This window comes from Micromonospora sp. NPDC051924 (assembly GCF_055586005.1).
In genome coordinates, this window is sequence record NZ_JBVJJA010000013.1 from 113,502 (window position 1) to 167,999 (window position 54,498).

Consider the following 54,498-nt stretch of genomic DNA (forward strand, 5'->3'; position numbering starts at 1 on the left):
GCGAGCTCGGCATCACCCGGGTGGTGATCCCGCCGGTCCCGGCGGTGTTCTCCGCGCTCGGCATGCTCATGGCCGACGCCCGGCTGGACCTGGTGCAGACGGGGGTGCGCACCCTCGGCAGCACCGAGCCGGGGGAGATCGAGCACGCGTACCGGACGTTGGAGGCCGAGTGCGCGCAGCAGCTGCGCGACAGCGCGATCGGCTTCGACCAGCTGGAGTTCCTGCGCGCCGCCGACATGCGCTACGTCGGCCAGGAACACACCGTGACGCTGCCCGCCCCAACGCTGGCCGCCACCGACGGGGACGACCCGCTCAAGCGGGCCTTCGACGCGGCCCACGAACAGCGCTACAGCCACAGCGCCCCCGGCGAGCCCGCCCAGGTGGTGAGCCTGCGGGTGTCGGCGGTCGGCAAGCTCACCAAGCCGGACGTGCCGAAGGTCGCCGCCGGGGACCGCACGCCACCCGCGACGGCCCGCACCGGCACCCGCGCCATGGTCTTCGACCCGGTCGACGGCGCGGTGCCGACCGCCGTGTACGACCGCGCGCGCCTGCTCGCCGGCAACCGGATCGCCGGCCCGGCCGCGATCGAGGAACCGACCACCACCACACTGCTGCGGCCGGGCGACACGGCCCGGGTCGACGAGTTCGGGAACCTCCTGGTCGAGATCGGAGGCTGAGATGGTCGACCCGATCACCGCGGAGATCATCCGCGCCGGCTTCGTCTCCATCACCGAGGAGATGAAGACGAACCTCATGCGCACCGCCTACAACCTCATCATCTACGAGGCCCAGGACTTCACCGTCGGGCTGTTCGACGCTGCGGGCGACCCCGTCTCGATCGGACTCGGCCTGCCGATGTTCATGGGCGGCCTGTCCGACGCCATCAAGGCGAAGCTGGCGTTCTACGGCCCGGACGGCATGAAGCCCGGCGACGTCCTGCTCACCAACGACGCCTACATCGTGGGCAGCCACCTCAACCACATGATCTTCACGCTGCCGATCTTCCACGACGGAGAGCTGGTCGCCTTCGCCTCGTCGATGGCGCACTGGATCGACGTGGGCGGCGTACTCGGCGGCACCACCACCGACATCTACGCCGAGGGCCTCCAGGTCCCCATCGTCAAGATCTTCAAGGAGGGCGTCCAGGACGACGAGCTGACCCGGCTGATCGCCACCAACGTCCGCTTCCCCGACCTCGCCATGGGCGACCTGCGGGCGCAGATCGCCGCCATCCGCACCGGGGAGGCCCGGATGCGCGCCATGCTCGCCCGGTACGGCGTCGCGGCGGTGAAGGCGAGCATCGCCGACCTGTTTCGGCGCAGCGAGGAGCTGGCCCGCCGGGCGGTCGCCCGCATCCCCGACGGCGAGTACGCGGCCGAGGCGTACATGGACGACGACGGCGTCGAGGCCGGTCGCCGGATCCCGGTCCGCGTCCGGGTACGCGTCGACGGCGACACCTTCACCGTGGACCTCAGCGGGATGAGTCCCCAGGTGGCCGGCTACTTCAACTCCGGCGCCACCGCCGGCCGCTCCGCCGCCCAGGTGGCGTTCAAGTGCCTCACCTCGCCGCTCGAATTCCCCATCAACGAGGGTTCGCTGCGCCCGCTGGAGGTGATCCTGCCGCCGGGCACCGTGGTCAGCGCCACCAAGCCGGCGGCCATGCGGTGGTGGATGACCTACCCGATGACCGTGGTCGACTGCGTCTTCCGGGCGATGGCCGAGGTGCTGCCCGACGCCTGCGTCGCCGGCCACCACGCCGAACTCGGCATGACCCACACCTACGGCGTCGACCGGCGCACCGGCCGGTTCTTCCAGTTCGTCGGCGGACCGCAGGGCGGCGGCTGGGGCGCCACCTCGCGGGCGGACGGGCAGAACGCCACGATCTGCGTCAACGACGGCGACACCCACAATGCCCCGGTCGAGGTGCTCGAGGTCAAGTACCCGATGGTCACGGTCGACGAGTACGCCCTGCGCCAGGACTCCGGCGGCCCCGGCCGGCACCGGGGCGGTCTCGGCACCCGGCTGCGGGTGCGCCTGCGGACGCCCGCGCACGTCGACACCTGGATCGAGCGCACCGCGTGCGCGCCCTGGGGGCTGGCCGGCGGCGGGGACGCCGCGCCCAACCGGGTGTGGGTCGAGCGGGCCGACGGCGAGCCGGTCCGGTTCGACAACGGCAAGGTCACCGGGTTCGCGCTGGCCGCCGGGGACAGCCACGTGGTGGAACTCGGCGGCGGCGGAGGCTTCGGGTCACCGTACGAGCGCCCGGTCGAGGAGATCCTCGCCGACGTCCGGGCCGGCTACGTCTCGGTGGCTGCCGCCCGGACCGCGTACGGCGTCGCGGTCGTGGACGACGGGAGCGGCGGGTTCACTGTGGACGGGGCGGCGACGGAGGCGCTGCGCGGCGCGTCCGACCCCGGCTTATGACCCGAAATCGCACCACCCTCAATGTATTCACGAAATATGGAGGTGCGTACAATCGATCACGCTGCGTTGCGTCGTCCGGGGAGGTGCCCGACTCGATGGGTTCGGTGAATGGCCCGGGCGGTGCCGTGACCGCCGAGGACAAGGCGGGTAACGGCGCCGGGACGCGTTCGGTCTACGACGCGCTGCGCCGCCTCATCCTCGACGGTGAGTTGCCGCCCGGCGCGGAGATCTCCCAGCCGGAGCTGAGCCGGCGGCTCGCCGTGAGCCGCACCCCCCTGCGCGAGGCGCTGCGCCTGCTGGAGCGGGAACGGCTGGTCGTGGACACCGGCCCCTACCGGTCGACCCGGGTCAGCTCGCTGAGCCCGGCCGACCTCGACGAGCTCTACTCCCTGCGGGTCATGGGGGAGGGGCTGGCCATCTGGCTGACCGTGCCGATGCTGCGCGCCGCGGACATCGAGCGGCTGGAGCAGGACGCCGTGCTGACCGCCGCCGGCGACGCCGAGGCCCACCGTCGCTTCCACGCCGGCCTGCGGATCGGCGCCGGGCCGCGGCTGGCCGAGCACCTGGAGCAGCTCTCCGACCATGCCGAGCGGTACCAGCGCTCCTTCGTCCAGTACGAGCCCGACCGGCAGTTCGTCGCCGCCAAGCTGGCCGAGCACCGGGAGATCGTGGCCGCGTGCGCGGCCGGCGACCGGCAACGGGCCCGGGAGCTGCTCGTCGACCACATCGCCGGCACCGCGATGGCCCTGATGACCGCCGAGCGGCACGCGCCGTTCACGCTGCCGTCCGCGGTCGCCATGGCGAAGGGGCACTGACCTCTCGCCAGCGGACCCTCAGTCGCCCGGCGGCGTGTAGCCGGTCGGCATCCGGGCCGCCTCGTCCACCTCCGCGGGGCTCAGCAGCGGCGTGATCTGCACCCGCAGCCCTCGTGACGCGCCGATCGCGATCGCCAATGCGGCGGCGGCCCGGTGGTCGGGCAGCTCGCACAGGGCGTACGTGTCCTCCTCTGCGAAGGCGAAGTACAGCGACGTCAGCTGGCCGCCGGCGTTCTCCACCAGGGCCCGCACCACCTCGACCCGTTTGGTGCCACCGTCCCGGATCAGCCCGTTGAGCCCCTCCGGGGTGTACGTCGACTTCAACAGGAACGTGGGCACGTCACCGGTTCCCCTGCCGTTGGACCCGCTGCGCGCCTTCGACCCTGGCGCGCCCGTGGTCGCGTTCGGTGCCCGACGTCCCGGTCGCCGCGCGCAGGTGCCGGCGTTCCGGCGAGTGCTCGACCTCGGAGCCCTGCCGGCCCCGGGCGCCGCTGCCGGAGTGCCGCCCCGCACGCGCCGACTCGCCGCCTGGATCGTGCTTGTTCTGCTTGTGGCTACCCATGCGGCGCGGGTACCCGGTGGGTGGACGGCTAGTCATGACCTGGCCCTCGACCTCCTGCCCCACTGGCAGCAAACCGATTGGTCGAATTTCGTGGGCGCGAGGTTGAATCGCGGTCATGACCGAGGTGCGCATCGTGCGGTGGAGCAGCGACGACCTGGAGCTGCTGCAGCGGCTCAACACCCCCGAGGTGCGCCAGCACACCGGCGGGCCGGAGACCGACGAGCAGGTGGTGGCCCGCCACGAGCGCTACCTGCGCGGTCCCGGCCCGCGCAGCGGGCACATGTTCACCGTGGTGCTCCCCGACGGGGCGAAGGTCGGCAGCGTCGGCTACTGGGCTCGCGAGTGGCGCGGCGAGCCGGTCTACGAGATGGGCTGGGCGATCCTGCCCGCGTACCAGGGACGGGGCCTGGCGACGGCGGCGGTGCGCGCGGTGATCGCGGAGGCCACGGCGCACGGCGACCGGCGCTTCGCGCACGCCTATCCGTCGGTGGACAACCCGCCGTCCAACGCGGTCTGCCGCAAGGCGGGCCTCACGCTGCTCGGCGAGACCGAGTTCGAGTACCCGCCGGGGCGCCTGATGCGCTCCAACGACTGGCGCATCGAGCTGACCGGGGAACGGGCCGGCTGAGGAACATGACGCCGGCCCCGGCGGCACGTCATCGAGCCGCCGGGGCCGGGTGGTGGAGTCAGCGCGCGGTGTCCAGCCGGGTCCGCTGCTCCGCGCTGAGTTCCAGGTCGACCGCGGCGAGGCTCTCGTCGAGCTGCGCCACCGAGGAGAAGCCGACCAGCGGGATCGTCGGCACGTCGCTGCCCAGCAGCCAGGCCAGCACCACCTGGTTGACCGTCGCGCCGGTCTCCGCCGCCACCGCGCGCAGCGCGGCCAACCGGGCCGGGGTGCTCGGCAGGTCGTACTCCGGACCCAGCCGCTCCGGCCGGGCGTACGCGCCCTTCAGCAGCGGCGAGTAGGCGACCAGGGTGAGCTGCGGCTCGGCCCGCAGGTAGCTGGCCAGGTCCGGCCCGACCCAGCCGATGTCGCCGTCCGGGTCCAGGTCGGCCGGCAGGTCCAGCCGCCGGGGCAGGTAGCTGCGGTGGTACTGGAGCACCTCGTACCCGGGCAGCCCGGCCGCCGCCGCGATCGCGCGGGCCCGCTCCACCCGCCAGGCCCGGTGGTTGCTCGCGCCCAGCAGCCCGACCGTGCCCTCGGCGACCAGCTCCGCGAAGCCCTCCACGGTCTCCCGCAGTGGCACCGTCCGGTCCTCGATGTGCGCGTAGAGCAGGTCGATCCGCTCCACGCCGAGCCGTTCCCGGCTGCGCTCGGCCGACTCGCGGATCACCTTCGCCGACAGCCCCTCCGGGTTGTCCACGTAGCTGGTCCCCGGGGCGAGCGGGCGGGCGCCGAGCTTGGTGGCGATCACCAGCTCGTCGCCGACGCCCCGGCTGCGCCGCCAGCGGCCGAGCAGCTCCTCGCTCTGCCCGCCCTGGCCCCCGTCCTGCCAGAACGCGTAGTTGTCCGAGGTGTCGACGAAGGTGCCGCCGGCCTCGACGTACCGGTCGAGGATGGCGTACGAGGTGGCCTCGTCGGTGGCGCTGCCGAAGAGCATCGCGCCGAGGCTGAGCACGCTGACCTCGCGGCGGGTGGCCGGGTCGGTGCCGATCGTGCGGTAACGCATTGATTCCTCCCCGTCAGGACGATGCGTCCACCCTCCACCTTCGAGCGCACGCGAAGTCAACCGCCTCACCAGGGCAGCACGCCGTACCCGCCGCCGGCGTCCATCTGGTAGCCCCAGAGCAGCCCGCTCGGCCCGTCCTCCGGCAGCGTCGCCAGGTGCACGCTCACCTCCGCGCCCTGCTCCGGCGTGCGGAAGCCGCTGTGGTGGTTGAGGTCGGTGGCGCAGTAGCCGGGATTGGCCGCGTTCACCTTGATCGGAGTGTCCCGCAGCTCCTTGGCGTACATCGCGGTGACCATGTTCAGCGCCGCCTTCGAGGACGGGTACGGCACCGAGGTCAACCCGAACAGCGCACCCCGCGGATCGGTCATCACCGCGATCGAGCCGACCTCGCTGGAGACGTTCACGATCCGGGCCGCCGGTGCCCCGCGCAGCAGCGGCAGCAGCGCGTTGGTCACCGCCACCACCCCGAACACGTTCGTCTCGTACACCTCGCGCAGCGTGGCGAGGGTGGTGTCGCTGGGCAGCCCCGGGCCGTCGGCCCGGACGATGCCGGCGTTGTTGACCAGCACGTCCAGGTGGCCGTACTCCCGCACGACCAGCTCGGCCACCGCGGCGGCCGACTTCTCGTCGGTGACGTCCAGCGGCACGAACCGGGCGTCCACCCCTTCGGCGCGCAGCACGCGCTCGGCCTCCCGGCCCCGCGTCTCGTCCCGCGCGCCCAGCAGCACCGCCATCCCGCGTGCGCCGAGCTGCCGGGCGGTGGCCAGGCCGATTCCCTTGTTGGCCCCGGTGACCAGGGCGATCGTCGTCGTCATGCGATCGAGGCTGCCGCCGAAGCCCGACGGTCGGGAGAGACCCGTCGATGCTGGTACCGGCGGTACCACCTTCGGCGGCCCGGGTTGCGGCAGGCTGGGGGCATGACCACCCTGCGCCGCGCCGAACTGGCCGACTTCCTGCGCGCCCGCCGCGCCCGGTTGCGCCCCGCCGAGGTCGGTCTCCCCGAGGGGGTACGCCGCCGCACACCCGGCCTGCGCCGCCAGGAGGTCGCGCAGCTCGCCCGCATCTCCATCGACTACTACATCCGCATCGAGCAGGGCCGCGGCCCGCACCCGTCCCGGCAGGTGCTCGCCGCCCTGGCCCGGGCGCTGCTGCTCAGCCGGGACGAGCGCGCGTACCTGTTTCGGCTCGCCGGGGAGAGCCCGCCCGAGGCGACCGGGCCGAGCCGGGAGGTGCCAGCGGGGCTGCGGCACCTGCTGGACGCGATGACCGAGACGCCCGCGTACCTGGTCGACGCCGCCTACGGGGTGCTGGCCTGGAACAGGACGGCGTCCTGGTTCGTCGGTGACCTGTCGGCGCTGCCGGTCGACGACCGGAACATGATCCGCTGGATGTTCCGCCGGGAGGTCCCGGAGTCCTACTGGAGCGACCCGGAGGTGCTGACCTTCGCCCGCACGTCGATCGCCGACCTGCGGGCCGCGTACGGGCGCTATCCGGCCGACCCGGCGCTCGCCGCGCTGGTCACCGAGCTGCTCGGGGTGTCACCGCGGTTCGCCGCGCTCTGGGCCGAGCACGAGGTGGGGGAGCGCCGGCCGACCGTCAAGCGGGTCACCCACCCGGAACTGGGGCCGCTGGAGTTCGAATGCCGGGTGCTGCACGTGCCGGAGACCGACCAGCGGCTGATCGTCTACGTCCCGGAGCCGGGCTCGCCGACCCAGGCGGCGTTCCGCCGGGTCGGCGAGCGTACGGCGGCCGGTCGGTAGCCGTCGCCGCTCAGCCCGGCACGTAGTCGAAGGTGTCCGGGTTGGGGCCCTGCCGGCCGGCCTCGCCCTTGTCCAGGCTGGTGATCCGGTCCATCGCCGCGTCGTCCAGCTCGAAGTCGAAGATCCGGAAGTTCTCCTCGATCCGGTTGGGCGTGGTCGACTTCGGGAAGACGATGTCACCGCGCTGCACGTGCCAGCGCAGCACCACCTGGGCGGGGGTGCGACCGACCTGCTCGGCGATGTCGACGACCGTCGGGTCGCCCAGCACCTTGCCCTGGGCGATCGGCGACCACGCCTCGACCAGGATGTTGTGCGCCCGGCAGTACGCGCGCACCTCCTCGTTGCCGAAGTAGGGGTGCACCTCGACCTGGTTCACCGCCGGCACCACGTCCGCCTCGGCGGCCAGCCGCTCCAGGTGCGCCACCTGGAAGTTGGAGACGCCGATCGACCTCGCCCGGCCGTCGCGCCGGAACTCCTCCAGCACCTTCCAGGTCGAGACGTAGTCGCCGTCGTACAGGGTCGGCAGCGGCCAGTGGATCAGGAACAGGTCGAGGTAGTCGAACTTCAACGCCTGCAACGTCTGCTCGAACGCCTTGCGGGCGTCGTCGGGCCGGTGGAAGCCGTTGTTGAGCTTGCTGGTGACGAAGACCTCCCGCCGGTCCAGCCCGGAGGCGCGCACCGCCTGCCCGACCTCGGCCTCGTTGCCGTACATCTCGGCGGTGTCGACGTGCCGGTAGCCCACCTCCAGAGCCTTCCCGACGGCCTGGGCGGTGTCCTTCGGGTCGATCTGGAAGACCCCGAAACCGAGCTGCGGGATCGTGTTGCCGTCGTTGAGCGAGATGTCGGGAACGGTGTTCGCGGCCATGAAAAGCCTCATCTCCCATCGTCGGTGTGTACCACCGGGTTGTCCTACCCGATCGGCTCACGTCCTCACGGCGTCGACCGGGTGATCTGGGGCAACCTCGCCGGCCTCGAAGAGGACCGGCCAGGGGCGGGCGGTCGGTGCGGTCGCCGGCACCCCCGGCGGCGGCTCGGCCAGGCCCAGCACCTGCGCCGCGAGCTGCCCGAACATCGGCGCTGCGGGATGTGCGGCCCGGCTCGGCCAGGCCGCCGAAATGCCCTTCACCAGCGGCGCGCCGGCGATCGGCCGCCAGCTGATCCGCGGCTCCCGGCGGGCCACCGCCTCCGGCTCGACGGCCACCGCCCCGCCGGCCAGCAGCAGGCCGAACAGGAATTCCGGGTTGCGGGCGTGCCGGACCCGGGCCGGGAGGAAACCGTGCTCCCGGCACACCGCCAGCAGGTGGTCGTGCCAGCCGGGCGCGGTCGCCGGCGGCGCGGTGATCAGGTCCAGCCCGGCCAGGTCGGCGAGGTCGACCTGCCGGGCCCGGGCCAGCGGCGCGACCCGGGGCAGCAGCACCCCGACCGGCACGTCGACGGTGGGACCGAAGCGCAGCCCGGCCGCCGCCACCGGCCGGTGCAGCAGGCCGACGTCGAGCCGCCCCTCGGCCAGCATGCGGACCTGCTCCGCGCTGGTCAGCTCGTGCAGGTCGAGGTCGAGCCCGGGCGCGCGAGCGGCCAGCCCGTCCAGCAGCGCGCGCAGGGTCACCGCCGGCGTCTCCGGGGGCACGCCGGCCCGCAGCACACCGAGCGCGCCCCGGCGTACCTGGTCGACCACGTTGCGCAGCCGTCGCTCCCCGGCGAGCAGGTCGCCGGCCTCGGCGAGCAGGAGCTGGCCGGCGGTGGTGAGGCGGACCTGTCGCTGCGAGCGGTCGAAGAGGGCCACCCCGAGCTCCCGCTCCAGCCGCTGGATCGACTGGCTCAGCGGCGGCTGGGCCATCCCCAGCACCTCGGCCGCCCGCCCGAAGTGCAACTCCTCGGCGACCACCACGAAGTGCCGTAGGTGCCGCAGCAGATCCACGTCCCGACCCTAGCCCGGCCCTTGGTTAGCGTGGCGGGGTGGATGTGGGGAAGCGGATCGGAGAGATCTTCGGGCGGGCCGGGATCAGCGGCTGCCTGCACGTGGTGGACGTGGACGATCCGGGGCGGGAGGTCGCCGTCCGCGCCGACCAGCAGATCGTGATCGCGTCGGTCTTCAAGATCCTGCTGGTGCTGGAGTTCGCCCGGCAGGTCGTCGCCGGACAGCTCGACCCGGCCGAGCGGGTGCTCGTCCGGGCCGCGGACCGGCTCGGCGGCTGGGGGGTGGCCGGCTGCGCGGACGACGTCGAGGTCTCCCTGCGCGACCTGGCGTACTTCACCATGTCGGTCAGCGACAACACGGCCGCCGACCTGCTGCTGCGCCGGGTCGGCCCGGACGTGCCGTCGATGCTCGCCGCCGAACTGGAGCTGCCGCGCACCCGGATCGTCGGCGGCCCTCGGCAACTGGTCGAGGCGATGCTCGCCGACGTGGGCGCGCGCAGCGAGGCGGACTTCGCCCGGATCTTCCCCACGCTGAGCCCGGAGCGGGTCCGGGCCATGCGGGTCTTCGACCCCGCGCACACCACCTCCAGCATTGCCCGGGAGATCACCCGGCTGCTGCGGCTGATCTGGCGGGACGAGGCCGGGCCACCGGCCGCCTGCGCGATGGTCCGCGAGCTGATGTTCCGGCAGCTGTTCTGGACCCGGCTCGCCGCCGGCTTCCCGCCCGGGGTACGGGTCGCCGGAAAGACCGGCAACCTGCCCGGCCTGCACCTGGAGGCCGGGGTCGCCGAGTATCCCGACGGTGGCCGGTTCGCGATCCTGGTCCACGCCCGGACCGAGCGGCTGAGCGTCCGGCGGATAGACGTGGACCTGGCGATGGGCGAGGCGGCTCGCGCCGCGGTCGAGGCGCTGCGCGGAACGATTTCGTCGCGGGAACGCCGCCGATCGGGCCCCGCTGACCTGCGGTGATATCCGCTCGCATATCGACCGTGCCGTCGGTCGATCTTGGACAGGGCGCGGCGGGCGGTGCTGGGGTGGTCGTACCGAGCACCCATCCCACGGGGAGGACGCACCATGCCCGACAACCGTCCGTACGACCGCCGCCGCTTCCTGCGCGACGCCGCGGTGGGCACCGCCGCCGTCTCGACCGCCGGCCTCGCCGCCGGCGCGCTGGCCGCGCCGGCCCAGGCCGCCCCGGCGACCGCGCCGGTCGCCGCCGCCGGGGCCCGGCGCTCCGGCGCGGTCAGCTTCCGCTGGTGGGGTACGTCCGGCTGGCGGATCGACATCGGCGACCGCACGGTGCTGGTCGACCCGTACCTGAGCCGCTACGACACCGGGCTGTTCCGGGGGAAGTTCAACCCGGACACCCCGCTGACCGTCGACACCGGGGTGATCGACCCGCTGGTGGACCGGGCCGAGAACATCCTGGTCACGCACACCCACTGGGACCACTTCAACGACGTGCCGCACATCGCCGGCCGCACCGGAGCGCGCGTCTTCGGCACCCTCACGGCCTACCACCTGGGGCTGGCGTACGGGCTGCCCGCCGGGCAGCTCGCTCCGGTCAAGGGCGGCGAGGTGCTCGACTTCGGCGACTACACGGTCGAGGTGGTCAGCTCCCTGCACAGCCGCAACGGCTCGTGGTCGATGGCCTTCCCCGGGGTCCGGGTCAGCCAGCCGCCGAAGCCGGCGAAGGTCTCCGACCTGCCCGAGGGGGACACCCTGGCGTACCAGATCCGGGTGTCCGGCGGCCCGTCGGTGTTCTTCATGGGAGCGAGCGACCTCAACGAGCGCAACCTCGCCGGGCTGGCCCCCGACGTGGCGATGGTGGCCTCCGCCGCGACCACGTCGACCGCCGACTACGTGGCCCGGCTGATGGCCGCGCTGGACCACCCCAAGGTGGTCGTGCCGGTGCACTGGGACAACTTCGAGACCCCGCTGACCAACCCGCCGGCCGTGGCGGAGAGCGACCGCAAGCGCCTCGACGACCTGATCGCCGCCGTGCGCAGGGTGTCGCCGCGCAGCCAGGTGCTGGTGCCCGAGTACCACACCGCGTACCACTTCTGACCGGGCCGGCGGGGCCCGGACCGGGCCCCGCCGGTCAGCCGGCCGCCAGGTCGCGCAGCGCCAGCACCGACTTCCAGTTCCGGGTGGTCGCCACCACGCCCAGCTTCTTCTCCAGGTACGCGTTGGTGAACTTCGTCCGGCCGTAGCCGCCGTCCGGGAAGTGCAGGTGGATCTCCCGGCCGATCACCGCGTACTCGAGGTTCTCGCCGGCCGGCACGGTCAGGTCCTTGACCTTCGCCGCCGTGGGCTTCGCCGACAGGAAGGCCACCAGCATCCGGGTCGGGTCGTCCTGCTTCGCCACGTACGGGCCGGCGTCGACGACCGCGGCCAGCTCGGTGTCGCCGCGCACCAGCACCGGCACCCGCAGCCCCAGCTCGTCGGCGAGCCGGCGCTCGATGCCCTCGGCCAGGATGTCGTCCTTCGTCGGCGGGCTGGTGAAGACCACGTTGCCGCTCTGCAGGTAGGTCTTGACGTCCTCGTGGCCGAGGTCGGCGACGATACGCCGCAGGTCGGCCATCGTCAGGCGGGTGGAGCCGACGTTGACGCCCCGCAGCAGGGCGGCGTAGCGGGCCATCCCGGGCCTCCTCGCGTCGATGCCTGTGGCCACCCAGACTAGGGGCCACCGCCTGCCCGGGCCCGGCAACGACGCGGCGCCGCCGTCGGTCCGCACGTCCGCCACCCGTCCGCACGGTGAATCGTCCACGCCATCAGGTTCGTCGTCATTAGCGAGACGTCTGCCTGCCCGACCGGCGGTGGCTGGCCCGGACCGGCGGACCGGCCGGCCGGGCCGCGGATCAGCGCCGGCGGATGGCGGTGGAGTCGAGGCGAAAGCCGATGGTGCGGTCCACGATCCGATCGACCAGGTCCGACTTGCGCAGGCCGGCCACCCCGCGCAGCCCCGCCCGGGCCGCCAGCGCACGCAACTCCCGGGCCGTCCACGACGACAGGTACGCCGTACCCTCGTCGCGCCGTGCCATGGCGACCAGCGCGGCGTGCGCCCGCTCGACGTCCGCTCCCGGCGGTGCCGGCTCGGCGCCGCCGGGCGACCTGGCGGCCGGGCCCGGCGCGGCATCACCGTCCACCTCGGCCTCGGGTGGCGCCGCGGGCAGGACGGCGAGCCGGGCGTGTCCCTCGGCCAGCGCGGCCACGTCGGCGGCGGAGAGGCTGGCCAGGAACTCGGCCACCCGGGCCAGCACGGCGCGCGTCGGGTCGGTCATGCGTCCGCCCCGGCGGCGGCCACGGCGGTGGTGACGGGTGCGGGGGAGCTGGGCGCCGGATCCGGCTGAAGGGCGGCCAGGAACTCGGTGGTGATCTGCCGCAGCTCCTCGCGGACCGCCGGCGCGGTGACCCGGTCCCGCAGCACCACCGGCACCCCCCGCGGGGTGTTGGTGGCGAAGAGCGTGACGTTCTCCCGCAGCGCCGTCGGGAACACCGGCACGCCCAGCGCCCGTACCTGATCCATGTAGCCCTGGTGCGCGGCGACCGGCCGCTGCGCCATCAGCTGGACCATCGTGAACACCACTCCCGCGATGCCCGGGGCCACCTTGTGGTGGCGGCGGATCTTCGCGAACCGGCGGGAGTCCGTGTTGTACCGGTCGACCAGCTCCCGGACGTTCGCGTGCAGATAGTCGATGCCGAGGGTGGACAGGTAGTCGGCCCGCGCCGGGATGAGCAGGTGGTCACTGGCGATGATCGCCGACTGGGTCACCACGTTGAAGTTCGGCGGGCAGTCGATCAGCACCAGGTCGTACGGGTCCAGCGCCGGGTCGTGCAGCCCCGCGTCCAGCGACCCGCGCACCCGGAACAGCTCGGCGTCGTACTCGTCGCCGTCGGCCACGCCCCGGGCTAGCGCCAGGTCGATGTCGACCAGCTGCAGGTGCGACGCGATCAGGTCCAGCCGGCCCGCGCCCTTGAGCTGCGCGTTCGCCGGCCCGGGAGTGACCACCAGCTCGCCGAGGGTCGCCTTCGGGGTGTCCCCGCGCAGGCCGTCGTACCAGCGCTTCACCGTGCGGTCGTCCCGCAGCCGGTCCCGCCAGTCGTCCGGCTCGTAGAAGCTGAACGTCAGGCTGGCCTGCGGATCGAGGTCGATCAGCAGCACCTTCATGCCCCGGTTGGCCAACTCGGCCCCGAGATTGGCGGTCATCGTGGTCTTACCGACCCCGCCCTTGTAGTTGATCACGGATACGACGTACACCGGCACCTGCTTCCTACTGCATACTCATTTCGGATGGTTCGCTCTCCGCTCGGTTCTTGCCGGGCTGGAGTCCTGGACCGGCAGTCTGGTCCGGTGGCGATCTGTCCGGTCCTGCAGGATCTGCTTAACCGCCTGATGTGGGGTGTGCAGGGCGATGTCGGGGTCGCCGGCTCGGTGCAGGATGTTGATCGCGGCGTTCACGTCGGCCTGCCACACCACCCCGCACGGAGTGCAGTGAAACCGGTCCCCACTGCGTCGGCCGAACCGGCCGCAGCGGTGACAGGTTTGTGAGGTGTAGGCGGCGTTGACGTGCACGAGCGCAGAACCTCTACGCTCCGACACGCTTTTCAGGGCCTCGGCGGTGACTCCTTTTGTCCACGCGGCGAGGCGCCGGTTGATGTTCTTAGGAAGCTGTTTGCGTCCGGCGAAGGTCTTGGTGAGGTCTTCGGCGACCAGGGTGGCGGCCTTGTCGACGACATCGTGTACGGCGGTGAAGATCTCCGTGCGGACCCGGGCACGGTGGCGGGCGGCCTGCCGGTCCCGCTTCACGGTGCCGAGGTTGTTGGCCGCGATCCGACGTGCCTTCGCGTGGTCGCCATGCAGGGCCGCGGTGTTGGCAATCGAGCGGAGCTTTGCCCGACGCCGGTTGCGTTCTTTCAGCCGGTCCGACTCGCCGGTAAGCAGGACGCCGAGGCCGGTACCGTGCGGGTCGCCGTCGGAGTCGGTGAGGGCTTCGGTATAGCCCTTGTCCACGCCGACCGTCGCCTCGCCGCACGGCCGCTGCGACGATCGCATCTCCGATGCATTGATCTGATAGTGGACCTCCACCCAGCCGGCGCGCACGATCAGCCGCAGCGTTCCGGTCGGCGTGACCGTCGTGGACAGGGGGATTTTGACCATCTGGCGGCGCTCGAGGCCCGGGATCGCCAGCCACAACCGCCCCCGCCCGTCTACGACGACGTTGTGTTTGTCGGCGCGCACGACGATCTGATTGTGCGTGCGGTTGCGGCCGCGCTTCCAGTGCTTGCGCATCTGCCGAGCCAGGAACGGGTCCTGAGCCCACTGGTCAGCCTTCAGCGCGGTGAACATCCGCTTGCGCTCGACCGGATCCTTAGTGCGCCGGACGATCGCCCGACGTACCTTCACCTTCGCCGCCTCCAGGTTCGCCGCGATGTCGGCCATAGCGTCGCGGACGGTTTCCTTCCACGCATTCGCGAGCACGCCGAACTGGATGTGCGTGCCGTCTGCCAACCAGCGGTCCCGCACCTGCCGATCCCTCAAGCCGGACCCGACACTGGCGACCGATCCGCAGCGCTGCCACACCTCACTGCGGACCCGACCCAGCCGGCGCGCCTGTTCCCGCAAAGCCGCGTACTTACCCGCATTCAGGCCGGTCGAGTAAGCGATGCGCGTGACCTTCACCTGTCAGCCGTCCTGGTCAGGCCCGCTTGAAGTTGCTCCTTCAAGGAACCGAGCCTGTCCAGCCGCCACGAGATGGTGCCATGGCCGCCGGCAGATTCCCCACCCGCTCCCGCCGCGGGGACAACGCGCCCCGCTCACCAAACTGCCTGATCCGGTAGACGCCATGCACAAGAAGCAACATGGAGAGGCATGCAGAGACAACCGACAACTAGTCACTCCTCCCCGACCGGGAACGGTAACGGTAACCGGTCCGGACGCGTCGGCCGGGATCGCCACGCGTTGTGCGGCAATCGTCCGTACGGCGGTAGGTGACGACCGTTCGCGGCGCGTTTATTATCTGCCGACGCCATGCAGTGGACTGTCGCAAGTAGTTGCCTGAAGCTGACATTTCCTGGTCAACCGCCGGGCAACTGGTTCACTACCACGGACGTGCAGAACAACAACTGGAGGGTCCAGGTGGTCAGCCACTGCGACCTCACGCCGGGCCTCACCTCCTCGGGGGAGACCACCGACGGGGCGGGCAACCGGGTCTACCGGTACACCCGTGACCAGTTCCACCGCCAGTGGCCTGCCAACCAGGTGCGCCGACGGCAACCAGGACGACTTCGCCGTCGTGATCAACAACCGCCGACCGGGTGACCTCGCCTACCTGGACGCGGACTGCACGCTACGGGTGAAAACTACCGGCAACGCCAAGTGGCTCCGTATCCCTTCGGGCCCGCGCCGCACGCCGGCGCGGGCCGGTCGCCGCCGCCGACTGGGTCGCCGGGACCGGGAGCCGCCGCTACGGTTCCTGTCCATGGGCGTGAACCCGCGGTATGTCGCCGGACTGCTCCTCGCCGCCGCCTCGGTCGTCTGGTGGGCGGTCGGCATGGCGGTGCTGCAACCGCTGACCGAGCCGGCCGGCCCGTGGTCCGAGGCGCTCCCCGGCAACAACACCTACTGGGCCCGGGAGGTACGCCTCACCGCGCTGGTCGGCATCGCGCTGGGGCTGATCCTGGCCTTCGGCGGTGACCGCGTCACGACGGGGACGGCGGCCCTGCTCGGCGTCGGCTGGCTCCTCGCCGACCTGGCCGTCGACCGGGCCGATCCGGAGGGCTGGCGCTACGTGGCACCGATCGCGGCCGCCGGGTGCCTGGTGCTGACCGGGGTGGTGGTGCTGCGGCACCGCCTCCACGCGGTGCCGCGGGACGCGCCGGTCGCCCGCCGTACGCTGCTGGCCGCCGCCACCGTCGCGGCGGTGCTCGCGGCCCTCGGCGCGGCCGTGGAGTCGCCCACCGACCGGGAGCCGCAGCTCGTCTGGGCCGGCCTCGGCAGCGGCGGACTGATGCTCGCGCTCGCGCTCGGCTGCGCGCTGGCCGCCGCGCCGCCCCCGGTCCGCAACCGCACCGTGCCGGCTGCCGGCCTGGCGCTGGCCGGCGTGGCGACGGTCGTCGGCATCCGGCTGACCCCGCCCGACCACGCGATCGTCGCCCTGTGGGTGGGCGGCGTCCTGCTGGTCACCGGGGTGGCCGCCCTGGCCGGGGCCCGACCGGAGGGACGTTCCGCGGTGCCCTGGTACGCGGGCGTGGCCGTCGTCACCGGCGTCGGGCTGCCGATGGTGCTGCTCGCCACGGAACTGGTCCAGATGTGGATCCCGATCGGGCCGGTGCTGACCCGACTGAGCGGCAACATCGTGATCAGCGACGCCGACACCGACGCGTCGGTCACCTTCGACGGGCTGGTCGCCGGGCTCGCCCTCGGCGTGCTGCTGGCCCGGGTCGCCGGCCGGACCCGACCCGGGGATGCCGTCGCGTCCCGGCCCTGAGATCAGGGCTTGCGATAGACCGGGAGGCCGAGCGTGGTGCGGACCCGGTTGGCCTCGGTGCCGCCGTCGTGCGCGGCCGCGGCGCGGATCTCCCGCATCAGCGCCTGGGCGCTGGTGGCCTCGGCGGCGGACTGCCAGTGCCGCAACGCCACGTCGTTCTCCTTGAGCAGCGCCGCTATCGGCGCCTGCACCTTCGCCGGCCACGCGGTGGCGCGCAACTGCTCGGCGTGGGCGGCGTTGGTGGTGGCGACCGTACGGACCAGTCCCCGGACGGTCCGCCACGGCTTGCCGGCCCGCAGCGCCTCCTGCAGCTTCTCCAACGCGGTGTTGTACGGCGCCACGATCGACAGGTACCGCCCCTTCGCCTCCTTCATGGTCAGCGAGGCGGACGCGGTCGGCGACGGGGCCTCCCAGGCCGGGAACTCGGTCGTCGGGGCTTCCCCGCCGCAGCCGGCGAGCAGCAGGACCAGAGCCAGGACGGCGGGCCAGCGACGCACGGGACTTCCCATCTCCCGGGGGCGGATCACCGGCGAGTCTAGGGGTGACCCGGCGACCGTGCCGGCCGAACCGGGATACGCTCAATCCTGATAGTTTCATTTTTGAGGTCATCAGGGGTGAGCCCATGGACGGTTTCGTCGGGCGAGTGAGAGAACTGGCCCTGCTGGACGGGATGCTGCGCCGCGTCGCCGAGGGCGGCCGGGCCGGGCGGCCGGGGCGGGCGCTGTTGATGCGTGGGCGCCGTCGGGTGGGCAAGTCCCGCCTGGTGGAGGAGTTCGTCGAGCGGGCCGGGGTGCCGCATCTCTTCTTCACCGCCTCGGCGCAGCCCACGGTCGCCGCTGATCTGGCCCTCTTCGTCTCGACCGCGGCCGGTTCGACGCTGCCCGGTGCCGATCTGTTCGCCGCGCAGTCGCCGCACACCTGGGACGCCGCGCTCACCCTGCTCGCCGCGGCGCTTCCCACCGACCGGCCGAGCGTCGTCGTGCTCGACGAGATGCCGTACCTGATCGCCACCGATCCCGGCTTCGAGGGCACGCTGCAGAAGCTCTTCGACCGCGAGCTGTCCCGTCGACCGGTCCTGCTGATCTGCATCGGCTCGGATCTGGCGATGATGGAGGCGCTGAACGACTACGGCCGGCCGTTTCACCAGCGGGCCACCGAGATGATTGTGCCGCCACTGAGCCCCCGCGACGTCGGGGAGATGCTCGATCTGTCCGCAGCGGAGGCGTTCGACGCCTATCTCGTCTCCGGCGGCTTGCCGCTGATTCTCGACGAGTGGTCGCCGGATGGCACTGTCCACGATTACCTCGGCCGGGCAGTCACCGACCCCACGTCCGCACTGCTCGTCAGCGGCGAACGCGCGCTCGCCGCCGAATTTCCGCCCCAGTCCCAGGCGGGCGTGGTGCTCCGCGCGATCGGGTCCGGGGAGCGGACGTTCTCGTCGATCGCACGGGCTGCGGGCGGCATGCCGCAGGCCTCCCTCATCCGAGCACTGCGGCTGCTCAGCGAGAAGAGGATCATCGAGGTCGCTCTTCCGCTGTCGACACAACCGTCCCGCGAGACCCGGTATCTGATCTCCGATCCGTACCTGCGCTTCTGGCTCTCGTTTCTCGGTCCGTACCTGCCGGAAATCGAGCGTGGACGGGGTGACCTGACCCTTGCCCGGATCACGTCCTCGTGGACGTCCTGGCGGGGGCGAGCGATCGAACCGGTGGTGCGTGAGGCGCTGCGGCGGTTGCCGCCGGGTCACCTGCCGCCGGAGACGGCGGTAGTGGGCGGGTACTGGACCCGGACCAACGACCCCGAGATCGATCTCGTCGGCGCGGACCGGGCGCCGGTGGCGAAGCGTCTCACCTTCGTCGGCTCCGTGAAGTGGCTGGAGAACGGGCCCTTCGACGCCCACGACCTGGGGCGGCTTCTACTGCACCGTAACCGGCTGCCCGGAGCGGACGACGCCACCCCGCTCGTCGCCGTCTCGCGCAGCGGACAGGCGGTCGGTGGCGTCACGATGCTCTCCCCGGACGACTTGCTGACCGCCTGGCTGGATTGAACTCCTGCCCGTGCAGGGCCGTACCAGTGGTCGAGGATGTGGTGCGGCGGGTCGGCCGCGCCGCTGCCGAACTGCGGGAGGCCTGCCGTGCGAGTTGGTGAGCAGTCGACGGATCCCATCGATCAGATCCTGGGTGAGGTGCCGGTGCCGGCGCCGCTCACCCCGGAGGATGTCCGGCTCGCGGTCCGGGCGGTGGTGGTGCACGCCGCCGAGGAGTGGCCCGCCGGACCGAAGTGCCGCAACGACGGTGCCGCGTACCCCTGCCGGCTGCACCGGTGGGGACGGCGGGTGCTGGAGGCCCACGGCCTCAACGAGCGCCAGGTCGACGCCCTGGTGCGGCACGGCAACCCGTTCGTGCACGTGCCCTTTCCGTTCGTGCTGACAGCGCCCGCGGCGCGTCCGCCGGCGCCGGCCACCCAGAACCCGCGCGGCCCGGCCGGCCGGGTGGCCGCACCCGGCGTGCGGCCCGCTGTCCGGTCCGGCGGTACCGGTCGGCCCGTGGCGCCCCCCGCCACCCGGCCGCGCTGGCCCCGGGCGAGCTGACGGCCGCTCCGGGGGTACGCCCGGACGCCGTCACGCCCGGGGCAACCGGCGGCGGCCCGCCGCGGGGCCCCCACCCCCGCGTCGGGCCGCCGTCCACGGCGGTCGGGCTGCCGCAGCGCGGGGCCCGCCCCCGCGTCGGGCCGCCGTCCACCCCGGGCTCAGCCGATCCCGCAGTCGGGCGCGGACCAGCTGGTCGTGTTGCTGCTCTTGTCGAGGTTGTTCTCCCGGCGTGAGTCGGTGTGGACGTGGTCGTCGTGGTCCGGGTAGCCAGGGCCGTAGATGCCGCTGAAGCCGTGGTAGCGGGCGTTGCGGGCCACGGTGCAGAGCGACGAGGTCTTCGAGAACAGGTCGGCCGCGTCGCCGTAGAGGTGCTGGCTGTCCGACGCGCCGCCGACCTGCCTGTTGCAGGCGATGCTGCGGAAGCCGCTGGTCACGTAGAGCGGCTTGTCGCCGAGGCTGCGCCGCAGCGCCTCCAGCTTCCACATGGTGCGTACCGCGTTCGCCCGGGTGGCGCTCGCGGAGAGCGGTCCGCCGCTCCAGCCGCCCACGCCGCAGCCGTTGTCGAGTTCGCTGTAGCTGAAGTGCTTGGGCGTGCAGTCGCTGTCCTGCAGGTCGTAGATCTTGGCGAAGGTCTGCGGTCCGGCGATGCCGTCGACCCGCAGCCCGTACGCGGCCTGGAATCTGCGGACCGCGGCGGCGGTCTCGGGGCCGTAGATGCCGTCGATCCGGACGATGTCCCGGTAGGCGGCCCAGCCCGCCACTCGGATCTGCAACTGCCGGACGTCGTCGCCGGAGCGCCCCTGCGAGAGGGTCCGGTTCCAGGTGTAGCAGCCGTCGGCGTGGGCCGCCGGCGCGGCGACCACCGTGGCGATCGCGGCCCCGGGCAGTGCCAGCGCGAACGCGATGGCTGCCCGCTTGAGGGTGTTGACGCGCACGAAAGTCCTCCCGATAAGAGATCGAATGAGGTGCGAGCAGGGCATCGACCGGGACGTCCTGTCCCGTCCACCTTGGCAGTGTTGAAGATGATTCGTGGGCGATAACCGGAATTGTTCTCATAATTGCTTGTTCCTGGACAGTGGCTGTGAATAGTGGCGGAATTGGGAATCGCCCATTCCTGGCCAGGCGGGCGCGGCACCGCCGTAACGGCGCAGCCGTGACGGAAATGTCGCTCCGACGGCACCGAGGGTGATATCGGCAGGCCCGCGTGGCCCGGTAACGTCTCCGCCGGGGCCGCGTACGGCCCCACCGGGCGGGGAGGTGGGCGTTGGCGCGTGGGGGCATCTTCTGCGTCGAGGGTCAGTGGCACCGGGACCTCAACGAGCGCGGCTCCGTCCTGCCCACGCTCGAACTGCTCGAACGGCTCGGCAAGATCCGGTTCATCCACAAGGACGCCGCCACCCGCGACGAGCTCTTCTACTTCCTCGACCGCTGGCTGCTCAAGCAGTACGCGGACTACCGGGTCGGCTTCTTCGCCATGCACGGCGAACCGAGCCGGCTCTGCCTCACCGACTGGGACTCGGTCGAGCTGGCCGACGTCGCGGAACGGATGGCCGGCCGGTGCGAGGGGCGCCGGCTCTACTTCGGCAGCTGCTCGGTGCTGCGCGCCTCCGACGCCGCGCTACGGGACTTCCTCGAGGTGACCGGCGCGGCGCTGATCTGCGGCTTCACCCGCGAGGTCGACTGGGTCGAGTCGGCGGCGTTCGAGACCGTCCTGCTGGACGTGCTGGCCAACGGTCAGCGGCACAACGCGGCCGAGCTGCGGATGGGCTCCGCACACTGGGCGCCCCTGGCGTCGTACCTGGGCTTCCGGGTGATCTACGCGAACGGCCGGGCCTGGCGGCCGACCGTGCGGCCCCGGGTGCCGGCGCAGCCGACTGCGCACCGCGTCGCCGACCGCCCCCACTGAAGGTCACCCGGTCTGCCGCATCCCGGCCGCCCGCTGCCCGCCGGTGGACCGGCGGCCTGGTAGAACCGAGACATGGCACGCACCATCGCGACCAACACCCGGGTCGACCGGGACGCCCTGATCGAGTTCCTCCGCCCCCGGCACAAGGTCCTGCTGATGACCACCCGCGCCGACGGCCGGCCGCAGTCCTCGCCGGTCTCCTGCGGCGTCGACGCCGAGGGCCGGCTGGTGATCTCCACCTACCCCGAGCGGGCCAAGGCGGCCAACATCCGGCGCGACCCCCGGGTCTCCGCTTGCGTGCTCTCAGACGACTGGAACGGCCCCTGGGTGCAGGTGGACGGCACCGCCGAGGTGCTCGACCTGCCCGAGGCGCTCGAACCGCTGGTGGAGTACTTCCGCAGCATCTCCGGCGAGCACCCGGACTGGGACGAGTACCGCGAGGCCATGGTGCAGCAGGGTAAGTCGCTGATCCGGATCACGGTCGAGAGCTGGGGCCCGATCGCCACCGGCGGCTTCCCCGCCCGGCTCGCCGACTGAGCGCCGGTCAGTACGCGGCGGTGAAGCGCGCGTTGCGGAACCGCGGGTTCTCGATCTCGTCGACGATCGCCACCGCCAGGTCCTCGTAGGTGAGCACCGAGCGGCCCTGCGCGTCGGTCACCGGCTGGTCGGTGCCGGTGCGGTAGTGGCCGGTGCGTTCGCCCGGGTGGAACTCCAGCGGCGGCGGGGAGACGTACGTCCAGGTCACCCCGTCGGCCGAGGAACGGTAGAGGGCCAGCGCGTCGGCCTGGCCCTCGGCCGAGTCCCGGTACTCCTCGGGGAAGTCCGGCTCGTCCAGGTACGGGGTGCCCTTCGGGGTCAGCAGCGTCGCCCCGCCGCCCACGTGGATCACCCGGGGCGGGTCGGGCAGCTCCCGCAGCGTGTCCACCAGCGTCCGGGCGGCATCGCACCACAGCTCCCGTTCGCCGCCGCCGATCGCCACCACGAACACGTCGGCGTCGTCGGCCAGCCCCCGTACGCTGCGCGCCGAGGTGGCGTCGCCGGTCACCGTGCGCACCCCGGCCGGCAGGTAGCTGGTCGCCTCCGGGCGGCGTACCGCCGCGGTCACCCGGTGCCCCCGCTGGACCGCCTCCGCCGAGATCCGTGAGCCCGCGGTGCCGCCGGCACCGAACACGACGATGTTGGCCATGCCCCCAGGCTAGGGAGCGGCTCGACCGGCCGGTGCCGTAACGGCGATCCTGGCCGGGTCAGTCGACCAGCGCGGAGTAGACCAGCTGGCGCAGCTGCGAGCGCAGCGGGTACGTGCTCGACGGCATGAGCTGGGTGAACAGCAGAGCGGTGACCTCCTCCACCGGATCCACCCAGAACGCGGTGCTGGCCAGGCCGCCCCAGTAGTACTCGCCGACGCTGCTCGGCACCCGGGACGGCACCGGGTCCAGCACCATGGCGAAGCCGAGCCCGAAGCCGATGCCGTCGAGGATCGTCTCGGCGAACCCCTTCGGCTCGAAGGAGGCCAGGTCCCGGTTGCCGGGCAGGTGGTTGCGGGTCATGAAACGCAGCGTCCGGGACCCCAGCAGCCGGGCCCCGTCCAGCTCGCCGCCGCGCAGCAGGAACTGGGTGAACCGGTGGTAGTCGGCGGCGGTGGAGACCAGGCCGCCGCCGCCGGAGAACCAGCCCGGCCGGGACAGCGCGGCGCGGCCGATGCCGTCGACGCGGATCGCCTCGCCGGTGGCCGGGTGCGGGATGTAGAGGGCGGCCAGCCGCTTGGCGTCCGGCTCGTCGACCCACCACCGGGTGTCGGTCATGCCGAGCGGGCGCAGGATCCGCTCGGTGAAGAAGGCGTCCAGGCTCTGCCCGGAGACCACCTCGACCAGCCGGCCCAGCACGTCGGTGGAGACGCCGTAGTTCCAGCTCGTGCCCGGCTGGAAGAGCAGCGGCAGTTGTGCCAGCCCGGCCGAGGCCGCGGCCAGGTCCGCGCCCGGCGGCACGTCCAGGTCGAAGCCCGCCTTGCGGTACAGGCCGTCGACCACAGTGCTCTGCGCGAAGCCGTAGGTCAGGCCGGCGGTGTGGGTGAGCAGGTGCCAGACCCGGATCGGTTCGACCGCCGGCACCGTGTACGGCTTGAGCACCGAGCCCTTGTCGTACACCCGGACGTCGGCGAACTCCGGCAGCCAGCGGCTGATCGGGTCGTTCAGCTCGAACCGGCCCTCCTCCCAGAGCATCATCGCCGCGACCGAGGTGATCGGCTTGGTCATCGAGTAGATGCGCCACAGGGTGTCCGCCTCGACCGGCGTGCCGGCCTCCCGGTCCCGCAGCCCGTACGTCGACGCGTGGGCGACCTCGCCCCGGCGGGTCACCACGATCTGCCAGCCGGCGAGCCGGCCGTCGTCGACGTACCGGCCGAAGTGCTCGTCGATCCGGGCCAGGCGGGCGGGGTCGAAGCCGACGTCGGCGGGGTCCGTGCTCACTGCGAGGTTCACGGCGCCGACGCTACCGCCCGGTAGGCGGACCGGGAAGTGTCGGCCGCCCCCACTAGTCTCGGCCGCATGCCGGAGACCGTCGAGGACGTCACCTACCGCCACCAGGACTGGTACGCCGAGGAGTTGGTCGACCGGCACTTCGTCCGGTGTGAGTTCTTCCACGTCGACCTCACCGAGGCGCTGAGCCAGGGGGCGAGCTTCACCGAGTGCGTCTTCGGCAACGTGGCCTTCAACGCCTCCCGGCACACCGACTCCGCGTTCACCCGCTGCACCTTCAAGCGGTGCAACCTCTTCGAGACCGAGTTCACCGGCTGCAAGCTGGTGGGCAGCAGCTTCGACCAGTGCGACCTGCGCCCGCTGCGGATCGACGGCGGCGACTGGTCGTTCGTGGCCCTGCCCGGCGCCGACCTGCGCGGAGTGCGGATCACCGACGCCCGGATGCGCGAGGTCGACCTGACCGGCGCGGACCTGACCGGCGCCACCGTCACCGGCGTCGACCTCTCCGGGGCGCAACTGCGCGCGGCCAAGCTGGTCCGGGCCGACCTGCGGGGCAGCGACCTGACCGCGCTGGACCCGACGGCCGTCGAGCGGGCCGGGGCGATCGTCGACGCGGAGCAGGCGGTCGTGCTGGCCCAGGCGTTGGGCTTCGAGATCCGCTGACCCGGGGCGGAAAGACGCCGTCGGCTGTCAGGTTTTCCTGCGAGGCTGACCGGCATGGCATGGTGGTCCGACCTGGTGGCGTCCGAACCCGACTTCGCCGCGCGCGTGCGCGCCCGCTTCGCGGTCCGCAAGCACGGCACGATGGCGACCCTGCGGCGGGACGGCTCGCCCCGGATCAGCGGTACCGAGTTCGACTTCGGCGATGACGGCCAGCTCCGACTGGGCAGCATGGCGGGCGCGCGCAAGGCTCTCGACCTGCGCCGCGATCCCCGGGTCGCGCTGCACTGCCCGAGCGAGGACGCTCCCGAGGCCGACCCGGCGTCCTGGGGCGGGGACGCGAAGATCGCCGGCCGGGCGCACGAGGAGCCGCCGGGGGAGGACGGTTCGCACCGGTTCCGGATCGAGTTGACCGAGGTGGTGCTGACCAGGGTCGGCGACCCGCCGGACCACCTGGTGATCGAGACCTGGCATCCCGGCCGGGGGCTGGAGCGGCGCGAGCGGCGCTGAGCGCACGTCCCACTGTCGGGAAAATGCCTCGTGCCGACAGCTTCTCGCAGATCGTGACCTGTGTCATTCTCCCTGCGGCGGCCCACGGGGGCGACCGCCGGTGCCGGTGGCCGAGGGAGGGGTCGGTGGCTGAGGAGGAACTCACGCAGACCGGTATCCGGGTCGGGGGGTGGCTCCCCGCCGTACCGGCCGAGCCGGGCCGGGAGCCGGGACCGACGGCCGTGCCGCGCCGGCTGCCCACCGACCCGGACCCCGGGGTCTCGCCCGCGTCGGCAGACACCGACCCGACGACCGGCCACCCGTTCACCGCGCCGCCGGCCGGCACGACCGCGCCGCCGGCCATGCCGACGTCGACCGGCGGAGCCGCCCCGGGCGCCGGTGGAGCCGTACCGCAGCCGGTGCCCGCCTCGGCCGTCGACACCGGTCCGGTCCGGCACTCGGCCCGGAAGAGCGTCGCCGAGCGGCTCGCCGGGTTGGTCGGTCCGGCGGCCGCGAAGGTGCGGGTGGCCGTCGGCGCGGCCCCGGACGGGCCGGTCACCCGGGTCGGGGTGGCCCGCGCCCGACGGCGTCGCCGCCGGGTGGTGCTGGCCGCCGCGGCGACGTTGGCCGCGGTGGTGCTGGTGCTGGCGTACGTCGGCCGGGGTCCGCGCCCCGACGGCGAGCCGGCCGCGCCGGCGGCGCTGCCCACGGCGGCCGCCGCCGCGCCGGCCCCGGCGCCGCCGCCGACGGTCGTGCCGGTCACCGGGAATCCGGCCTTCCCGGGCGGCCCGCTGCTCAGCGTGGACCAGCAACCGGTTCCGGCGCTGGTGGACCTGACCGTGCTGGGTGCCCGGGACTGGATCCACTGGGGTGGTCTCGGCGGCGGCAGCGTGCAGCGCAAGCAGACCGGCACCGGGGAGATCGCCGACCCGGGCGGGGCGCGGCTGGAGCACGCCGCCAGCGTGTCCGCCTTCGCCTGGACCGACGGCACGCCGGTGGCCCGGCAGGAGGGGATCCGGTACGGGGTCTTCCAGCGCGGTGCCGGCAGGAGCTTCTCGCTGAGCGTCGCCGGCAGCGGCGACCTGCGGACGGTACGGCTCTTCGTGGGTGCCTTCGCCGCGGGCGCCCGGCTCGACGTCCGGCTCTCCAGTGGGGGCGACCCCGCCGTCCGCGAGGTGGCGCTCGCCGCCGGCGACCGGTTCTACGAGTACGTCATCCACTTCCGGGCGGCGCGCGGCGCCAAGCTGCTGATCACCTGGCGGGCGCTGACCGTCGTCGGCGGGGAGAACGACGGCGTGACCATGGAGGCTCTCACGGTCAGTTGAGCCTCCGCCGCTACCGCCTGGTAACAAACTGGAAACTCCCACCCGCCGACATATGGCGCATCGCCCCCGAAAGATGGAAACGTGAAGCGGGCCACGCCCCGCCCGTCCCGGCGGCCGGGGTGCGGCGGGGAGCGGAGGTCAGGTGGGGCAGGAAGGCCACGGTCCGGTCGACGATCGGGCGTCGTACCCGCACGGGCGGACGCGGTCGGAGTTCCGCCGGCTGGCGCGGACCCGGCAGCGACGACGCTTGCTCCTGGAGGCACTGGCGGCGTTCGTCTGCCTCGCCGCGGCCGTGGTGTACCTGGGCGCCGAGCAGCACGGGACGCCCCGGGAGGAGCGCAGTGGCGTGCTGCCCGGCCCGGCGCCCGGCCGGCCCGAGGTGCCCGCCCCGGGTGGGCCCGACGCGGACAGCGGAGTGGTGACACCGGGGCTGCGACCCCGGCAGCGCCCGCCGTCGCCCAGCCCGTCGCCGTCCACGGCGGCGGTCCCGCCGCTGCTCACGGTCCGCCAGGCGGACGTTCCGGCGCTGGTCGACCTGACCGCCGCCGGCCCCACCGACTGGGTCCACTGGGGACTGCTCGGCGCGGGTACGCCGGTCCGCAAGCGCGGCGGGTCCGGTGAGATCCGCGACGAGGGCGGCCGGGGCGAGCGGGTCAGCTACAGCAACAACCCGGAGGCGTACACCTGGCGGGACGGCGCGCCGGTCGAGTCGGCCAGCGGGACCATGTCCGGGGTCTACACCTGCGACACGGGTAGCGGCTTCCGCCTCGCCGTGACCGGCGGCGGCCGGGAGCGCACGGTCCGCCTCTACGCCGGCCTGTGGATGGCCCGGGCCCGCCTCGACCTGCGGATCTCCGGTGGTGGCCCGGCCAGCACCGTACGGCTGGAGGATCCGCACACCGCGCGGACCGCCGAGTTCACCATCCGGTTCCGCGCGCCGAAGGGCGCGAAGCTGCTGCTGAGTTGGACGGTCGAGGAGTCCATGGGGGACTGCGGCAACGTCAGCCTTCAGGCGGTCGCGCTGCGCTGAGGCCCCGTTCGTCCGACGCCCGGGCCCCGTCCCGAGTAGCGTGGGCGCGACGGTCGACGGACGAGCCGGGAGGGACCGATGACGGCGGGCGAGCAGGTGCTGGACAGCCCCGAGGGGTGGGTCGCCGACCACATCCGGCGGTACGTGGAGACCGGCGGCGCGGAGGGGCACGAGTGGCGGCCCGGCGTCTGGACGCTGCTGCTGACCACCCGCGGCCGCCGCTCCGGCAAGCTGCGGCGCACCGCGTTGATCTACGGCCGGGACGGCGACGCCTACCTGGTGGTGGCCTCCCAGGGTGGCGCTCCGCAGCATCCGGCCTGGTACCTCAACCTGCTCGCCGACCCCGAGGCGCAGGTGCAGGTCGGCCCGGAGACGTTCCGCGCCCGGGCGCGGACCGCCACGCCGGAGGAGAAGCCGCGGATGTGGCGGACCATGACCGCCGCTTGGCCGGCGTACGACGACTACCAGACGAAGACCGACCGGGAGATCCCGGTGGTGGTGCTGGAACGGATCTGACCGTTCTCGCCGCGCGGATGCGCGAGCGCGTCGGCTGAGGCCGGTCCCCCGCCCGGGGGAGGCGGGTCCACTCCGGTTCGGGAGTGAGTGGACGTGTGGCGGCGGCAGGGTGGCGGTATGACGCAGACCCTGCCGCCGCCGACTGGTTCCCGCCCGGCCCCGCGCCGTGCCGCCTGGCCCGCGTACGCCCTGGTGGCGTGGGCGGTCGGCTACGGTGCCCTGCGGGCGGGCTGGCTGGTGGCCGGGGCTCCGTCGTTCGGGCCGCTCGGCACCGACCTGGTGGTGGTCACCGGCTGGTGGTCGGTGACGCTCTGCGCCGCCGCGGGGGTGGTCGGCGTCGGGCTGGTCCGGGCCCGCGCCTGGCGGCCGGTCCTGGCGGGGATGGCCTGGGCGGCCGGGGCGGCACTGCTGCTCTCCTGCGTACTGCTGTTGCTGGACGTGGTCGGCTTCCTGATCTTCAAGCTCACCGCGGCGTTCACCCTGGCCGGCTTCCTCAGCCGGGTCGGCGCGGTCACCGGTGCGTTGCTGCTGCACGCGGCGGCGCTGGCCCACCTGCGCCGGTACCGGGGCGACTGCGGCGGCTGCGGCCGGAGCCGGTCCTCGGGCGGCCCGGTGCCGCGCTGGGCCCGGATGGCGGCGTGGAGCGCGGTGGCCGGCTGCCTGGTCCGGCTGGCCGCCCAGGTGGCGGTGGGCTTCAGCGGCCTGCCGCTGGCCCAGGGCCCGTCGGCGGCGCTCTTCGAGGTGGGCTTCCTGCTCGCCGGGGTGCTGCTGCCGCTGGCCCTGGTGCACCGGTGGGGGACCGTCTGGCCGGGGTGGGTGCCGCTGCTGGCCGGCCGGCTCGTGCCCCGGATGCTGCTGCTGGTGCCGGCGGCGGTCTTCGGTGTGGGTCTGGTCGGCTACTTCGGGATCGGCCTCGCCCAGCTCGCCGTGGAGACCGTCACCGGGACGTTCGACCCGGGGGACGGTCGCTACCCGCTGGCCTTCTTCTGGGTGGCCGAGTCCGGCTACTGGGTCTGGGGTTGGGGCCTGGTGGCCGCCGCGCTGAGCCATCACCGGCGGACCCGCCGGCCGTGCCCGCGCTGCGGCCGGTGATCCGGGGACCCCCGCTGCCGCTGTACGTGACCGGCGAGGACGCTCAGTTCGCGGTGCGGGCGGTGGTCGTCCACGCGCCGCGGCACTGGTCCGGGGGCACGATCTGCCGCAATGACGCCAGCCCGCACCCGTGCCGGCTGCACCGGTGGGGCCGCCGGGTGCTCGCGCTGCACGGGCTGCCGTCCGCCGAGATCGACGCCCTGGTCGAGCGCGGCGACCAGACCGCCGTCCCGCGGCCCCACCGCCCGGGCGCCTGAGCGACGGGTGCCCCTACCCGGTCCCGCGCGGCCAGGGGCACCCCGGCTCAGCACGCGGTCGGCTTCACCCAGGAGCACTCCAGGCCCTCGGGCACCCGCGGCGACTCCGGCGCCGTCGGCACCGTCAGCCGCGCCGTGGTCGTCGCCTTCTCGGTGTACGACGCCAGCGCGATCGCGATCTGGTCCTCCAACCCCTTGACCGACGAGGTCAGGTAGTTGTTGAGCACGATCGAGAAGGCCAGCAGGTGGCCGTCGGCGTCGGTGGCGTAGCCGGAGAGGCTGGACACGCCGGTCAGGCTGCCGGTCTTGGCGTGCACGTTGTTCGCCGCGGCGGTGCCCCGCATCCGGCTGCGCAGCGTCCCGCCGACGAAGCGCTCGGCGTTGCCGGCCACCGGCAGGGCCGTGTACCAGGTGTCGAACCAGGGTTCGGCGCGTACCGAGGACAGCAGCGAGACGAACTGGGCCGGCGGGATCAGGTTGCGTCGGGACAGGCCGGAGCCGTCCCGCTGGCGCAACGTCCCGGTGTCCATCCCGGAGTCGCCGACATAGTTGCCGATCGCGGCCAGTCCGGCGTCCCACGTGCCGGAGCCCGAGAGCACCCGACCCAGCTCCTTGGTGAGCACCTCCGCGTGGCCGTTGTTGGAGAGCTTGAGGAACGGCACCATCAGCTCGGACAGCGGCATCGAGTCGTGCCGGGCGACCGTCGTCGCGTCGTCCGGGGTGGGCCGGCCGAGCACGGTCCGGCCGAGCACCCGTACCCCGTGCCGTTGCAGCGCCGAGCGGAAGATGTCGGCGGCGTACCCGGTCGGTTCCCAGACCGTCATCCAGTCGCTCTCCGGCGCCTGACCGGCGGCGATCTGCCCGGTCACCACGATGGTGTTGCCGCCGTGCTCCCGTTCGAAGGAGATGGTCGTCTCGCCGGTGGCCACCGTCTCGGCCCGGTTCTCGATCCGCAGCCACCCGTTGGGCGGGGTCATGGTGATCTCCGGACGGGCGCCGGCCTCGCCGCCCGGGGTGGCGTGCACGATCACCGTGCCCGCGTCGTAGTCGGTGTCCGGCGCGACGGTCAGCGCCGACACCTGGGCGGCGTAGTAGTAGGACTCGTCGTCCCAGGTCCAGTCCGGGCCGAGCCGGGTCCGGTCGTAGCGGGTGTCGTCGGCGACCAGGTTGCCCGTCACCACCCGGACCCCCTCGGCGGCCACCCGCGCGGCCAGCCGGTCGTAGTCCGTGGCCAGCATGGTCGGGTCACCGCCGCCGCGCAGGTAGAGGTCGCCGGAGAGCAGCCCGGCCCGGCGTGCGCCGTCGCTGGCCACGTCGGTGGTGAAGCGGTGGCCGGGGCCGAGCAGTTCCATCGCGGCGGTCGAGGTGAGCAGCTTGGTGTTGGAGGCCGGCACCAGACGCCGTTCCCCGTTCCGGTCGTAGAGGGTCCGCCCGGTGGTGGTGTCCACCACGACCACCCCCGCCTGTGCCCCGTCCAGCCGGGGGTCGGCGAGGACCGCGTCGATGGTCGCGTTCAGCCGTAGCTGCGCCGGGGTGGGCGCGTCGGCCGTGGCGGTGGGCGCGCTGGCGACGGCCGCGGTGGCGACCAGCGCCAGCACCGCGAGCGCCCGGGGGAAGAGACGACGATGCATGCGTCGATGCTGCCATGGAGCTTTCTTCCGGAGAAGGGCCCACGGCGAAAGTTATTTCCGAAGCCCCCTCGGTTACCCCCGATCCGGAGCCGGAAACCCCTGGTCACCCGTTCGTGGCCGGGACGCGCCGGCACGCTGTCGACTGACCCGGCTCTATTTGACGGATGGCGGGCCAGGGGGGACCGTAGGCGAAGGGGCCCGTTCGAGCTGCCCCGTTCTGCCGGGCGAAGACCGATTCGCCGTTCCCGGGGGCGCCGTGGGTCCGTGTCGACCCGCCCCGAATCCCGCAGCAGCCATGAGGAGTTCCGCCATGCTGACCATGACCGACAACGCCGTCCTGGTGATCCGCGACCTGGCCACACAGCAGGACGTCGCCGAGGCCGGCGGACTGCGGATCGCCGCCGACACCGACGCCGGGTCGCTCTCCATCGAGCTGGTGGAGGAGCCGACCCAGGGCGACCAGGTGGTCGACAACCAGGGCGCCCGGATCTTCCTCGACCCCGACGCCGCCGAGCTGCTCAACGACACCTCCGTTGACGCGGTCGTCGACGACGAGGGGATCGTGCAGTTCGGCTTCACCGAGAAGGAGTGACGGACTCAGCCGGCCCGGCGGTGCTCGCCGCCGCGAGGCGGCCGGCCGGGGCGGCCCCGGGCGGTCACGTCCGGTCCGGCGCGCCACGGCCCGCCGCGCGGCTCCCGCAGCGTGGCCAGCACGTGCGCCAGGTGGTGCGACGTGCTCCAGGCGATCCAGTTCGCCGGTGACCCGGCCCCGGCGCCGCGCCGCGCCCGGCGCAGGATCTCGTGGTCGCCCCACGAAAAGCCGGCCCCGGCCACCGGCCACCACGGCGCCGACACCAGCGTCCGGCACAGGTCGGCGAGGCGTTCGTCGCCCCGCCCGCCCCGCCGGGACCAGCGGTAGATCCACCATGCCCCGTCCGTGGTGTAGCGCAGCGTCGGCAGCCGGTCGCCCGGCCCGTCCGGGTCCGGCGCAGCCGGGCCCACCCCGTAGTCGCCGTAGCCGACTCCGAGATCAGCCAGGCCCTGCCAGAGCTGCCAGTCGAAGCGGTCCAGCCGGACCGGCTCGTCGGTGGGGAGGCGGGCCAGCGTCGGCGGCATCCCGCCGGCCACCACGGTGACCGAGCGCCAGGCGTGCCGCCGGGCCCACTCGACCAGCCGTCGGACCCGGGGCCCGGCCAGGCGGACGTCGGCCGGGCAGCACACGTCCGCCGCGTCAACGAGCAGGTCGCACTGCTCGGGCGCCAGCCGGACGAGTCGCCACACCCGTTCCACCGCCGCCGTCGTCGCGTCCGGGCCGGCCCGGACCTGACCGACCCGCAGCCGCACCACTGCCCGCCGGGCGTACGCCCGTGCCGCCGCGCCGTGCGCCACCAGCCGGCGGTCGCTCTCCGCGAGCCCGATCACCGGCAGCAGGGGTACGCCCCAACGGACCGGTTCACTCTCCGGAACGTCCAGGGCCGAGACATCGACGGCGGGGAGCAGCCCGGCCGGCAACCGGCCCAGCAGCTCCACCGTGCACGGGTCGACCACGTGGACGTCGATGACCGGGGCGAGCAGCGGAACGGAGGCGTCGTCGAGATGGGCCAGCGCCTCCAGCTCACCCCGGCGGCCGACCAGTATGGGGCGGTAGACCGGTTCCGCCGCCCGACCCCCGTGGGCGGGCACCATACTTCAATGTATCCCAGGGCTTTCGGGACGTCGTTGACGGCGATCGACCGATGGCGATGGCATGAACGGGCGGATGCCGACCTCGCGTGCTGACCACGTCCGGGCCCGGGCCGCACGACGCACCGCACGGGCCCGGACCACGGTGCGGATCAGTCGTCGTCACCGGCGCGGTCGCCGCCGTGGTCGTCGGTCCGCTTCCACTCGGCCCCGACCACGGTGCCGTCGCCGCGGTCCACTTCGACCTCGTACCGGACGCCGTCCCGGACGACCTCGACGCTCCACACCGGACGGCCGTGCCGAGTCCCACGGCGACCGGCGGGGCGCGGCGCGGCTTCGCCGGCCCCGGCGGCCGCGCGCTGGCCGAGTGCGTACCGTCCGGCGTGCGCCTGGTCTCCTGGACGCCGGCCCAGGGCTACCGGGTGAAGGAGGTCGAGCGGGGGCCGGACGACCACGTGAAGGTGCGCTTCGTCGGCTCGGACGAGGAACACGAACTGCGGCTACGCTGCGTCGACGGTACGCCGGAATCGGAAACTCACGACTGACCCTTCCGGACTCCTTGGCTGGCGGGGCGTTGGGCGGAACGGGTGCACAGACGAGCGCACGGCGCCGCCCGACCGAGGTCGTAACGTCGCCGCGCTCTGGCCGTCTCCCACCACCGCAGCCGTACGGCGGTACGAAAGCGGGGACCTGGCTCGACCGGCACGCATGCCGGTCCTAGGCAGCAGATGCCCGGCCAGCGGGGATCCAAACCGGGGGTGGCAGGCGAATTCCACCATTTGCGATTCCCGGCGTGACCCGAGGGCGTACCGGGTATGTGCGCGCCATGGAGCATTTCACGATCGCGACCGTCGCCGAGAAGAGCCCGGACTTCCGGCGGGTGCTCTGGACCGGGCGGCACACCCAGCTGGTGATCATGACGATTCCGCCGGGCGGCGAGATCGGCGAGGAGGTCCACGAAGGGATCGACCAGATCCTCACCTTCGTCAGTGGGACCGGTGAGGCCCGGGTGGCGGGTGAGAAGAAGGAGGTCGTCGCCGGCGACCTGGTGGTCGTACCGGCCGGTACGAAGCACAACTTCGTCAACACCGGCCCCAACCCGCTCGTCCTCTACACCGTCTACGGGCCGCCCGACCACGCGGACGGGGCCGTGCACCGGACCAAGGAGGAGGCCGACGCGGCGGAGGCCGCCGGCCGGGACGAGCCGCCCACCGCCTGACCGGCGCGGTCTGAACCGGACGGGCCCGGGTACCCGCAGCGGGTGGCGCACCAGCCGGCGATCTCCGACTACGGATTCCTCTCCGACTGCCGCTCCGGGGCCCTGGTCGGCCGGGACGGCTCGATCGACTGGTGGTGCCCGGACCGGTTCGACTCCCCGGCGGTCTTCGCCCGCCTGCTCGACCCGGCCGGCGGGCACTGGCGGATCGCCCCGCTGGCCGCCGGTCGGATGGAGCGGGCGTACCGGCCGGACACGCTGGTGCTGCGGACTGTCCACCACACCCCGGAGGGGAGCGTCGCGGTCACCGACGCGCTCGCCGCCGAGCTGGGCGCCCGGGGTCACCAGCTGGGCATGAACTCGCCCGCCGTGCTGCTCCGGGTGGTCGAGGGGCTTTCCGGGCGGGTCCGCATGCATCTCGACTTCGCCCCGCGGCCCGAGTACGGGCTGCTCACCCCGTACCTGCACGACCAGCCCGAGGGTGGGGTGCTGGCCACCGCCGGGCCGGTGGCGCTGATGCTGCGCGGCACCGGTCAGGTGCTCCGCCACGACCGTGACCGCGTGACGCACACCTTCGAGGTGGCCGCCGGCCAGACCGTCGCCTTCGACCTGGCGTACGCGGGGGTCTACGGGGACCCGCCGGCCCGGCTGGACCCGCTCGTCGCGCTGAGCGAGACGGCGCAGGCGTGGGAGGCGTTCCGGGAGAGCCACCGGTACCCGGGCCGCTATCCGGAGCAGGTCCGCGACAGCGCGACCGTGCTGACCGGCCTCACCTACGCCCGCAGCGGCGCGGTGGCCGCGGCACTGACCACCTCGCTGCCCGAGCAGCTCGGCGGCGACCGCAACTACGACTACCGCTACTCGTGGCTGCGCGACTTCGCGATGACCATGCGTGCCCTCTGGGTGGCGGCCTGCCCGGACGAGGCGTCCCGGCTGTTCGCCTGGGCGGCCCGCTCGATCGGCCGGATCGGCGACCACCCGGTGCCGGTGCTGTTCGGGCTGGAGGGGGAGCGGGACCTCTCCGAGCACGAGTGCGTCCACCTGCGCGGATACGCCGACAGCGGGCCGGTGCGGATCGGCAACGACGCCTGGCGGCAGCGGCAGCTGGACGTACCCGGCGAGGTGATCGCGGCGGTCTGGCGGCTGCATGACTACCTCGGCGAGACGTTCGAGGAGGAGCTGCGCGAGATGGTGGTCGGGCTGGCCGAGCAGGTCGCGTCGACCTGGCGGTTGCCGGACCGGGGCATGTGGGAGACCCGCGACGCCGAGCGGCACTACGTGTCCTCCAAGGCGCTCTGCTGGCTGGCCCTGGACCGGGCGGTGGCGCTGGCGCCCCGGCTCGGGGAACGGGCCGACCCGCGCCGCTGGGCGGCCATCCGCGACGAGATCCGCTCGACCGTGCTGCGCGAGGGGTGGAACGAGCGGATCGGCGCGTACACCGGCGCGTTCGGGTCGGCGGAGCTGGACGCCTCGGCGCTGTTCCTGCCGGTGGTGGGCTTCCTGCCGGCCACCGACCCGCGGATGCGCTCCACCATCGAGGTGGTCGCGCGTGAGCTGGGCACCGACGACGGCCTGGTCCGGCGCTGGAACACCGACCCGGCGGGCTTCGTGCTCTGCTCCTTCTGGCTGGTGGAGTGCCTGGTCATGGCGGGGCAGCCGGACCGCGCCGCGGCACTGTTCGAGCAGGTCCTCGGCCACGCCAACGACCTGGGCCTGTTCGCCGAGCAGATCGACCTGGAGAACGGCGCGCAGCTCGGCAACACGCCGCAGGCACTGTCCCACATCGGCCTAATCAACGCGGCCTGGCGACTGACCGATCCGAGCACCGACTGAGCCCGCGTCACACCGTCGGTACGTCCGAGACGTCCACCGTCTCCGGGTACTTGAGGCCCGCGCCGGTGTTCAGCACCACCACCCGCTCGCCGGCCCGGATCCAGCCCCCGGCCCGCAAATGCCGGGCGGCGGTCAGGCAGGCGGCGCCCTCCGGGCAGAGCAGCAGCCCTTCCCGGGCGGCGAAGTCGCGCAGGTCGGCGAGGATCTCCGCGTCGTCGACCGCGATCGCGGTGCCGCTGCTCTCCCGCAGCGCGGTCAGGATCAGCTCGTCGCCGAGCGGGGCCGGCACGGTGATGCCGAACGCCACGGTGTGCGCCTCCGCCCAGGGGGTGGCCCGCGGCTCCCCGGCCGCGAACGCCCGGACGATCGGGGCGCACCCGGTGGACTGCACGGCGACGAGGCGGGGCAGCCGGTCCTCCACCCAGCCCAGCTCGCGCAGCTCGTGCAGCGCCTTGTGGATGCCGATCAGACCCACGCCGCCGCCGGTGGGATAGATGATCACGTCGGGCACCTGCCAGCCGAGCTGCTCGACGATCTCGTACCCCATGGTCTTCTTGCCCTCCAGGCGGTACGGCTCGCGCAGCGTGCCGGCGTCGAAGATCCGCCCGCCCGACTCGCCGACCAGCCGGGCCACCCACCGGCCGGCGTCGCTGATCAGGCCGTCCACCAGGCGCAGGTCGGCCCCGGCCGCCCGGCACTCCCGCCGGCAGATGGTCGGCGCGTCGAGCGGCATGGCGATGGTCGCGCCCATCCCGGCCCGGGCCGCGTACGTCGCCCAGGCCGCCCCGGCGTTGCCGTTGGTCGGCATGGCGATCCGCTCGACGCCCAGCTCCCGGGCCCGGCTCACGCCGACCGCCGCGCCCCGGGCCTTGAACGACCCGGTCGGGGTCAGCCCCTCGTCCTTCACGATCAGGTCCGGGATCCCGATCTCCTGGCCGTACGCGGGGGCGCGCAGCAGGGGAGTCCAGCCCTCGCCCAGCGTGGTCACGAACCGGGGGTCGGTCACCGGCAGCAGCTCCCGGTAGCGCCACAGGTCGGCCGGGCGCAGGCCGAACTGCTCGGGGGTCAGCGACGCGGCCACCGCGGCCAGGTCGTAGCGGGCCAGCAACGGGGAGCCGCAGTCGCACAGGTTCTGCAACTTGTCCGCCGGACGTTCGAGGCCGCAGCGCGGGCATTCCAGATGCGTGAGGTACATGCTGCTCCTCAGCTCGCGTCGATGCTCAGCCAGTGCCGGCTGCGCCGACCCGGCTCGTACGGGGAGTCGAGGCGCTTGGCCAGCACGCCCGGGAGCCCCTGTTCGCGGGCGGTCCGCAGGGCATCCGCGCCGACGCCCGGGAACCACGGCGGAGTCTGCCAGTGCTTACCGGTCAGCGCCAGACCGTCGAGCAGCTCGCGGCGCTGCGCGTACGGCAGGTCGGTGCTGGTCGCGCCCTCCAGCCAGAGCAGGTCCACGGCGAGGAACTGGCCGTCTCGCTTGCTGGGCGGGTGCACCCGGCCGGCCGGGTCGATCCGGACCAGCACGCCGTCCAGCACCGCCTCGGTCGGCGCCAGTGCCTCGGCCATGCCGCGCAGCCAGGGATACCCCCCGCTGATCTCCTCGTCGGTCCCGTCGACCAGCCGCAGTCGGCCACCGGAGACGTACGCCATCGCCCGGATCCCGTCCCAGCGCAGCTCGTACCCCCACGCGTCGGCGTCCTTCGGCAGCCGCTTCCCGACGGTGGCGTGCATCGGGCGGACCAGGTCGGGCATCGGCGTCCAGCCATCCGGGGCCGGGTCGGTGCGGCGGACCATCCAGTCCCGGCCCCGGCCGCCGGTGGCGAACAGCACGTACCGGCCCTTCGTCCGCCTCCCGTCGAGCACCACGATCACCTCGTCGTCGCGCCACTTCTCCGCGCGGTACGTCCCGGTGTCGTGGACGGTCATCTTCCCGCCGCCGTACTCGCCGGCCGGGATCTCGCCGTGGAAGGTGAGGTACTCCATCGGGTGGTCCTCGGTGTGCACGGCGAGGTGGTTGCGCCCGGGGTCGCGGGGCAGGCCGCGCGGCACCGCCCAGGAGGCCAGCACGCCGTCGTGCTCCAGCCGCAGGTCCCAGTGCAGGCTGCGGGCGTGGTGCTGCTGGATGACGAAACGCTGCTTGCGGCGGGAGGTCCGCTTCCGCTCCGGGGCCGGCTCCGGCACCGGCTCCGGGGTACGCGCCGCGTCCCGTTTCCGCCGGTACTCCTCCAGCCGGTCGCCCACCCCCGCATTCTGCGGCACACCCGGCCCGATCGCCCGGTTCCCGGTGCTTCCGTCCGTTTCCCCGCCCTCCGGCGCGTCGCCGGCATGGGTGCGGCGATCACGGGTAGAAGCGTCGGTATGGACCTCGACCAGCCCACCGTTCCCCTCGCCGGCGACGTCCGGATGCCGCTGCTCGGCTTCGGCACCTGGCAGGCCACCGGCGAGGCCGGGTACGACGCCGTGCTCGCCGCCCTGGACGCCGGGTACCGGCACATCGACACCGCCACGATGTACGGCAACGAGAAGGAGGTCGGCCGGGCGGTCAAGGAGAGCGGGCTGCGCCGGGAGGACGTCTTCGTCACCACGAAGCTGCCGCCCGAGCGGATCGGCCGCGAGCGGGAGACCCTCGAGGCGAGCCTGGCCGCCCTGGACATCGAGTACGTCGACCTCTGGCTGATCCACTGGCCGCCGTCCTCGCCGGGGGACAGCATCCCGGCGTGGCGGGAACTGCTGGCCGCCCGGGACGAGAACCTGGTCCGGACCGTCGGGGTCAGCAACTACTCGATCGCGCAGATCGACGAGCTGATCCAGGCCACCGAGGAGACCCCGGCGGTCAACCAGATCCGCTGGAGCCCGTCCCTGTACGACCGCCAGGTGCACGCCGCCCACAAGGACCGGGGCGTGGTGCTGGAGGGCTACAGCCCCTTCAAGACCAGTGACCTGTCCGACCCGGTGCTGGCGCGGATCGCCCAGGCGCACGACGTCTCCCCGGCGCAGGTGGTGCTCCGTTGGCACATCGACCACGAGATCGTGGTGATCCCCAAGTCGGTGACCCCGGAGCGGATCCGGGCCAACGCCGACGTCTTCGGCTTCTCGCTGACCGCCGAGGAGATGCGCGACATCGACGCGCTGGGTAGCTGACACGAGGGTCTGGTCGGATGGCGGGGCAGGTGCACGGCGGGCGTGGGTCCATGCGAAGAGAAAAACTGCTGCGCCGGGAGGTCAGTGAGCTGACGGACCTCATGCGGGATGACTGCGACTTTCTCCGACATCCGCGAGATCCTGACCGCCAAGGGCCTGTCGCCGGCCGGCACCCTGCTGGCCGGGCTCGTCAGCGGTGAGGACGACAGCCAGTACGGCGTGTTCATCGTCAACGCCGGGCGCTGCTTCCTCTTCGAGACCGACTCGCGTGGGTCGTTGATCCGATGGGAGACCGTCGACGATCTCTCCGTCCTGAAAAGGGATTTCGAGGCGATCGCAGTGGGTGTCGAGATGAAACTGGACGGCGCATAGCGGCTGGGACGTCTCCGCCGGCGGAGACGACACGGGAAGGGGCGTGACCGTCAGGTCACGCCCCTTCTTGCAACCGGGGGATGCTCAGGCCTTGGTGCAGGTCACCCCGTTGAGCGAGAAGCTGGTCGGCGAGGAGTACGCGCCGCTCAGCGTGGCCTGGTAGCCGAAGCTGGTGGAGGCGCCCGGCGACAGCGTGCCGTTGTAGCTGACGTTCTTCGCGGTCACCGCGGACCCGCTCTGGGTCACCGTGGCGTTCCAGGCGCTGGTGACCGTCTGCCCGGAGGGCAGGTTGTAGGTGAGCGTCCAGCCGTTGACCGTGCCGGAGCCGGTGTTGGTGATCACCATGTCGGTGGTGAAGCCGTTGTTCCAGATGCTGGTGGGGGTGTACTTCACCGAGCACGCGCTGCCGGACGGCGGGTTGGTGGTGGGCGACGAGGTCGGCGTCGGGCTGCTGGTCGGGCTCGGCGGGGTGGTGCTGCCGCCGGTGTTGACGTCCTGCGAGAACGAGTTGACCGCGAGGCCCACGCCGCCCTGCCACGGCTCGAAGCCGGCCTGGATGCTGGTGAGGTACCAGTCGCTGGTGATCGCGCCCCGGTTCTTCGTGTCGTTGATGAACGCCATGACGTCGAAGCTCATGCTGGGGATCGCGGACGGCGCCAGGTACGAGATGACGTTGTTGGAGCCGTTGCTGCCCCGCCAGACCTCCCAGGTCCGGCCGGCGATGCTGGCGTTGCCCACGGACGAGCCGATGGGCTGGATGGAGCCCTGCCGGTTGAGCCAGATCATGATCTCCATCTGGTTCACCCCGTCCTTCTTCGGCGTGGGGTCGAGCCAGATGTCGTAGGAGGCGTCGTAGGTGGCGCCGCTGACGTAGTTGTAACTGATGCTGCTCGGCGCGCTGCTGATGTTCTTCACCTGGACCGGCAGGTTGGTGCCGGGCGAGCAGTTCGTGTAGTGGCAGCCGACGAAGATCGACGGGTACGAGACCGGCGCGCCGCTGGTCGAGCCGACGCCGTCCTGCCGGGTGATGGAGAAGCCGGTGGAGGTCACGTTGATGCACTGCTGGGCGCTGGTGCCCCAGCGGTTGTTCTGCACGACGTACCTGCCGCCGATGGTGGTCGACCCGTACTGGTCGCAGATCTGGGTGTCGGCGGAGGCGTTGCCGCCGAGGATGACGGCGACGATCGAGCCGGCGGCCAGCAGACCGGCGGCCGCGACGGCCCTCAGTGGACGCTTCATGATGCTCCTTGGCTGCGGCGCGGGGCGCCGGGGACGGGTGGGGAGGTACGTGCGGGAGCGCTCCCAAGTTCAGAACAACACATTTACATGGCTGAAAGCGTTGTGCAACTGCACCGGTTGACTCGAGGTCCGCGGACGCGATCCGTGGGAGGTCGCGGTCGCAGCGTGCTCGTGCTCCGGCGCTCCTCCGGTCGGCGCGGGACTCCCGCCTGCGGGAGCGCGGCTCGACGCCGAGCAGTGGCCGCGCCAGGGCCGTTGGGACCTACCGTGCGGCGGTTGCGGCGAGTAGTGTCTTGCCTCCAACGCGTTCCGAACCCCTCCGGAGGCGTACACCACCATGGGTGGCTCCCCCCTGCGCATCCTCGTCGTCGGCGCGGGCATCGCCGGTCTCGCCGTGGCCCGGGCGCTACGCCTTGCGGGGTTCCGGCCCGACGTCACCGAGAAGCTGCCGCCCGACGAGCACGCCGACATCGGCCTCTATCTCCCGGGCAACGCGGCGCGGGCGCTGCGCCGGCTGGGCCTCGACGGCCCGGTACGCCCGCTCGGCCAGATCATCCACCGGCAGCGCTTCCTCGACGCCGCCGGTGCACCGCTCTGCGAGGTCGACCTCGACGCCCTCTGGGCCGGGGTGGGCGAGTGCCGGGCCCTGCCCCGCGCCGAGTTGCACCGCGTCCTGCTCACCGGGGCCGGCGGCGCGGTCCGGCACGGCGCCGAGGTCAGCACCGTCGAACCCCTGCCTGGCGGCGTCGCGGTCGGCTTCAGGGACGGCACCTGCGCCGAGTACGACCTCGTGATCGGCGCTGACGGGCCGCGCTCCGCGGTGCGGACCCTGGCCGCGCTCGGCGGCCCGCCCCGCCCGGCCGGCCAGGTCGTCTACCGGGCCGTGGTCCGGGGCGGGCCCCGGGTCGCCGACTGGACCGCGCTGCTCGGCCAGCGCGCCGGCTTCCTGGTGGTGCCGATCGGGGCCGGCCGGCTGCACTGCTACGCCGACGAGGCCGGCACCACACTCCCGGCCGACCCCCTCGCCCGGCTGCACGAGCTGTTCGGCGACTACGGCGGCCCGGTCTCCGAGGTGCTGACCGCGCTCGACCGGGTGCACGTGGAGCGCACCGAGGAGGTCGAGCTGGGCCGCTGGTTCCACGGCCGGGTACTCCTCGTCGGGGACGCCGCCCACGCCACCGCGCCGACCCTCTCCCAGGGCGCCGCGATGGCGCTGGAGGACGCCGTCGTGCTCGCCGAGTCGCTCAGGGCCGCCGGCAGCGTGGACGCCGCGCTTCTCGCGTACGAGAGCCGCCGTCGGCCGCGTACCCGATGGGTGCGGGACCGGACCCGGGACCGCAACCGGACCCGGGACGTGCCGCCGGCGCTGCGCGACCCGCTGCTGCGCGGACGCGGCGGACGAATCTTCCAGGAGCACTACCGGTTGCTGGTGGACCCGCTCTGAGCCCCCGGCGGTGGCGGCCGGTGATCGTAGCCGCCCACCCCACGCGGCACCCCCACCTGCCGGGGACTATCCTCCTTGCGGATGACGGCTGCGCAGAAAACCAGCGCGTGCCGAGCGGGACAACCGAGAACCGGAGGCCACTCGTGACCACCGTCGCACCCAAGCCGGTCGTGACCCGGCCCTGGCCGGTCCGCGAGCCGGTCAAGGGGTCGGCCATCGCGCGGCTGCTGCGCACCACGGACGCGAAGCAGATCGGGATCATGTACATGGTCACCGCGTTCGCGTTCTTCATGATCGGCGGCCTGATGGCCCTGATCATGCGCGCCGAACTGGCGCGTCCGGGCCTGCAGTTCCTGTCGCCCGAGCAGTTCAACCAGCTCTTCACGATGCACGGCACGATCATGCTGCTGTTCTTCGCGACGCCGATCGTGTTCGCCTTCGGCAACTACGTGGTGCCGCTGCAGATCGGCGCGCCCGACGTGTCGTTCCCGCGGCTGAACTCGTTCGCCTACTGGCTGTACCTGTTCGGCGGCGCGATGGCCACCGCAGGCTTCGTCGCCCCCGGCGGCGCCGCCGACTTCGGCTGGTTCGCCTACACGCCGCTGAGCAACGCGGCGAACTCCCCGGGCGTCGGGGCCAACATGTGGATCGTCGGTCTGGCCATCTCCGGTCTGGGCACGATCCTCGGCTCGGTCAACATGATCACCACGATTCTGACCCTGCGGGCGCCCGGCATGACCATGTTCCGGATGCCGATCTTCACCTGGAACATGCTGGTCACCAGCCTGCTGGCGATCCTGGTCTTCCCGCTGCTGGCCGCCGCGCTCTTCGCGCTCGCCGCGGACCGCCTGATCGGCGCCCACGTGTACGACCCGGCCACCGGCGGCCCGATGCTCTGGCAGCACCTGTTCTGGTTCTTCGGGCACCCCGAGGTCTACATCATCGCGCTGCCGTTCTTCGGCATCATCTCCGAGGTCATCCCGGTCTTCTCTCGGAAGCCGATCTTCGGCTACAAGGGCCTGGTCGCCGCGACCATCTCCATCGCCGCCCTGTCGATGAGCGTCTGGGCGCACCACATGTTCGTCACCGGTCAGGTGCTGCTGCCGTTCTTCAGCTTCCTCAGCTACCTGATCGCGGTGCCGACCGGCATGAAGTTCTTCAACTGGATCGGCACCATGTGGCGGGGCCAGATCTCCTTCGAGGCGCCGATGCTCTTCGCGGTCGGCTTCCTGGTGACCTTCCTCTTCGGTGGTCTGACCGGCGTGCTGCTGGCCAGCCCGCCGCTGGACTTCCACCTGTCCGACTCGTACTTCGTGGTGGCGCACTTCCACTACGTGCTCTTCGGCACGATCGTGTTCGCCGTCTTCTCCGGCATCTACTTCTGGTTCCCGAAGATGTTCGGCCGGATGCTCGACGAGCGGCTGGGGAAGATCCACTTCTGGCTCACCATGATCGGCTTCCACACCACCTTCCTGGTGCAGCACTGGCTGGGCAACGAGGGCATGCCGCGGCGGTACGCCGACTACCTGCCCAGCGACGGCTTCACCACGTTGAACACGATCTCCACGATCGGCGCGTTCATCACCGGTATCTCGACCCTGCCGTTCATCTGGAACTGCTGGAAGTCGTACAAGGCCGGCCCGGTGGTCGAGGTCGACGACCCGTGGGGCCACGGCAACTCGCTCGAGTGGGCCACCAGCTCCCCGCCGCCGCTGCGCAACTTCGACCGGATGCCGCGGATCCGCTCCGAGCGGCCGGCGTTCGACCTGAAGTTCCCCGAGCTGGCCGCCGGGCAGACCCTGGCCGGCCCGCCGGAGGGCGGCGCCAAGCCGCTGACCAGCGAGGCCAACGGTGGCGCCAGCTACGAGGAGGACACCGCGGGCAACCTCGACCGGCGCTGACGCCGGACGGACCCCACGACGGGCGCCGCACCCACCGGGTGCGGCGCCCGTCCCCATTCCCCACCCCGCCCACCCGACACGCCCACCCCGTCCTCGGCGCCGTTGATCAAGGAGTTTGCGTCGGAATCGGGGGCTGATCCGACGCAAACCTCTTGATCACACGCTGGTCTGGTGGTCGGGACGACGGGTTTGTTGGTTGGCCGGTGCCGGTCGGGGGAGGGGCGTGGGCGGCTGGCGCCGGTCACGTCGCGCCGTGCGGCGGGTCGGCCCTTCCGGTCGCCCGGACATACCCACTTTCCGCAAGCGGGGTGGAGCGGGGCGGGGCGATATCGCCGAGGTTGCGGTTTCCGTGCGCGGGAAGACCGCCAGCTCGCCGAGATTGTGTGGATCTTGATCCGTGGCGTGAGGCCTGCGTCGGCCCGGCGCGTGAGGTCTGGCCCGGCCTCGGGTGCGAGGCCGGGGGGCGGGGTGGGTCAGGCGGTGGCGGTGGCCAGTTCGGGGTCGGGGGTGGGGGCGACGGACTGGCGGCGGTGGCGCAGCTCGACGGGGAGCACGGCCAGGGCCACCAGGAGACCGATCGCGCCCGTGACCGCGAAGCCCCACAGCGGGGCCGACGCGTCGATCACCGCGCCGGCCAGCGGCGCGCCGAGGGCGATGCCGACGGTGACCGCCGAGCCGTGCAGGCCCATCGCCTCGCCGCGTACGCCGGCCGGGGCGAGCCGGCTCACCGCGTCGGCGGTCGAGGCGATGGTGGGCGCGCAGAGCGCACCCGCCGGGACGAGCGCGAGGCAGAGCAGCCACCAGTGTGCCCCGCCCAACCCGACCGGGATCGTGGTGAGGCTGAGCGTCGCCATCAGGACCAGCGGCGAGAACGAGCGGGTGACCGCCCCGTATGCGAAGCCGCCCACCAGCGAGGCCACCGCCCAGGCGGTCAGCACGGCGCCGGTCCAGCCGACCTCACCGCCGGCCCGCAGCACGGCGACCACCGCCACGTCGGTGCCGCCGAGCACCAGGGTGGCGGCCAGGCTGACCGCCAGCACGGCCAGCAGCCGGGGCGTGAGCCACTCGCGGCGGGGCACCTTCCGGTGCGGGCCGGCCGGCTCGTCGGCGCTGCGGGTGGGCGGGTCGAGCAGCCAGAACCCGATCCCCGAGGCGACGATCCCGGCCCCGACCGCCCACATGGTGATGCGTGGCGAGAGGGCGGTGGCGAGGGCCACGGCCAGCGCCGGGCCGACCATGAACGACAGCTCCACCGACATCGAGTCGAGCGCGTACGCGGGACGACGCCGCTCGGCCGGCACCAGCGCGGCGACCGACTGGCGGACCACCGAGAAGACCGGCAGGGCGAGCAGCCCGGCCAGGAAGGCCGCCGGGAGTAGCACCGGGTACGACAGGGTCGGCGCGGCGACCCAGAAGACGCCCTCGGCCAGCGTGGTCAGCAGCAGCACCGGGCGCAGCCCGCGCCGGTCGACCAGCCGGCCGAGCAGCGGCGAGCCGAGCGCGGCGCCGACGGTCGACGCGGCGCCGACCAGGCCGGCGGCGCCGTAGCCCCGGCCGAGGTCCAGCACGACGTGGAAGGTGAGCGTCACCCCGGTGGCGGTGAGTGGGACGCGGGCCAGCACCGACACCAGCAGCAGCGACCGGAGACCGGGCAGGGCGAGCGCCTCCCGGTAAGGCTTCAAGTTCACGACGGTCCGTACCTCCGGCCGACATCCTCGACCGGGGGTACGACAGCCGCAACCAATTACCTCGTCAAGCGGTCCTGATCACAGGTTCGCCGATGGTGGTCACGCCGGCGCCGTCGAACGCCCGCAGCGCGACGTCCAGGGTGTCCGGGGCCACCGCGGCGGTGAGGTCGAGCAGCACGGTGGTGCGGAAGCCCTCCTGGGCGGCGTCCAGCGCGGTCGCCCGCACGCAGTGGTCGGTGGCGATCCCGACCACGTCGACCTGGTCGACGTCGTGCCGGCGCAGCCAGTCGGCCAGGCACTCACCCTCGGGGCCGTGCCCCTCGAAACCGGAGTACGCGGCGGCGTGCTCGCCCTTGTGGAAGATCGCCTCGACCCGGTCGGTCGCCAGGTCGGGGTGGAACTCCGACCCGGCGGTGCCCACCACGCAGTGCCGGGGCCAGGTGTTGACGAAGTCCGGCGGGTTGCCGAAGTGCACCCCGGGGTCGATGTGGTAGTCCTTCGTCGCCACCACGTGGTCCCAGCGGTCCGGCTCGGCGGCGAGCAGCCGGGAGATGCCGGCCGCCACGCCCGCCCCGCCGGCCACCGCGAGCGACCCGCCCTCGCAGAAGTCGTTCTGCACGTCGACGATGATCAGGGCGTTGCCCATCGGTACGGTCCTTCCTCAGTCCGCGGGTACGACGGTCACCGGAATGGCCGGGTCGCCGCCGGAGAGCTTCAGACCTTCCCAGGGGATGGAGATCAGGCACAGCCGTAGGTGCTCCCGTGACTCGTCGAGGGTGGGCAGCGCCACCGGCTCGCCCTCGACGACGAAGGAGCGCTGGAGCAACCGGTCGTTGGGCTGCCGGTCCGGCACGCCCTGCGGCACGATGATCTCCTCGGTGGCGGTGCCGGTCGGCTTGTGTCGGCGGACGGCCACCTTTCGGCCGCCGATGGTGGCCTTCTGCTCGGAGCGCTTGACCACCGGCCGCCCCTCGACCTCGACCAGCTTGTAGACCAGGCCGGCGGTGGGCGCGCCGGAGCCGGTCACCACGGCGGTGCCGGCGCCGTACATGTCGACCGGCTCGGCGGCGAGCGTGGCGATGGAGTACTCGTCCAGGTCGCCGGAGACGATGATCTTCGTCTCGGTGGCCCCGAGCGAGTCGAGCAGCTCGCGGGACTGCTGGGCGATGACGGTCAGGTCCCCCGAGTCGATCCGGATCGCCCGCAGCTCCGGCCCGGCGACCTCGATCGCGTTCCGGATGCCCTGGCTGATGTCGTACGTGTCGACCAGCAGGGTGGTGTCCTTGCCCAACGTGGCGACCTGCGAGGCGAACGCCGCCCGCTCGTCGTCGTGCAGCAGGGTGAACGCGTGCGCGGCGGTGCCCGCGGTGGGGATGCCGTACTGCTGACCCGCGGCGAGGTTGGAGGTGAACCGGAACCCGGCCAGGTACGCCGCCCGTGCGGCGGCCACCGCGGCCCCCTCGTGCGCCCGGCGGGAACCCATCTCGATCAGTGCCCGGCCGCGGGCGGCGGTGACCATCCGGGCGGCCGCCGCGGCGACCGCGCAGTCGTGGTTGAGCACCGACAGCACCAGCGTCTCCAGCACCACGCACTCGGCGAAGCTGCCGGAGACGGTGAGAATCGGGGAGCCGGGGAAGAAGAGCTCACCCTCGGCGTACCCGTCGACGTCGCCGGTGAAGCGGTAGTTGGCCAGCCACTCCGCGGCCCGGTCGTCCACCACCCCGGTACGGCGCAGGAAGTCGACCTCCTCGGCGTCGAACCGGAACTCCCGGATCAGCTCGACCAGCCGGGCCGTGCCGGCGACCACCCCGTAGCGGCGACCCGCCGGCAGCCGCCGGGTGAACACCTCGAAGACGCAGCGGCGGTCGGCCGTGCCGTCCCGCAGGGCGGCGCTGACCATGGTCAGCTCGTAGTGGTCGGTCAGCAAAGCAGGGCGAAGGGTGCTCACGCCCCCAGCCTAGAGTTCACAGCGGATCCGTGCCGTCGTGGCCTGGCATGGACCGCAGGGCGGCCCGCAGCTCGGCCCGGCCGGCCACCCCGAGCTTGCTGTAGACCCGTTGGAGGTGGTTCTCCACGGTGCGGCTGGACAGGTAGAGCCGCTCCGCGATGGCCCGGCTGGTGGCGCCCTCGGCGGCGAGCCGGGCGACCTGCCACTCGCGCTCGCTCAGCGCCGGCCGGAGCGCCCGCAGCGCCGGGGTGGAGACCCCGTCGCAGCGGCGGAGCAGCTCGGCCAGCCGCTCCCGGGCCGGACCGGTCGCGGCGTCCCGGCTGCGCCCCGCGTGGCGCAGGGCCATCGCGGTCGCCTCGGCGGCGTGCACGACCAGGTCGCGCGCGGCGAACCCGTCGGCGACGGCGAGCAGTTCGGTGGGGGAGCAGTCGACCGCCGCGCGGGCGTACCGGGCGACCAGTGGGGGCAGGATCCCGTCGACCCGCTCGGAGAGTTCGGCCAGGCGCTGGGCCACCGTCCGCCGCCCGCCGTCCGTGCAGGTCGGACCGACCGGCGCGCCGGACTGGCCGAACCGGACCAGATCGAGCAGGACCAGCAGCTCGTGGCCGGCGAAGCCGTCCTCGCGGAGCCGGTCCGCCAGCGCGCAGAGGTGCTTGGTGGCGGCCGGCAGGTCACCGGTGGCGCCGTGCACCGCGCCCCGGGCCTGTTCGAGCCAGGGATACAGCACCGCCATGCCCGGGGCGTGGGTACGGTCGGCCTCCGCCATCGCCTCTGCCGCGTGCGTCGCGTCGCCGCGCCACGCCGCCGCCTGGGCCCGTTCGGCGTGCGCCAGGCCGGCGTACACCCGGCTGGTGGCGAGCACCGCGCAGGCACCGAGGCTGGTCTTGAGCGCCTCGTCGCTGCGTCCCCGCAGTCGCGCCGCGTACGCCTGGAGGATGGCCAGGTAGCCGGTGCCGAGCCGGAAGTCCCCCGCGCCGGCCAGGTCGGCGAACTCGTCGGCGACGATCGCGTCGATGCCGGCGAGGTCGCCGGAGAGGGCCAGCCGGGTGCCCCGGGCCAGCTCCATCGCGAGCTGGAGGTAGGGCATGTCGTCACGCCAGCGGGCCGCCTCGGCCTGCACCCGGGCGATGGCGGTGGCGCTGCGCTGGTACTGCCCCTGCGCGGCCTGGAGGTGGGCCACCGTGCACCGGGCCAGCTCCCGCGCGGCCACCGGCGCGGCCGGTCGGTCCAGCACCGCCTGGGCGAGCCGCAGCGCGGCACCGGTGTGCAGCCCGTGCAACCGCATGATCGCCTCGAAGGCGCGGACCCGGGCCTGGTCGGCCGGGTCGGTCAGCTCGGCGGCGCGCGCCGCGATCTCCTCCACCGTCGACTCACGGCTGAGTCCCCAGTAGCTGACCATGCCGCGTACCGTCAGCCAGCGGCTGCGCCGCCGGTCGTCGGTGACCTCGGCGCCCACCGAGTCGAGCACCTGGATCGCCTCGTCCGGCCGGTCGCCGAACATGAGGATGGTGGCGAGCAGCTCGGCGGCGTCGGAGCCGCCCTCGGCCTCCAGGGCGGCGCGGGCCAGCCGGGTCGCCAGCGGCACGTCGTACCGGCCGAAGGCCTGGGCGGCCGCGTCGAGCAGCAGCGCCGGATCCTGCGCCGTGCCCGAGTCCAGGCGCCAGACGGCCACCCGGAGCAGGTCGTCCCGGCGTCGCTTGCCGACCTGTTCGAGCAGCTCGGCCAGGGTGGCCTGGAGCCGGCGGGTACGGCTGACCGGGCACTGCCGGCGCATCACCTCGCCGTAGAGCGGGTGGGCGAGCCGGACGTTCAACCGACGGTCGTCGTGGACCATGGTGATCAGTCCGCGCTCCTCGGCGGTCTCCACATCCGACGGGTCGACCGCGCGCTGGAGCAGTTGCAGGCCGAGCGGCTCGCCGAACGCCACCAGCTCGACCACCGACCGTACGCCGGGGGTGAGCCGGCCGATCCGGGTGTCGATCAGGTCGTTGAGGCTGGGCGCCAGCTCGAGCCGGCCCGTCCACTTCCAGATGCCGTACGTCCGGCTCAGCTCGTCGCCACCGGAGGCGGCCAGCACCAGTTCGCGCAGGAGCAGCGGGTTGCCCGCGGAGAGCCGGAACAGCCGCTCCGAGGTGCCCGCGTCGACCGGGCCGCCGAGGATCGCGGCGAGCAGCCCGGTGGTCTCGGCCGGGCCGAGCGGCGCCAACTCGACCACGTCGACCAGGTCGTCGGTCCACAGCGCACGGATCGGCAGCGGGATCTGCTCCCCGTTGCGCAGCGTCCCGATCACGGTGGCGTTCTCGGCCCGCGCGATGAGGTGGACCAGCGCCGCCGACGGCGGGTCGAGCAGGTGGGCGTCGTCGATCGCGAGCACGATCGGTCGGCCGGCGGCCTGCTCCTGGAGCAGGTCCACCGCCCACCGCAGGATGCCGGCGGGGGAGAGCCCCTGCGGCTGCTCGGCCGGGAGCACCTGGACGAGGCCGCCGAAGGGCAGCGCGGCCGTGGTGGCGCTGGCCGAGACCGACCAGATCGCGTACCGGTCGGTGGGGAGGGTCGCGATCCCCTCCCGGAGCAGCCGGCTCTTGCCGACCCCGGCGCTGCCGCTGAGAAGCAACCCGCGCCCCTCGGGGCCGCCGACCGCCGACAACAGACGGTTGAGCTCGTCCCTTCGGCCGACGAAGTCCCACCGACTCATCGGTGCAGCATATCGACGGTAATCCGTCCGCGCCCATATCGTTACGGAGCGAAGTTGAGTAATCTGTCGATTACTCGTGAGTATTAGCGGTGTTCGGTGTCGGACTCCCGACACCCGTACTCTTCTGCCACCACGGATGTCCCCGACGCGACCGGTCCGCAACCCGGTCGCCCTACCGGGAGGCCGCTTGATGAAGCCGGGCCCTCTCCGCTCGATCGACGTGCCCGATCCGGGCGGGCCGGCCGAGCCGCCACGCTGTGCGCCCCTGCCCACCCGGCTCGGGGTGACCGACCCCGCCCCGGACGAGCCACTGGCCGTTGTCGTCGCCGGTCCGGCCGGCGCCGGCCGGCGCGAGCTGCTCGCCGCCCTGCTCGGGCTGGAGCCCGGGATGCTGGCCGCCCCCGACGGCAGCTACCTGCTCGTCAACCACGGGCGGGTGCCGACCCGGGCCGCCTACGTGCCGGGCTACCGCCAGCCGCACTCGTACGGCGCCGACCCGCTCGCCGCCGGGCCGGCCCTGGCCCGCCCGCCGCGCCGGGTGGAACTGAGCCTGCCGGACCCGTTGCTGCGCCACTTCGCCGTGCTCGACACGCCGGACACCGGCTCGCTCGGCGTCGCGGGCGGCCGGGTGCTGCTCGACGCCGCCGGCCGGGCCGGCGCGCTGCTCTTCGTGATCTCCGCCGACCAGGCGTTCACCGCGGCGGAGCTGAACCTGCTGGCGGAACTCGCCCGGACCCGGGTCGAGGTGCTGTTCGCGGTCACCCCCGGGGTGGCCGGCTGGGCGGCCCCGGCGGACGGGCCGACGGCTACGGAGGGCGCGGGTGCGTACGTCCCGTCGGTCGGACGCCCGGGCCGGTCCCTGCCGCGTCCGCCCGGGCGCCGGGTCGACCCGGTGGAGGTCTCCCTCGCGGCACACCGCGCCGCCCTGCTGTCGGCGGTGCCCCGGCTGGCCGACGCCCGCTGGTACGCCGTCCGGCAGGCCGACCACGCGGCCCTGCGCCGGGCGCTGGTCGGCTGGGCGGCGGGCGAGGGGCTGCGGCGGGCCAGCATCCGGCCGCCGGAGCCGCCCGGCGCGCACGGCCGGGTCCCGGTCCGGCCCGGGCTCGACCCCGGGGACCTCGCCGAGCGGCTGGACCGCCAGGCCCGCTCGTGCGCCCAGCGCATCCGTCAGCACCTCGCCCTGGAGCTGGCCAACATCCACCTGCGGGTGGTGCAGGAGATCGTCTTCGGGGTCGGCTGCGCCGGCCTGCCGGCGCTGCTCGACCGGGAGATGGAGGCGCTGTCGCTGCTCGCCACCGCCCAGTGCGACGAGGCCGTCCGCGGCATTCTCGACGACACCGCCGCGCGGGTCTTCGGGGCGCCGTTGGCCGACGGGGTCCGGCACCGGATCACGCACGCGGTCCGGTGGGGTCTCGCCGACCATCCCGCCGGTCGCGAGCTGGACCGGGTGCTCCTGGTCACCAGCACGGCCGGGGTGGCCGGGTTGACCGGCGGCGGGGCGTTCGACGCGCTGTCCGGTTTCCCGGGCGCGGAGCGGGACGAGGTGCTGCCGCCGGTCGGCGTGGCGCTCTCCGGCGGCTGCTGGCAGCACTGGCGCGCCCCCGGCAACAACGACCCGAACGTCGCGCGGTCCTGGGCCCAACGGGCGCTGCGCGAGGTGGAGCTGGAGCTGTCCCGCGAGGTGTCCCGCCACTTCGAGGTGATCCGTCTCTCGCTGGCTGCGGTGGTCATCGATGCGGTCGAACACGGCATCCTGCTGGCCTGAGGTGGGGGCCGTGGAGCGGTCGAACGGGCCGCCGTACGCGGCCCGGGAGGGTGATCCGGGTCGGCGCGCCGTTCCGGTTCATCGGTTCCCCGGATCCGGTGGCACGATGGGGGGCATGGCGGCTCCACAGGTTGCACCGGTCGAGACGCCGGACACCGACGAGGTGCCGGCGTCCGACCGGCCCTGGGTGACGATCGTCTGGGACGATCCGGTCAACCTCATGACGTACGTGACCTGGGTGTTCCAGAAGCTCTTCGGATACAGCCGGGAGAAGGCCGAGCAGCTCATGCTGGACGTGCACCACAAGGGCAAGGCGGTGGTCTCCAGCGGGGCCCGGGAGCGGATGGAGCACGACGCGTCGCAGCTGCACGCGTACGGCCTCTGGGCGACGGTGGACCGGTCGTGAGCATGTTCCGTCGCCACGGCGACCGCTACGTGGCCACCTTCGCGGTGGACGAGGTTCGGGTGCTGCGCAAGGTGGCCTCCGAGGTGGTCGGCCTGCTCACCGACGGCTTCGACCACGGCGACCCGGTGGTCGGCCGGCTCTTCCCCGAGGTCTACCCGGAGGACGCGGCGAGCACCGCCGAGTTCCGCCGCTACACCGAGGGTGACCTCAAGACCGCCAAGATCGATCAGGCCGGTGCGATCCTCGCCGCGCTGCCCGACGGGGAGATCGGCGGCGAGGTGCGGCTGGACGCCGAGGCGGCCGAGGCGTGGCTGCGCGCGCTCAACGACGCCCGGCTCGCGATGGGCGTCCGGCTGGAGATCAAGGACGGCACCGACCTGGGCGAGGAACTCGACGACGCGGTGGCCGAGGACCCCACCTCGAGCCGGGTGTTCCAACTGTCGGTCTACGCGTATCTCGGATATCTGCAGGAATCCCTGCTCAACGCCTTGATCGACTGAGCCGTGACGGTCGCCACCTCGCCACCTCGGAACCCCGGGCGCTAGGCTGGTCCGCGTGCTGAGCATCGACCGGTCGATCATCGACGCGATCGTCGCCCACGCGCGTCGGGACCACCCGGACGAGGCGTGCGGCGTGGTCGCCGGTTCCGCCGGCAGCGACACCCCGATCCGGCACATCCCGATGGAAAATGCCGCCCGCTCCATGACGTTCTACGAGTTCGACTCGATGGAACACCTGCGGGTCTGGCGGGAGATGGACGACCGCGACGAGGAGCCGGTCGTCATCTACCACTCGCACACCGCGACGGAGGCCTACCCGTCCCGTACGGACATCTCCTTCGCCGGTGAGCCGGGAGCGCACTACCTGCTCGTCTCGACCCGGGAGCCCGACACGGAGGAGATCCGCTCCTTCCGCATCGTCGACGGCGTGGTCACCGAGGAGCCGGTCAAGATCGTGGATGCCGCCGTGGACCCGCACGCCGTCCAGTCCTACATGTTCGGGCAGAGCCCGGCGACGGTCGACTACGAGTGTTCCGACCGCTGATCACTCCAGCGCCGGCACACCGTTCTCTCTCCCGTCACCTGGCACGACCCGAACAAGGAGCACCATCATGGCCATCGAGGTTCGCATCCCCACCATCCTGCGCAGCTACACCGGCGGCGCGAAGGTCGTCGAGGGCACCGGCGACACGCTGGGCGACCTGCTCACCGACCTGGACTCCCGGCACGGCGGCCTGAAGGGCCGCCTGGTCACCGACGCCGGCGTGCTGCACCGGTTCGTCAACGTCTACGTCAACGACGAGGACGTCCGCTTCCTCGGCGCGCTCGACGCCAAGCTCAACGACGGTGACAGCGTCACCATCCTGCCGGCCGTGGCGGGCGGCGCGTTCGGCTTCGCGGCCGCCGCGGCGATCGCCGGCCACCGCGCGGCCGTCGCCGCCCGCTGAGGGCGGTCGCCATGGCACGGTACGACAGCCTGCTCGACGCGTGCGGCGGTACGCCCCTGATCGGACTGCCACGGCTCTCGCCGACGGTGCCCGAGGGGGCGCCGCCGGTGCGGCTCTGGGCGAAGCTTGAGGACCGGAACCCGACCGGCAGCATCAAGGACCGGGCGGCCCTGTTCATGGTCCGCGCGGCCGAGTCGGCCGGCCAGCTCCGGCCGGGCGACACGATCCTGGAGCCGACCAGCGGCAACACCGGCATCTCGCTGGCCATGGTGGCCAAGCTGCGCGGCTACCGGCTGGTCTGCGTGATGCCGGAGAACGTCTCCACCGAGCGGGTCCAGCTGCTCCGGATGTACGGCGCGGAGATCATCTTCTCGCCGGCCGCCGGCGGTTCGAACCAGGCCGTCGCCACCGCCAAGCAGATCGCCGCCGAGCACCCCGACTGGGTGATGCTCTACCAGTACGGCAACGAGGCGAATGCCCGGGCACACTACGAGACGACCGGGCCGGAGCTGCTGCACGATCTGCCCACGATCACCGACTTCGTGGCCGGGCTGGGCACCACCGGCACGCTGATGGGCACCGGACGCTACCTGCGGGAGAAGGTCGAGGGCATCCAGATCGTCGCGGCGGAGCCGCGTTACGGCGAGCTGGTCTACGGCCTGCGCAACATCGACGAGGGTTACGTCCCCGAGCTCTACGACGCGCAGGTGCTCTCCCGGCGCTTCTCGGTGGGGACCCGGGACGCGGTGCTGCGGACCCGGCAGCTCGTCGAGGTGGAGGGGATCTTCGCCGGCTTCTCCACCGGCGCGATCCTGCACGCGGCCCTCGCGGTGGCGCACGAGGCGGTCAAGGCCGGCCGCCGCGCCGACGTCGCCTTCGTCATCGCCGACGGCGGCTGGAAGTACCTCTCGACCGGGGCGTACGGCGGCACCCTCGCGGATGCCGAGGACGCCCTGGAAGGACAGCTCTGGGCCTGACGGCCGGGCGGGGGGGGGGGGGGGGGGGGGGGGGGGGGGGGGGGGGGGGCGGGGGGGGGGGGGCGGGGGGGGGGGGGGTTGGCTTCTCGTTCCTCTTTCCACCCCCATCTCCTTTGGTTTTTCCGTTTTGTTCTACTA

Annotated in this window: 57 protein-coding genes (1 of these 57 cut by a window edge); 33 read left to right on the top strand and 24 right to left on the bottom strand. The window is 73.0% G+C overall.

The genetic code is table 11. The features are described 5' to 3' along the window. From ACZ6S5_RS13155 to ACZ6S5_RS13165, 3 genes are all read left to right on the top strand, one after another. Positions 1-677: the 3' end of a hydantoinase/oxoprolinase family protein gene (locus ACZ6S5_RS13155; RefSeq protein ID WP_466000226.1), read on the top strand. 1,378 nt of this gene lie to the left of the window's left edge; only the last 677 of its 2,055 coding nucleotides appear in the window; its start codon lies beyond the left edge, outside the window; its stop codon occupies positions 675-677. A gap of 1 nt (position 678) precedes the next feature. After that, a complete protein-coding gene (locus ACZ6S5_RS13160; RefSeq protein ID WP_466000227.1) occupies positions 679-2,424 on the top strand; it encodes a hydantoinase B/oxoprolinase family protein in 1,746 nt (581 codons plus the stop codon). Positions 2,425-2,519: 95 nt separating this feature from the next. Beyond that, positions 2,520-3,239, top strand: coding sequence for a GntR family transcriptional regulator (locus ACZ6S5_RS13165; RefSeq protein WP_466000228.1), 720 nt, complete (start codon positions 2,520-2,522; stop codon positions 3,237-3,239). An 18-nt stretch (positions 3,240-3,257) separates the two neighbouring features. On the opposite strand, the gene ACZ6S5_RS13170 is transcribed toward ACZ6S5_RS13165, so the two are convergent. Together ACZ6S5_RS13170 and ACZ6S5_RS13175 are read right to left on the bottom strand one after the other, a co-directional pair. Beyond that, on the bottom strand, positions 3,258-3,578 hold the full coding sequence (locus tag ACZ6S5_RS13170) for a GYD domain-containing protein (protein WP_466000229.1): 321 nt from the start codon (positions 3,576-3,578) through the stop codon (positions 3,258-3,260). 1 nt (position 3,579) lies between these two features. Then, positions 3,580-3,801 (bottom strand): hypothetical protein, encoded by a 222-nt coding sequence (locus ACZ6S5_RS13175; RefSeq protein ID WP_466000230.1) that lies wholly within the window; start codon positions 3,799-3,801, stop codon positions 3,580-3,582. A gap of 115 nt (positions 3,802-3,916) precedes the next feature. Between ACZ6S5_RS13175 and ACZ6S5_RS13180 the strand changes: the two genes are divergently transcribed. Further along, positions 3,917-4,429 carry a GNAT family N-acetyltransferase gene (locus tag ACZ6S5_RS13180; protein ID WP_466000231.1) on the top strand — a complete coding sequence of 171 codons (513 nt, stop codon included), beginning with the start codon at positions 3,917-3,919 and terminating at the stop codon, positions 4,427-4,429. Between the two features lie 58 nt (positions 4,430-4,487). On the opposite strand, the gene ACZ6S5_RS13185 is transcribed toward ACZ6S5_RS13180, so the two are convergent. Together ACZ6S5_RS13185 and ACZ6S5_RS13190 are read right to left on the bottom strand one after the other, a co-directional pair. After that, entirely contained in the window at positions 4,488-5,471 is a 984-nt protein-coding gene (locus ACZ6S5_RS13185; RefSeq protein ID WP_466000232.1) for an aldo/keto reductase, read from the bottom strand. 65 nt (positions 5,472-5,536) lie between these two features. Further along, a complete protein-coding gene (locus ACZ6S5_RS13190) occupies positions 5,537-6,286 on the bottom strand; it encodes an SDR family oxidoreductase (protein ID WP_466000234.1) in 750 nt (249 codons plus the stop codon). A gap of 102 nt (positions 6,287-6,388) precedes the next feature. Between ACZ6S5_RS13190 and ACZ6S5_RS13195 the strand changes: the two genes are divergently transcribed. After that, complete coding sequence (locus tag ACZ6S5_RS13195) at positions 6,389-7,231, top strand: helix-turn-helix transcriptional regulator (RefSeq protein WP_466000235.1); 843 nt, start codon at positions 6,389-6,391, stop codon at positions 7,229-7,231. A gap of 10 nt (positions 7,232-7,241) precedes the next feature. Here ACZ6S5_RS13195 and ACZ6S5_RS13200 read toward each other — a convergent pair whose 3' ends face one another. Further along, positions 7,242-8,096, bottom strand: coding sequence for an aldo/keto reductase (locus ACZ6S5_RS13200; protein WP_466000236.1), 855 nt, complete (start codon positions 8,094-8,096; stop codon positions 7,242-7,244). Between the two features lie 57 nt (positions 8,097-8,153). After that, positions 8,154-9,149 (bottom strand): LysR family transcriptional regulator, encoded by a 996-nt coding sequence (locus tag ACZ6S5_RS13205; RefSeq protein ID WP_466000238.1) that lies wholly within the window; start codon positions 9,147-9,149, stop codon positions 8,154-8,156. 38 nt (positions 9,150-9,187) lie between these two features. Here ACZ6S5_RS13205 and ACZ6S5_RS13210 point away from each other — a divergent pair, with 38 nt between their 5' ends. Continuing rightward, positions 9,188-10,117, top strand: coding sequence for a serine hydrolase (locus ACZ6S5_RS13210; RefSeq protein ID WP_466000240.1), 930 nt, complete (start codon positions 9,188-9,190; stop codon positions 10,115-10,117). A 105-nt stretch (positions 10,118-10,222) separates the two neighbouring features. Continuing rightward, positions 10,223-11,215 (top strand): MBL fold metallo-hydrolase, encoded by a 993-nt coding sequence (locus tag ACZ6S5_RS13215; protein WP_466000242.1) that lies wholly within the window; start codon positions 10,223-10,225, stop codon positions 11,213-11,215. Between the two features lie 34 nt (positions 11,216-11,249). Here ACZ6S5_RS13215 and ACZ6S5_RS13220 read toward each other — a convergent pair whose 3' ends face one another. The 4 genes from ACZ6S5_RS13220 to ACZ6S5_RS13235 all read right to left on the bottom strand — a co-directional run bounded on the left by ACZ6S5_RS13220 (position 11,250) and on the right by ACZ6S5_RS13235 (position 14,831). Beyond that, the gene (locus ACZ6S5_RS13220; RefSeq protein WP_466000244.1) at positions 11,250-11,789 is read right to left on the bottom strand and encodes a DUF1697 domain-containing protein; all 540 of its coding nucleotides are present in this window, start codon (positions 11,787-11,789) and stop codon (positions 11,250-11,252) included. Between the two features lie 220 nt (positions 11,790-12,009). Then, entirely contained in the window at positions 12,010-12,432 is a 423-nt protein-coding gene (locus tag ACZ6S5_RS13225; protein ID WP_466000245.1) for a Rho termination factor N-terminal domain-containing protein, read from the bottom strand. Continuing rightward, on the bottom strand, positions 12,429-13,409 hold the full coding sequence (locus tag ACZ6S5_RS13230; RefSeq protein ID WP_466000247.1) for a ParA family protein: 981 nt from the start codon (positions 13,407-13,409) through the stop codon (positions 12,429-12,431). The genes ACZ6S5_RS13225 and ACZ6S5_RS13230 overlap by 4 nt, the downstream gene beginning before the upstream one ends. 24 nt (positions 13,410-13,433) lie before the next feature. Beyond that, the gene (locus ACZ6S5_RS13235) at positions 13,434-14,831 is read right to left on the bottom strand and encodes an RNA-guided endonuclease TnpB family protein (protein ID WP_466000248.1); all 1,398 of its coding nucleotides are present in this window, start codon (positions 14,829-14,831) and stop codon (positions 13,434-13,436) included. A gap of 544 nt (positions 14,832-15,375) precedes the next feature. On the opposite strand from ACZ6S5_RS13235, the gene ACZ6S5_RS13240 reads away from it, so the two are divergent. Beyond that, positions 15,376-16,638, top strand: coding sequence for a hypothetical protein (locus ACZ6S5_RS13240; protein WP_466000249.1), 1,263 nt, complete (start codon positions 15,376-15,378; stop codon positions 16,636-16,638). A 2-nt stretch (positions 16,639-16,640) separates the two neighbouring features. Here ACZ6S5_RS13240 and ACZ6S5_RS13245 read toward each other — a convergent pair whose 3' ends face one another. Further along, positions 16,641-17,135, bottom strand: coding sequence for a hypothetical protein (locus ACZ6S5_RS13245; protein WP_466000250.1), 495 nt, complete (start codon positions 17,133-17,135; stop codon positions 16,641-16,643). A 44-nt stretch (positions 17,136-17,179) separates the two neighbouring features. On the opposite strand from ACZ6S5_RS13245, the gene ACZ6S5_RS13250 reads away from it, so the two are divergent. Next, the gene (locus tag ACZ6S5_RS13250) at positions 17,180-18,685 is read left to right on the top strand and encodes an ATP-binding protein (RefSeq protein ID WP_466000251.1); all 1,506 of its coding nucleotides are present in this window, start codon (positions 17,180-17,182) and stop codon (positions 18,683-18,685) included. An 87-nt stretch (positions 18,686-18,772) separates the two neighbouring features. Then, complete coding sequence (locus tag ACZ6S5_RS13255) at positions 18,773-19,228, top strand: hypothetical protein (RefSeq protein ID WP_466000252.1); 456 nt, start codon at positions 18,773-18,775, stop codon at positions 19,226-19,228. A 158-nt stretch (positions 19,229-19,386) separates the two neighbouring features. On the opposite strand, the gene ACZ6S5_RS13260 is transcribed toward ACZ6S5_RS13255, so the two are convergent. Beyond that, positions 19,387-20,163, bottom strand: coding sequence for a D-Ala-D-Ala carboxypeptidase family metallohydrolase (locus tag ACZ6S5_RS13260; RefSeq protein WP_466000254.1), 777 nt, complete (start codon positions 20,161-20,163; stop codon positions 19,387-19,389). A gap of 329 nt (positions 20,164-20,492) precedes the next feature. Here ACZ6S5_RS13260 and ACZ6S5_RS13265 point away from each other — a divergent pair, with 329 nt between their 5' ends. Beyond that, positions 20,493-21,134: a DUF6642 family protein gene (locus tag ACZ6S5_RS13265; protein ID WP_466000256.1), complete on the top strand. Its 642-nt coding sequence runs from the start codon at positions 20,493-20,495 to the stop codon at positions 21,132-21,134. Positions 21,135-21,206: 72 nt separating this feature from the next. Then, positions 21,207-21,671, top strand: a complete 465-nt coding sequence (locus ACZ6S5_RS13270) for a PPOX class F420-dependent oxidoreductase (protein ID WP_466000258.1) — start codon at positions 21,207-21,209, stop codon at positions 21,669-21,671. A gap of 7 nt (positions 21,672-21,678) precedes the next feature. On the opposite strand, the gene ACZ6S5_RS13275 is transcribed toward ACZ6S5_RS13270, so the two are convergent. Continuing rightward, positions 21,679-22,320, bottom strand: coding sequence for an NAD(P)-dependent oxidoreductase (locus ACZ6S5_RS13275; RefSeq protein ID WP_466000260.1), 642 nt, complete (start codon positions 22,318-22,320; stop codon positions 21,679-21,681). 58 nt (positions 22,321-22,378) lie between these two features. Continuing rightward, a complete protein-coding gene (locus ACZ6S5_RS13280; RefSeq protein WP_466000262.1) occupies positions 22,379-23,611 on the bottom strand; it encodes a serine hydrolase domain-containing protein in 1,233 nt (410 codons plus the stop codon). A 66-nt stretch (positions 23,612-23,677) separates the two neighbouring features. Here ACZ6S5_RS13280 and ACZ6S5_RS13285 point away from each other — a divergent pair, with 66 nt between their 5' ends. From ACZ6S5_RS13285 to ACZ6S5_RS13315, 7 genes are all read left to right on the top strand, one after another. Beyond that, positions 23,678-24,271, top strand: a complete 594-nt coding sequence (locus tag ACZ6S5_RS13285; RefSeq protein WP_466000264.1) for a pentapeptide repeat-containing protein — start codon at positions 23,678-23,680, stop codon at positions 24,269-24,271. A gap of 54 nt (positions 24,272-24,325) precedes the next feature. Then, on the top strand, positions 24,326-24,778 hold the full coding sequence (locus tag ACZ6S5_RS13290) for a pyridoxamine 5'-phosphate oxidase family protein (protein WP_466000265.1): 453 nt from the start codon (positions 24,326-24,328) through the stop codon (positions 24,776-24,778). Positions 24,779-24,903: 125 nt separating this feature from the next. Further along, on the top strand, positions 24,904-26,082 hold the full coding sequence (locus ACZ6S5_RS13295; RefSeq protein WP_466000267.1) for a hypothetical protein: 1,179 nt from the start codon (positions 24,904-24,906) through the stop codon (positions 26,080-26,082). Positions 26,083-26,224: 142 nt separating this feature from the next. Next, entirely contained in the window at positions 26,225-27,112 is an 888-nt protein-coding gene (locus ACZ6S5_RS13300; protein WP_466000269.1) for a hypothetical protein, read from the top strand. Between the two features lie 78 nt (positions 27,113-27,190). Continuing rightward, positions 27,191-27,628, top strand: coding sequence for a nitroreductase family deazaflavin-dependent oxidoreductase (locus tag ACZ6S5_RS13305; RefSeq protein ID WP_466000271.1), 438 nt, complete (start codon positions 27,191-27,193; stop codon positions 27,626-27,628). A 117-nt stretch (positions 27,629-27,745) separates the two neighbouring features. Beyond that, complete coding sequence (locus tag ACZ6S5_RS13310; protein ID WP_466000273.1) at positions 27,746-28,720, top strand: hypothetical protein; 975 nt, start codon at positions 27,746-27,748, stop codon at positions 28,718-28,720. Continuing rightward, complete coding sequence (locus ACZ6S5_RS13315; RefSeq protein ID WP_466000275.1) at positions 28,717-28,977, top strand: hypothetical protein; 261 nt, start codon at positions 28,717-28,719, stop codon at positions 28,975-28,977. Before ACZ6S5_RS13310 ends, ACZ6S5_RS13315 begins: the two co-directional genes overlap by 4 nt. A gap of 47 nt (positions 28,978-29,024) precedes the next feature. Here the strand turns inward: ACZ6S5_RS13315 and dacB are convergent, their stop codons facing one another. After that, positions 29,025-30,608, bottom strand: a complete 1,584-nt coding sequence (gene dacB / locus ACZ6S5_RS13320) for a D-alanyl-D-alanine carboxypeptidase/D-alanyl-D-alanine endopeptidase (RefSeq protein ID WP_466000277.1) — start codon at positions 30,606-30,608, stop codon at positions 29,025-29,027. Positions 30,609-30,918: 310 nt separating this feature from the next. Here dacB and ACZ6S5_RS13325 point away from each other — a divergent pair, with 310 nt between their 5' ends. Next, a complete protein-coding gene (locus tag ACZ6S5_RS13325) occupies positions 30,919-31,200 on the top strand; it encodes a HesB/IscA family protein (protein WP_466000278.1) in 282 nt (93 codons plus the stop codon). A 5-nt stretch (positions 31,201-31,205) separates the two neighbouring features. On the opposite strand, the gene ACZ6S5_RS13330 is transcribed toward ACZ6S5_RS13325, so the two are convergent. Beyond that, the gene (locus tag ACZ6S5_RS13330; RefSeq protein ID WP_466000279.1) at positions 31,206-32,294 is read right to left on the bottom strand and encodes a beta family protein; all 1,089 of its coding nucleotides are present in this window, start codon (positions 32,292-32,294) and stop codon (positions 31,206-31,208) included. 149 nt (positions 32,295-32,443) lie between these two features. Beyond that, complete coding sequence (locus tag ACZ6S5_RS13335; RefSeq protein ID WP_466000280.1) at positions 32,444-32,578, bottom strand: hypothetical protein; 135 nt, start codon at positions 32,576-32,578, stop codon at positions 32,444-32,446. A gap of 9 nt (positions 32,579-32,587) precedes the next feature. On the opposite strand from ACZ6S5_RS13335, the gene ACZ6S5_RS13340 reads away from it, so the two are divergent. From ACZ6S5_RS13340 to ACZ6S5_RS13350, 3 genes are all read left to right on the top strand, one after another. Then, entirely contained in the window at positions 32,588-32,836 is a 249-nt protein-coding gene (locus tag ACZ6S5_RS13340; RefSeq protein ID WP_466000282.1) for a hypothetical protein, read from the top strand. Between the two features lie 281 nt (positions 32,837-33,117). After that, a complete protein-coding gene (locus tag ACZ6S5_RS13345) occupies positions 33,118-33,510 on the top strand; it encodes a cupin domain-containing protein (protein WP_466000284.1) in 393 nt (130 codons plus the stop codon). Positions 33,511-33,552: 42 nt separating this feature from the next. Beyond that, positions 33,553-35,340, top strand: a complete 1,788-nt coding sequence (locus ACZ6S5_RS13350; protein ID WP_466000285.1) for a glycoside hydrolase family 15 protein — start codon at positions 33,553-33,555, stop codon at positions 35,338-35,340. A 7-nt stretch (positions 35,341-35,347) separates the two neighbouring features. Here the strand turns inward: ACZ6S5_RS13350 and ACZ6S5_RS13355 are convergent, their stop codons facing one another. Then, the gene (locus ACZ6S5_RS13355; protein ID WP_466000287.1) at positions 35,348-36,535 is read right to left on the bottom strand and encodes a threonine synthase; all 1,188 of its coding nucleotides are present in this window, start codon (positions 36,533-36,535) and stop codon (positions 35,348-35,350) included. A gap of 8 nt (positions 36,536-36,543) precedes the next feature. Then, entirely contained in the window at positions 36,544-37,578 is a 1,035-nt protein-coding gene (locus tag ACZ6S5_RS13360; RefSeq protein ID WP_466000288.1) for a DNA polymerase ligase N-terminal domain-containing protein, read from the bottom strand. A gap of 117 nt (positions 37,579-37,695) precedes the next feature. On the opposite strand from ACZ6S5_RS13360, the gene ACZ6S5_RS13365 reads away from it, so the two are divergent. Both ACZ6S5_RS13365 and ACZ6S5_RS13370 read left to right on the top strand, forming a co-directional pair. Then, a complete protein-coding gene (locus ACZ6S5_RS13365) occupies positions 37,696-38,478 on the top strand; it encodes an aldo/keto reductase (protein WP_466000290.1) in 783 nt (260 codons plus the stop codon). Positions 38,479-38,586: 108 nt separating this feature from the next. Next, entirely contained in the window at positions 38,587-38,850 is a 264-nt protein-coding gene (locus ACZ6S5_RS13370; protein ID WP_466000292.1) for a hypothetical protein, read from the top strand. 84 nt (positions 38,851-38,934) lie between these two features. On the opposite strand, the gene ACZ6S5_RS13375 is transcribed toward ACZ6S5_RS13370, so the two are convergent. Continuing rightward, on the bottom strand, positions 38,935-40,089 hold the full coding sequence (locus tag ACZ6S5_RS13375; RefSeq protein ID WP_466000293.1) for a glycoside hydrolase family 12 protein: 1,155 nt from the start codon (positions 40,087-40,089) through the stop codon (positions 38,935-38,937). 337 nt (positions 40,090-40,426) lie between these two features. On the opposite strand from ACZ6S5_RS13375, the gene ACZ6S5_RS13380 reads away from it, so the two are divergent. Together ACZ6S5_RS13380 and ctaD are read left to right on the top strand one after the other, a co-directional pair. Further along, a complete protein-coding gene (locus ACZ6S5_RS13380) occupies positions 40,427-41,533 on the top strand; it encodes an FAD-dependent monooxygenase (RefSeq protein WP_466000295.1) in 1,107 nt (368 codons plus the stop codon). Between the two features lie 143 nt (positions 41,534-41,676). Then, positions 41,677-43,434 (top strand): aa3-type cytochrome oxidase subunit I, encoded by a 1,758-nt coding sequence (gene ctaD / locus ACZ6S5_RS13385; RefSeq protein ID WP_466000297.1) that lies wholly within the window; start codon positions 41,677-41,679, stop codon positions 43,432-43,434. Positions 43,435-43,907: 473 nt separating this feature from the next. Here ctaD and ACZ6S5_RS13390 read toward each other — a convergent pair whose 3' ends face one another. The 4 genes from ACZ6S5_RS13390 to ACZ6S5_RS13405 all read right to left on the bottom strand — a co-directional run bounded on the left by ACZ6S5_RS13390 (position 43,908) and on the right by ACZ6S5_RS13405 (position 49,765). After that, complete coding sequence (locus tag ACZ6S5_RS13390; RefSeq protein WP_466000299.1) at positions 43,908-45,122, bottom strand: MFS transporter; 1,215 nt, start codon at positions 45,120-45,122, stop codon at positions 43,908-43,910. 64 nt (positions 45,123-45,186) lie between these two features. Continuing rightward, on the bottom strand, positions 45,187-45,768 hold the full coding sequence (locus ACZ6S5_RS13395) for an isochorismatase family protein (protein ID WP_466000300.1): 582 nt from the start codon (positions 45,766-45,768) through the stop codon (positions 45,187-45,189). A gap of 15 nt (positions 45,769-45,783) precedes the next feature. Continuing rightward, a complete protein-coding gene (locus ACZ6S5_RS13400) occupies positions 45,784-47,070 on the bottom strand; it encodes a nicotinate phosphoribosyltransferase (protein WP_466000301.1) in 1,287 nt (428 codons plus the stop codon). Positions 47,071-47,086: 16 nt separating this feature from the next. After that, positions 47,087-49,765 (bottom strand): LuxR C-terminal-related transcriptional regulator, encoded by a 2,679-nt coding sequence (locus tag ACZ6S5_RS13405; RefSeq protein ID WP_466000302.1) that lies wholly within the window; start codon positions 49,763-49,765, stop codon positions 47,087-47,089. 190 nt (positions 49,766-49,955) lie between these two features. Between ACZ6S5_RS13405 and ACZ6S5_RS13410 the strand changes: the two genes are divergently transcribed. The 6 genes from ACZ6S5_RS13410 (at position 49,956) to ACZ6S5_RS13435 (ending at position 54,360) form a co-directional block, all read left to right on the top strand. Next, positions 49,956-51,530: a P-loop NTPase family protein gene (locus ACZ6S5_RS13410; protein WP_466000304.1), complete on the top strand. Its 1,575-nt coding sequence runs from the start codon at positions 49,956-49,958 to the stop codon at positions 51,528-51,530. Positions 51,531-51,645: 115 nt separating this feature from the next. Then, on the top strand, positions 51,646-51,936 hold the full coding sequence (gene clpS / locus ACZ6S5_RS13415) for an ATP-dependent Clp protease adapter ClpS (protein ID WP_111242404.1): 291 nt from the start codon (positions 51,646-51,648) through the stop codon (positions 51,934-51,936). Between the two features lie 2 nt (positions 51,937-51,938). Next, the gene (locus tag ACZ6S5_RS13420; RefSeq protein ID WP_466000315.1) at positions 51,939-52,436 is read left to right on the top strand and encodes a DUF2017 domain-containing protein; all 498 of its coding nucleotides are present in this window, start codon (positions 51,939-51,941) and stop codon (positions 52,434-52,436) included. Between the two features lie 55 nt (positions 52,437-52,491). Next, complete coding sequence (locus ACZ6S5_RS13425) at positions 52,492-52,980, top strand: M67 family metallopeptidase (protein ID WP_466000305.1); 489 nt, start codon at positions 52,492-52,494, stop codon at positions 52,978-52,980. 67 nt (positions 52,981-53,047) lie between these two features. Beyond that, positions 53,048-53,383, top strand: coding sequence for a MoaD family protein (locus ACZ6S5_RS13430; protein WP_466000306.1), 336 nt, complete (start codon positions 53,048-53,050; stop codon positions 53,381-53,383). An 11-nt stretch (positions 53,384-53,394) separates the two neighbouring features. Continuing rightward, entirely contained in the window at positions 53,395-54,360 is a 966-nt protein-coding gene (locus ACZ6S5_RS13435; protein WP_466000307.1) for a PLP-dependent cysteine synthase family protein, read from the top strand. The last annotated feature ends 138 nt before the right edge of the window (positions 54,361-54,498 follow it).

Coding starts and splice junctions, on each gene's coding strand:
- ACZ6S5_RS13160 (WP_466000227.1), top strand. CDS start 679: ATGGTCGACCCGATCACCGCGGAGATCATCCGCGCCGGCTTCGTCTCC.
- ACZ6S5_RS13165 (WP_466000228.1), top strand. CDS start 2,520: ATGGGTTCGGTGAATGGCCCGGGCGGTGCCGTGACCGCCGAGGACAAG.
- ACZ6S5_RS13175 (WP_466000230.1), bottom strand. CDS start 3,801: ATGGGTAGCCACAAGCAGAACAAGCACGATCCAGGCGGCGAGTCGGCG.
- ACZ6S5_RS13180 (WP_466000231.1), top strand. CDS start 3,917: ATGACCGAGGTGCGCATCGTGCGGTGGAGCAGCGACGACCTGGAGCTG.
- ACZ6S5_RS13185 (WP_466000232.1), bottom strand. CDS start 5,471: ATGCGTTACCGCACGATCGGCACCGACCCGGCCACCCGCCGCGAGGTC.
- ACZ6S5_RS13190 (WP_466000234.1), bottom strand. CDS start 6,286: ATGACGACGACGATCGCCCTGGTCACCGGGGCCAACAAGGGAATCGGC.
- ACZ6S5_RS13195 (WP_466000235.1), top strand. CDS start 6,389: ATGACCACCCTGCGCCGCGCCGAACTGGCCGACTTCCTGCGCGCCCGC.
- ACZ6S5_RS13200 (WP_466000236.1), bottom strand. CDS start 8,096: ATGGCCGCGAACACCGTTCCCGACATCTCGCTCAACGACGGCAACACG.
- ACZ6S5_RS13215 (WP_466000242.1), top strand. CDS start 10,223: ATGCCCGACAACCGTCCGTACGACCGCCGCCGCTTCCTGCGCGACGCC.
- ACZ6S5_RS13220 (WP_466000244.1), bottom strand. CDS start 11,789: ATGGCCCGCTACGCCGCCCTGCTGCGGGGCGTCAACGTCGGCTCCACC.
- ACZ6S5_RS13225 (WP_466000245.1), bottom strand. CDS start 12,432: ATGACCGACCCGACGCGCGCCGTGCTGGCCCGGGTGGCCGAGTTCCTG.
- ACZ6S5_RS13270 (WP_466000258.1), top strand. CDS start 21,207: ATGGCACGCACCATCGCGACCAACACCCGGGTCGACCGGGACGCCCTG.
- ACZ6S5_RS13275 (WP_466000260.1), bottom strand. CDS start 22,320: ATGGCCAACATCGTCGTGTTCGGTGCCGGCGGCACCGCGGGCTCACGG.
- ACZ6S5_RS13285 (WP_466000264.1), top strand. CDS start 23,678: ATGCCGGAGACCGTCGAGGACGTCACCTACCGCCACCAGGACTGGTAC.
- ACZ6S5_RS13290 (WP_466000265.1), top strand. CDS start 24,326: ATGGCATGGTGGTCCGACCTGGTGGCGTCCGAACCCGACTTCGCCGCG.
- ACZ6S5_RS13305 (WP_466000271.1), top strand. CDS start 27,191: ATGACGGCGGGCGAGCAGGTGCTGGACAGCCCCGAGGGGTGGGTCGCC.
- ACZ6S5_RS13310 (WP_466000273.1), top strand. CDS start 27,746: ATGACGCAGACCCTGCCGCCGCCGACTGGTTCCCGCCCGGCCCCGCGC.
- dacB (WP_466000277.1), bottom strand. CDS start 30,608: ATGCATCGTCGTCTCTTCCCCCGGGCGCTCGCGGTGCTGGCGCTGGTC.
- ACZ6S5_RS13325 (WP_466000278.1), top strand. CDS start 30,919: ATGCTGACCATGACCGACAACGCCGTCCTGGTGATCCGCGACCTGGCC.
- ACZ6S5_RS13330 (WP_466000279.1), bottom strand. CDS start 32,294: ATGGTGCCCGCCCACGGGGGTCGGGCGGCGGAACCGGTCTACCGCCCC.
- ACZ6S5_RS13345 (WP_466000284.1), top strand. CDS start 33,118: ATGGAGCATTTCACGATCGCGACCGTCGCCGAGAAGAGCCCGGACTTC.
- ACZ6S5_RS13355 (WP_466000287.1), bottom strand. CDS start 36,535: ATGTACCTCACGCATCTGGAATGCCCGCGCTGCGGCCTCGAACGTCCG.
- ACZ6S5_RS13365 (WP_466000290.1), top strand. CDS start 37,696: ATGGACCTCGACCAGCCCACCGTTCCCCTCGCCGGCGACGTCCGGATG.
- ACZ6S5_RS13370 (WP_466000292.1), top strand. CDS start 38,587: ATGACTGCGACTTTCTCCGACATCCGCGAGATCCTGACCGCCAAGGGC.
- ACZ6S5_RS13375 (WP_466000293.1), bottom strand. CDS start 40,089: ATGAAGCGTCCACTGAGGGCCGTCGCGGCCGCCGGTCTGCTGGCCGCC.
- ACZ6S5_RS13380 (WP_466000295.1), top strand. CDS start 40,427: ATGGGTGGCTCCCCCCTGCGCATCCTCGTCGTCGGCGCGGGCATCGCC.
- ACZ6S5_RS13395 (WP_466000300.1), bottom strand. CDS start 45,768: ATGGGCAACGCCCTGATCATCGTCGACGTGCAGAACGACTTCTGCGAG.
- ACZ6S5_RS13405 (WP_466000302.1), bottom strand. CDS start 49,765: ATGAGTCGGTGGGACTTCGTCGGCCGAAGGGACGAGCTCAACCGTCTG.
- ACZ6S5_RS13410 (WP_466000304.1), top strand. CDS start 49,956: ATGAAGCCGGGCCCTCTCCGCTCGATCGACGTGCCCGATCCGGGCGGG.
- clpS (WP_111242404.1), top strand. CDS start 51,646: ATGGCGGCTCCACAGGTTGCACCGGTCGAGACGCCGGACACCGACGAG.
- ACZ6S5_RS13420 (WP_466000315.1), top strand. CDS start 51,939: ATGTTCCGTCGCCACGGCGACCGCTACGTGGCCACCTTCGCGGTGGAC.
- ACZ6S5_RS13430 (WP_466000306.1), top strand. CDS start 53,048: ATGGCCATCGAGGTTCGCATCCCCACCATCCTGCGCAGCTACACCGGC.
- ACZ6S5_RS13435 (WP_466000307.1), top strand. CDS start 53,395: ATGGCACGGTACGACAGCCTGCTCGACGCGTGCGGCGGTACGCCCCTG.